Raw genomic sequence first — 57,671 nt, 5'->3', positions numbered from 1 at the left:
CCAAGATCGAAGGTAGCGGCCTGGACGGCGTCAATCAGCCCTCTGGACCTCCTAGTTACTGGACTACCACGGCAAGAAATAAGGTGAGATAATATACAAGTTGGATCATGGCAACACTCGACAAGGCAGTCAGAATATGGCGACAAGTGAAGCGAGTTCTCTCCCTCGGTTTGTTTGGTGCGGGCGTCTACCTTCTGTGGTTGCTGTACACCGGTGACCTCCAGGGGCCCGTTATGATGTTTTTCGGGGTACTGTTGACCGGCGGGGGATTTGTCGGGAGTCTGTTCCCATCGAAGGTAAAATTCTTCGAAGGAGACGGGGACGACGCATATTAGCGGAACCGAGGACACCCCATCTGAGCCAATCAACCGCCGATCTAACAGCCAGAGTGAATATCGTCGCACGCTGGACCCATCCTCTGTATTCAGCGCCCCGTTCCTTTCGGATCACGGACATTCGCCGTCCTCGTATGAAATAGCGAGGCTTCGCTCCAGATTGTGAACGACGCACTTGATGACGAGTTCGCGGAACTGCTTCCACCAGACGATCTAGAGAGCCGTATGTGCCTCGGCTCGCTGTTTGATCCCGAGTAGCATCTTGCGGGTCATCAGGAACGCGGCCGGTTCGATAACGGCGAGGGTAATCAGCCACCGGAGAGACCAGTCGATGGATCCGCGATTCCGCGTCAGGAGGCGTGTTCGACCCCTCTCGAGCGGTTCGAGGACGAAAACCCACGTCAACGTTCCCTCTGGAAGGCTCTCCGGAACGGTGACGAGCGCTCGTTCGGGTTCGACGGCTCTGACCAGGAGACCCTCGCCCTCGTCTCCAAGCGGGATCGTGTCACCCGATTCGAGGGTCTGGTACTCGGGAAGGGTTTCGTTCGCACTCGGCTCATCCAGAATTCCGAACAGGATATCGAGCCAATCGTAGCTGTACAACCCACCTCTACCGGCACCCATCTGAACTATCCACGGCCAGACCTCCTCCGGCGGCGCGTCGATCGTAATCGCGCGTGTCGCCTCGTAGTTCGGGTCCGGAACGAGGGTATCGCCAGGCAACGGCCGTGTGATTTCTGCGTCGGTGGCGCCCCAGTTGTTGAGCCAGGGGCGGATTGCGGCGTACCCGCAGACGAAGACGAGCCCCCCCACGGCCAGGCGCCGTATACTGCTCTGTCGTCGCTCGTCGGATGACCGCTGAAGATTCGATGTCCCCATGAGTTTTCCCCGGCTGAAACTATCGATCGCAAACCGGATAAACCAGTCCACGATTCTCGACCCTACCGGCCCCTCCGAGCCCGGGGACCCATCGACCGAACACAACGATCCAGTTCGCACGCCCCGGAACGGTCCGACTGGCGCGATTGGAGGGTCGTGCTCGAGGGAGACCGGCGGCAACGACGAGGGACCCTCCACGTCGCGTGAGACCTGTCCGTTCGACCGAGGGGCCCGCCAACCGAACAACCTACGTTTGCTCATCGATAGTCGAACCCCGAAGACGGCTCTCTACCGGGAGGCGCTAGTGGCCAGCGAGGGACCGATGCCGACGTGGAGAACTAAGAGTGTCCGAACCGGGCTTCCAAGTCAGATGGCGAACATCCACGAACTCGTCGACGTCGGGACCATCCAGGTCAGTGCACTCCTCCTGCGCGATGCGAAGTTCTTCGCTCGGTCACTCGACTCACGACCGCTCATCGAGGTGGCGAGTGAATCGGAGGCCAGTGTCGACGATCTCGGTAATGCTGGTGAGCGAACTGTAACCGTCAACACACCGGTCGGGGCGTTCGTGGCAGCCTACATGCCCTGGCAATGGCGTGGCCCGGACTATCCGACGCTCATCTATCACCACGGGAGTGGCGAGCGACCGTTCGAATTCGGGCGGTTCAGTTCGAACTCGTTTCGGCGGTTGTTCGTCGCAACTGACGACGTGATCCCGGCCAACGTCGTCGCCGTCAGGGCACCGTTCCACGACGGGTCGAACATGGATTACGCTCGGGCAATGGGCGAACTCGAGAACTTCGTCGGGATGCTCGCCGCCTCGGCCGCCCTCATCGACGCGCTCGCGACACAGGCGAGCGACCGAACCAGTAGCCCGGTCCTCGCATCGGGTATCAGCCTCGGTGGCTGGGCTGTCAACCTCCACCGGGCCTGCTTCGACACCGTCCATCGGTACGTCCCGATCTTCGCTGGGGCCGCACTGGGCGAGATGTTCGTTTCGTCCGTCTATCGGAAGATGACCGCCGGACCAGCCCAGAGACGTCCGGATCACCTCCGTGAGGTGCTCGACTTCGAGGAGGAGTTCAGGGACGTCGAGGCGGCCAACTGTGTCCCGCTTCTCGCCCGGTACGACCGCATCATCGAGTACGACCGACAACGCCCGGCCTACGCGGGGATGTCACTGTCCGTACTGGAGAAAGGCCACGTCACTGGGTCGCTTGCGACCGATCGGCTCCGCGAGCACGTCCTCCGTGTCCTCTCGGCGTGTGACATCGACCGGATCGGTCGAGGATAGGTATCGACCAGTCGGTAGCGACCTGAGTGCATCGTATCTATCCCTGGCTCGGAGCGAGGAGTGGCCAGCGAGACGAGAGCCAGGAGCCGCTATCAAAACCAATCGGATGTCAATGTCCTAACCCCGCCAATTACCAGTCTATCGAGGGAATGAGCTGCGACGCTGTAGGAGAGAAAGAACACGACCATCACGAACAACTCGACGAGGTCAAACGCGACGACGTCGACGGTGGCGACGACAGGGATCAGCGATAGCAGGGCCTCGACTGCACGGTCGAACGTTATCACGGCGACGACAGTGCCAGCGATTACTGCGAGGAGATATCCTACCGTTCGGAGCGACGACGGAGTGACGCGCGACCACACGCGTAGTTCGGCGGCGTACGTGCCGACGCCGAGCGCCGCAAGTTGACGCCGTGTTTGGTCGATCGCGGTTACCACCAATACGAACCAGAGTGCGATCGCGAGCCCGAATCGGACGAACGACGGTGACAGATCGAGGACCGTGTCGCTGAACACCGTGACGATGGCCGGCGTCACGCGGCCGATAACGACGTAAAACAGTACGTAGCCAAGAACCGACTCAATAGGCCCGTACGCCGGGAACTGGCGGTTCGTTTCGGCCATTCGACGAGACCCACTTGTGGTGGATGCACTCATACGTGAATAGACGGCGGCCGATATCTTGAAGTGCAACGACACCCCTGGACAGCGAGGATGGACACTTCCTTGGTATCCGAAACCGCTGGTATATGGAACCCTGCAAACCCATATCTCGTACGATCATGGCACTGAGAACGAGGAAAATCACAATGGCTGGGGATGCGTACCGCACGAAATGGTCCCAAGCGATTCTGATGCTCCTTCACCCCGCGCCGGCGGGCACCCGACAGATTGGCTCGAGTGTAGAGGCGTAGAAACTTGCCGGCGTCGCACTCCTCCAGGTCGTCTTGCTCTGGGATGTCGGCGCAGTGTTCCCGACCGACGCGCTGGTTCCGGGGAGTCCGGCCCTGAGTGATTTTCCCTTCGCTGACCCCGCGGTGATGGCGCTGAACCGCCTACTTGTCGTCGTCATCTGGGCGCTCGCTGTCAGAATCGTCGCCTCCTGGAGTCGGGAGCGGGACCTCCTCGGACAGTTGCTCACGTGGGAGTATACCGGCGCCGTCTTCGTTGGAATCCCTGCTGCCGTCGTCCTCCATGCTGCCGATAATCTCGTGATGTGGACAATTGGATCGGAAGACCTCGCCCTGCGGACATTCGGCGAGCACGCAATCTTTGCGTCCACGTACGGTTCGCCAGACGCAGCGGCCGTATTCCTCATGCAACTCCTCTACTACCTGTGTGAGGCGCTGGTCGTCGGTTTCATGATCGCGCTGTGTCAGCAGGCCGGCGAGCAGCAGTTCGGCGTGCCCTCGATGCCATGGGGCGGGATCGGTATCGCTCTCTCCTGGGGGCGTTACACATGCTGTTGGGCCCCACGATAGAGACGGTGATTCTATCGCTCGGTATGGGCTTCCTGAACCTCATCGGGAAGAAACATGTCGTGCCCGTTTCACCGGGTCGACTCCGCGTAGGTTTTCTCGACACGAGGGTCGGCCACCAGCGGGTCGGGAGTTCAAGCCCACGGAGCGCGTAAGCGAACCCATGTGTGGTCGGACATCGCTGTTCGTTCCGCAGGACGACCTCGTAGATCGGTTCGAAGCGACGGTCGTCGCCGACGGCGGGTACACGCCGCGGTACAACATCGCGCCGGGCGACCCGCTCGAAGTCATCACGAACGAGTCGACCGACGCGATCGAACAGTACCACTGGGGACTCATCCCCGAGTGGGCGGACGAGCCAGAGGAGGGCTTCATCAACGCGCGCTCCGAGACGGCGGCCGAAAAACGCGCCTTCGAGGACGCCTGGGAATCGCGGCCGTGTCTCGTGCTCTCGTCGGGCTTCTACGAGTGGCAACAACGAAACGGTGGGCCGAAGCAACCGTACCGCATCTATCGCGAGGACGATCCTGCTTTCGCAATCGCCGGGCTGTGGGAGACCTGGACAGGTGACGACGAGGACGTCGCCTGTGTGACGATCCTGACGACCGAGCCGAACGACCTGATGGCGCCCATCCACGACCGAATGCCGGTCGTGCTGCCGGCCGACGCCGAAGACCAGTGGTTGACTGCGGGTCCGGACGAACGGGCCGCGCTCTGTCGGCCGTATCCTGCCGCAGACTTGGACGCCTACGAGATTTCGACGCAGGTGAACAACCCGGGCAACGACGAGGCGACCGTGATCGAACCGCTCGGCCACGATCAGTCGGGACTGGGGGAGTTCGGGCCATCGTAATCTCGCTGCTGTTCGTCTGGTACTTCGCCACTAGAAAGAGATGGACAACCGCACTCGAAATTCAGTGCTATCGGACCAATACTCGAATCGCCCACTCAGCCCACTGTTCTCATTCGAATCGAGTCGCGATGCGCCTCTAAATCGGGGGCTGGAGTCCCCGTGGAGTCGGCGTGAAGAGAGTGGCCGAAACCCATCCCGGTGAATACAGCGGGCAACAGGCGACGCGATAGCGCACTGACTGAGGATTCCGACACGGCCACGTGCGGCTACGTGAGCGGTATTCGATACGCATGTGGATAGCCGTCGGAACGAGCGAAGTCTCCCGGTCTCGAACCGAAACCTCCGCCCCGATCTCACTCGACAGCTACAGTGTGATATATATTTTAATTGAATCATAGGGAATGACTATACGGAGAGGTAATGGTAGATCGTGACATAGTGTACACTGAATGGCCAATGTCGTTAGACAATCTGTCCCTTCCGGTTGATATCCCGTGGGAACGAGAGTGCGTGAGTGGACGAATGATAGATCGGGCGGTATGTGATCGGGAGTTCCCCTATCGGTGGCGGTCGTCGGTTGCGGTGTTCTCCTACGAACCGCCGGCGGAGTACCAGGAGTACGACGGACAGATCGTCTCGTACCTGAAGGTGATCGGGACGGTCACCGGCTACCAGCCTGATCCCGAAGAGGTCGGACTGTCGGAGCGCCGGGTAGATTCCTACTGGAACGACCCGGGGTTGATCGAGAACTACAAGGACATCGTGAGCGACTATTACGGCTGTTTCGGGGCGATCCTGGAAGTCGCAGTCGCCCCGCCGGCGGGTTACGACGGGTGCGACGACGAACCCGGTGACGGCGGGGACACCGACGGCGGTGACGGCAACGGCGACGGCGGCAACGGGGGTTCCGACGACGGTGACGGCGGCGTGATCGTCGAGGCCCACCAGGAGGGAGAGCAGGAGGAACTCGGGCAGGAAGCGCAGGCGGAGGAAGCGGTTCCTGTCTCGGCGTACCCGTACTTCGTCGACTTCGAACCGAAGAAGCGGGAAGTGTACGAGACCGTGACGGAGACGGGCGAACAGATGTCGCGATCGCTGGAGAACGTCAACGTCCGCAAGGGGACGACCACCACGGACACCCACGAGGTGCTCGACGTGTTCGGCGGGTTCAACGTCGGCGTGGAGACGCAGCAGGGCGGCGGCGAACTCGGCGTCCAGGGACAGTGGGGAACTCGCGACATCGACAAGGAAGAGCGGACGGACGTCCGGACGACCGACCGGGCGCGGGAGCTGCGCGAGAGTTACTCGCACACCACCCAACTCACGCAGATGTACCACCAGCTCACGAGTTACCACCTCGGAACGAACCGAGCCGTGTTCTACATGCTTCCCCGGCCACACGTCGTCCAGGCCGAGGAGACGTTCGTCAACGGGCCGCGGCTGCTCGAGGGGATTCAGGAGTTCATGCTGGTCGTCATGCGCCCCGACGACATGTGTCCGCCGGGCGTCGAGGCGTACCTGGAGACCGCTCACATCGCCAGCGAACCCAACTTCGAGCACGAGACGGACACGGCATCGCTCACGCTCCACGTGGAGGCACCGTGCGTCGACACCGGCGGCGGGTTCGGCGACGACTCGAACACGACCGAGGCCGAGACGTCCGAGACCTACCGGCCGCCCGCGGGGTGGGAAGTAGACGTCGGTCGAAACGGCGGTGCGGAGATAACCTCGAAGAGCGGCGAGCGCGTCCGCGAAACCGGATTCACGGCGATCGAGAGAGACCACGTCACCATCCACGGCAAGGTCGACACGCGATTCGAGGACCGGGGCTGGGGACAGGACAACGCATGTCACGAGGGGTGGCTAGACCTGCAGGCGACGGTCTACATTCGCAAGACGGAGCCGACGGTGTCCGACTACGACCAGAACCTCTGGTTGACCGGACGGGGCGTCTGTTGTGGGTGCGAGCGGCCGTCTCGCTCTATCGACCTCTCAGATGCGGTCACCTTGGAGGTGACGCTCGACGATACCGTGGCTGCGCCCGTCGGGAGCGACGCGCAGATGTCCGTGCGAGAGGCCAACAGGCTCCGGGCGGACATCGGCCGAACGCTCGTGCGGGGGGTCAACCACGTGGACCGTTACCCGTACGGGAGCCGCAGTTTCGCCGAGACGGAGTTCCTGTCCCGCACAGTGTCCAAACTGGTGTGGCAGAGCGACCACCCCGACAACGAGGACGTGACCGAGATCGAAGGGCTCGCGCCCGAGGTCCGGGAAGCGGTGGCGGCGCACGCGCCAGGCGTCTCGCGCGGCCGCCTGCTCCGCGCGCCGATGGCCGAACTCGCGGACCGCTTCGAACTGGATCACGATCAGGCGAGACAGCTCCGCCGCGCGGCCCTCGGTCTCGAAGGGCCGCTCCCGCCGCGGCGTGACAGGTGGGACCCGCCGTCCCGACGGAACGGGACCGACGAGGGCGACGTGGACATCGAGTGAGTCCGTCGACCGAATATCATGGCTCCACCATACACATTCGAGGCGAGCGAGCCGTTGTCGTTCGAGTACACGGATCTCGACGGCGAGACGCACCACGTCGAGGTATCTCCCGGCGATCCCGTCACGATGGCGGACGCGTGCGAAGCGTTCAATTTCGTTCTGAGTGCCGAGAAGGCGGGCGTTCCAGTCGTCGGGGATGCGGAGGCGATCGAGGCCGAGTGCCTCGATAAATACCGGGCGGTGTTCGAGGAGCACCGAAACGCGGACGTTTCGTTCGAACCGGAACTGGTCGAGGTGCCGGGCGCGACGGGCGACGACGAGGCGCCGGCGGATGGCGCCGAGACGGCAGCGTCGCTAAACGCCCCCGACCCCGAGCCGCCGGTGTCGGTGTCTGCCTCGCCGCGTGCGCCGGGCGAGGACGACGGCCGCCCGCTCGCCGAGCAGTACCACGACCCCGAGGATCCGATGCCCGAGTACGACGTCGTCTCGGCGCTCTCCGATCGCGGGGTGGCGCCGGACGAACTCGACGAGAAGCTCCGGGAGGTGGTCCGCAACGAAGCGCCCGACGACGACGTCCACCGGGAGTTCGCCCGCGACGACCGCGAGGACCCGTTCACGCTCGTCGACCCGGTCGACGTCTTCTCCGGGCAGTACGTCAAGACCGAGACGGACGTCGAAATCCCCTCGCGAGGTCTCCCCCTCCGCTTCGAGCGCGTCTACGGGAGTGGCCCGGTCTCCCACGGGCCCCTCGGCTACAACTGGGACCACAATTACAACGTCTTCCTGCGCCCGCTCCCGGGGGGCGACGTGGCGGTGTGGACCGGCCAGCGGAGCGAGGACCACTACCGTCGCCAGCCCGACGGCAGCTACGAGCCACCGACGGGCGTGTTTCGTCGGCTCGACCACCGTGCGGGCTCGGCGGCGACTCCCGAGCGCTACGTGATCGTCGACGCGGACGGGCGACGCCAGGTGTTCGAGCGGCCAGACAGCTGGCCCCACGGAGGCCGGATCCCACTCGTTCGCCTGGAGGATCGACACGGCAACGCAATTCGGTGCAGCTACGACGCCGAGGGGCGCCTCGCACGGGTCGAGGACGACGCCGGTCAGCACCTTGCGTTCACCTACGGCGACCGCGGTCGCCTGACAGCGGTCGACGATCACACCGGTCGGCGCTGGCGGTACGCGTTCGACCGGGACGCCGATCACCTCGTCGCCGTGACGACACCGGTGACCGACGAGTACCCCGACGGACTCACCACGCGTTACAAGTACGACCGGTACGACGACCACCCCCGACTGCGGCACACGCTCCGGCGGGTGATCGACCCGAGCGGAACGGTCGTCGTCGAGAACGAGTACGGCGACGACCCCGCGACCGACGACTTCGGTCGGGTCGTCCGCCAGACCTTCGGCGAGTTCGAGGCGACGTTTAGCGCCACCCGGCTGCAGTGGGTGCCGCGCACCCCGGAGGCGATCAACGTCCCCGCCTGGCGCGTCGCGGTGGTCGACCCCGGGATCCTCGTCGTCTACACGTTCAACTACCGGGGGGACCTCCTCGACGAGCGCCGTCGGCTCGCGCTCGACGGCAGCTATCGACTGCACGCGCGCGCTTTCGAATACGACGAACGGGGGAATCTCGTCGCCCAGCGCGAACCCAGCGGACTCGGACTCGACGTGGCCTACGACGCCGAGAACGACGACCCGCGGGCGCGCGGCAACGCGCTTCGAGCCGTCCTGACCGCCCCGCCGACTGCGGCGGTGCTGGACCGCGAACTCTTCCGCGTCACCTACGAGGACCGGTACCACCGGCCCAAGACCGTCCGCGACGAGCGCGGGGCCACGACGACCCTCGTCTACGATTACGAGGAGTCGCCCACGGACCGCGGGGACGTCGTCCGGGTCGAACACCCCGACGCGACGCTCCCGGACGGGACCGTCCAGGACGCCGCCGAGCGGATCACCTACGACGGCGCGGGGCGGATCACCGCCCGCGAGACCGCAGCGGGGTTCCGCCACGAGTTCGCCTACGACGACGCGGGGCAGCTGACGGCTGCCACGATGGACGTCGACGGCGTCGGGCAAACGCAGCGGTTCGCGTACGACGAACGGGGTGACCTGACCCGCGTCACCGACGGTGCGGGGAACACTCACGAGTACGAGCACGACGCCCTGGGCTGGCTGTCGCGGGTCCGTCTGCCCGCGGTCGACGGGGACGTCGCAGAAGTGCGGTATCGATACGATCCGACCGGTCGACCCCGGCGCGAAGAACTCCCGCGGGGAACCTACGACGACGACGAGATCGAGGACTCCTTCATCGCCAACGAGTACCGCTACGACGCACTGGGGCACGTGACTCGCGCGGTGTTCGGGGCGAACACGGCGGAGCCGCGGCGGTGGCACTTCGACCGTGACGACGAGGACAGGGTCACGCGGGTGGTCGACCCGCTCGGGAACCGGACCGACAACCGCTACGACGAGCGCGGTCGCCTGCTCGAACAGACCGCGGCGGCGGGGACGGCCGACGCCGCGACGTGGCGACTGGTGTACGATCGGAACGGCAACCGCACTGCCGTCGTCGATCCGGACGGCTTCCGTACGGACACCGAATTCGATCCGTGGGATCGGGTGCGACGTGTCCGGCGTCCCGGGGCGGACGGCGAACGGACCGTCGTCGAGTACGAGCACGGCGAGCGAAACCACGTGACGGGGATCGAGATTCGGGGGCTCCCCCGACCTGACGCGCCCGTCGACGTCCTCGGCGCGGTCACCTACGAGTACGACGAGCGGAGCCGCCCCGTCGAGCGAACGGTGGCGGGCCGCACGCGGACGGCGTGGTACGACCGCGACGGGCGTCTCGTGCGGGAGGTGGACGAAGCGGGCGCGGAAACGAGCTTCGAGACCGACGGCCTGGGACGCGTCGTCGCGACCACCGACGCGCTCGGCAACCGGACCAGGTGGGAGTTCGACGGGGCCGACGATCCGACGGCCGTCGAGGCGCTCGAGACGGCCCCCGACGGGAGCACCACCGCGTTCCGGACGACCTTCGCGTACGACGCGCGACAGCACCTCGTCGCCGTGACGGACCCGCTCGGGAACACCCACCGGACGGAGTACGACGCACGAGGGCTCCCCGTGGGCTTCGTCGACCCGCTCGGCCACCGGGTAGCGCACCGGTACGACCTGGACGGCGCTCTCGTCGCGCGCACGACGACGACCGGTGATCCGTCGACCGCGGTCGAGCATCGCTGGAACCGGGATCGGCTGGGGCGCGTCACGCGGTACGTCGACCCAGAGGGAGCCGAGACCCGCTTCGAGCACACGGCCCACCACGGCCTCGCCGCGATCGAGTACGACGACGGGAGTGTCTGGGAAGGGACGTACCGACCCGGGTCGGCGGGTCGGCTCGAATCGGAGCGCTCGGCCGACGGGACGCGACGGACGTACGCGTACGACACGACCGGCGAGATCCGGCGCATCGCCTTCTCGCCCGGGCCGGACGTCGCGGCGACGGCCGATCTCGCGATGGCGAGCGACGGACTCGGGCGCCCTGTCGCGCTCCAGCAGGGCGACACCACGCTCGAACGCCGCTACGACGCCCACGGCCGGATCACGTCGGAGACGCTCGACGGACGGGAGTTCGCCGTCGACTACGACGACGGTGCCGGGACGGTCGACCTGACGTATCCCGACGGGCGCCGCCATCGGACGCACCTCGACGCCCTGGGCCGGGTCGCGTCCGTCGACCTGACCGCTGTCGGATCGGCGGCCCTGACGGGTCCCGACGTCGCGGCGGGCGACACCCTCGTCGAGTACGAGTACGCGGGACCGACCCGGCCGGCGCGCCGACGACTCTGGAACGGTACCGAGACGGAGTACGAGTACGACGGCGGGCAGCGACTGACCGGACTGTCCCATCGGCAGGCCGACGGGTCGCTCCTCGCGGCGACGCGGTACGCGCACGACGGCACCGGCCGGCGACGGGTCGTCCACGCCGAACCCGCGCCGCTCGCACCGACGTCGTACGGCTACGACGACCTCTCCCGGTTGACGGAACGGGTCGAAGGCGTCGACGCCGACGCTCCGCCGCCCGTGTCGACGCAGGCTGACGCGGACGCGTACGTCGACGGTGTGGAGACGACCGATCCGACGGCGAGCGAGGCCTTCGCGGTGAACCTGGCCGACGACCGGCTCGAACGCGAGGTGCAGGGTCCCGACGGTCGGGTGACGGAGTCCTACGACGTGACCCGGATGCGCCAGATCGAGTCGCTCACACGGACGACAGACGCCGACCCGCCGACGACGACCGAGTTCGCGTACTCGAACGCGGGACCGCTCCGCTCCGACGACCGCTATCGGTACACGTACGACGCGCTGCACCGGCCGGTCCGCGTCGCCGACTCGTCCGGCGCGACCGTCGCGGAACTCGCGTACGACCCGGCGGGACGGCTCCGGCGGCGGACCGTCGACGGGGAGACGACGGGGCTCGTCCACTTCGCGAACCACTGCCTGCAGGAGGACGACGACGGCGGCGAGGCGGTCCTCCAGCGGGCCGTCGGGATCGGGGTCGACGAACTCCTCGTCCAGAGCACGGGGACCAACGCGTGGGGCCACCAGGACGCCGTCGACACCCTCCTGGCGACGAGCGACGACGGGGGTCGTCCATCGGAGCGATACGCGTACCGCGCGTTCGGCGAACCGGCGATCTTCGCGCCGGACGGGACCACCCGACGGTCGTCTTCGGCCGTCGGTGCGGGGCCGGTGTTCGCCGGGCATGCCGTGCTGACCGGGACGGGACTGTACCCCGCCCGCGCCCGACTGTACGACCCGGTGACGGGCCGGTTCGCACAGCGAGACCCACACGAGTTCGGGGACAGCGCGTGTCCGTACGTGTACGCGGCCCACGACCCCGTGAACTTCGTCGACCCGAGCGGCCGGTTCATCCTGGCGGCACTGGTGATCGGCGCACTGGTCGGTGCCGGCGTCGGACTGGCCTACGGGCTGGGACGGGGTCACACCGGCTGGCGTCTCGCGGGCGACGTGGCCCTCGGCGGCAGTGTCGGTGCAGCGGCCGGCCTGACAGGGGGACTGGCGGCCGAAGCGCTCGCCGGGACGGTCGGGGTCGGGACGTTCGCGACCGGCGCGGGGACGGCCACGACGACGGCGAGCCTCACGTCCACCCAGACAGCCGTGCTGACCGGGTCGATGGGCGTCATCGAGGGGTACGTCACACGGCAGGCGCTCTCGTCGGCGTATCCGAGCGTCGTCGAGCCGCCGTCGACCGGGACCATGGTCGAAGACTTCGGCCTGGGAGCGGTCGCCGGCGGCGCCATGCGGGCCGCCGATTGGATCGGGCGCGCTCGAAACCGAGCCACCGTGCCGGAGATCGCCCCGCAGACGGGGAGCGACGCCTCCGTCAGGGGGACGGTTTCGCCGACCGAAGCGACGCCCATGGGGAGCGGGTCGGGACCGGGCGCGCCTCCGTCGTCGGCGACGGGTTCACCACCCAGGGAACCGCTCCCGGCCGGCCATGAGCCGTACCAGCTCGAACTGTTCCCCAGCAAGCCCTTCGAGCGCGTGAAGGACTACGGATCGACGCCGACGCCGAGGCAGCGGGCCGCCGTCCCCCCCGGGATGTGGTTCGATCACGCTCCCCCGAAAGTCGTCCACTACTTCGAGGGCCCGGGCGGCGGTCGGCTCCCGGGATACAACCTCACCGAACAGGAGCGGAAAGCCTGGGCGGCGAGCCTCGAATCCGGGCGGCCGGCGACGCCCGAGTCACAGTGGTCCCAGGGCGGTGAGCTGTCGGGCTACTCGAAACGACAGAAGAAGAAGTGGGGGCTGTTGACGGAGCGAGAGAAGAAGAAATTGGGGCTGTACTCCGTTGCGCCCGTCGGCGCCCTCGAACGGCAGGAGTTGAAGTGACGACCCGGCTCGACGCCGGGACGGTGTCACCAGCTTATCGAACGGTGGTCGTCGTCGCAGTCCGGGTCGGGGTCCGGATCCGGGAGGTGGACGCCGACAGAGTGGACGTAGCCACCGTCCGCGAAGGCGTCCCAGTCGAACGGCGTTCTGTCGACGTCGATCGAAGCGCCCTCGTACGCGACGTCGAAGCGAAGCGCCGGCCGTTCGTCCGGGAACGATTCGCGTACGCGCTCCCTGAAATCGGGCACGACGAAGCGCCCGTCGCTGGCCGTCGTGGCCGATCCGAGCGGGTCGGTCAACTGTGAGTCCGTTGCACGAACCGTCGTCTCTGCGGTGGCGACGGGCGCGTTCGTCTCGACATCTCGAACCCGGCCGTGAAGCGGCGCAGGCAGTTCGTCCGGTGGGTCGGGTTCGGTCGGATCCGGTTCGGTGGGGTCGGGTTCGGTCGGATCCGGTTCGGTGGGGTCTGGTTCGGGGTCGGCCGGTTCGGTGGGGTCTGGTTCGGGGTCGGCCGGGTCAGGGTCGACCGGTCCGGGGTCCGAGGTGTCCGACCACGACGCGTAGCCCAACAGTACCCACCCGACGCCGCCGACGAGGAGGCCCGTCCAGACGAGGCCGCTCCAGAAGTAGAGTGCGTTCCACGTCAGGAGGAGTCCCGGGACGACGAACGAGAGGCCGATCACGACGGGGAGGGCGTTCCTGCGAGGCAGTAGTTCCTTGCGCCTCGCTTCGATGCCGAACAGGAGGACGCCCCCGTGGAGGCCGAGGAAGAACGTCAGGATAAACGCGTATAGCCACGCGCCCCAGTTCAGTGCGTACAGCCCCCAGACGACAACGGTCAGTCCCGCGCCGACGGCTGCCGCGGTCAGGCCGTATCGCCCGAGCGCCCCCATTCTGTCCGCGTGTCGTTCCAGGAGCCCGACGGCCGCGACCAGAAAGCACAGCGAAGAGACGGCGTACAACACGATACTGTGGGTGAGCGTTACCGAGACGAGGAGCAGCAGGCTGCCCCCCAGAACCGCCGCGGGCCCAGGCCATCGGCCCCACCGCAGTCGTAGTTCACCTACTCGTAGGTTCTCGTCCCGTCCCCCCTTGCGTTCGTCCATTTTTGATCACACACGTTAGACACGTGTTAGACTAGAACGTACACCGAGGAAACAGATATACTTACTCGGGGGTTGCATCGAACTGGTCCCTGGGCAGTAGCCGGTTCCGTGCCACGCCGCTTCGTCCGGGGTTCGTTCCTCGACGAGCTCTGGCGCTACTGGGGAATATCAGTGCTCACTTGATCAACAGCACTGAATCCCCCCATTCGCTCGCTGTCCCATACGTCGAGAGCCTCGCGTTCCGCGTCGACGCCAACGTTTGCCGGTTGTCGGTCCGGTCCCAGCCTAGCGGTGAGAGGACACTCCCGACTGCCCGCACGAGGACCGTCCGGTAGTAGTCAGTGTCGTAGTCAGCGACCATTTCGTGGGCGAGCGCCACCCGGTCTCGCGAGGCATTCTCGTCGTCGACGACGACGACGTAATCGATGTCCTGTCCGGGGTGGACGTCGAGCCCCTGGTCGCGAGCGCGTTCGAGCGCGGCGACGAGTGTCGCCACTGCGGGACGTCCGTCGAGTCAGCGGCCGAGCCGTGTCCAGCCTGCGGCCGGTTGGCCATCGCGACCTACGAGATCAGGTAGGCGCGCCTGCCGGCCATCCTTTCTGCGCCCCGATGGGCGGGGCGCTCGTATCCGGGCGCTCCGGAGACCCATGCACCCACTCGAACAACTCGACTTTCCGACCCGCGTCGCCAGGCGTGCCCAGTACGAAGCCTTCGAGTTCGTCCTCACGACCGAAAGCATCCTCGTCCGGAACTGCAGCCACCCCGATCCGAGCGAACACGAGTCCCTCGTGACCGTCACGGATGGACTGCCGACCGGCTGTGAGTGTCCAGCCGACGACCACTACGAGAGCGCGTGCAAACACCGCGTCGCGCACCCGATTCGGCGACCACTGCTCGATGGCGGCGACCGGTCGACCCGTCGTCGCCGATGGTGGAGAAGTCGAGCCGTCGACGACGCTGTCGGATTTCGAGACAGTGACGGATAGACGCGTGGAGACACCCGATTCAGACGAGTCTACCGAGGACTGTGACGAGTGCATCGGCGACTTCCCGTGCTGGGGATGCGTGCTGTCCGGTCGCAAGGAATTGCCCGATTAGAATGATCTGGCTCCGTTGAAATCCGCTTCTTCAGAGATGGGACATCGTGAAACAACCGTTCGTTGAAGACTGCCAATGTACCACAGCAGAGTCTACAGATAGAGAGGGCCGGATCCCTCGGGGCTGACCCGCGGTGGTTCACCAGGTGCTGTCGTACTCGACGATCGTGATCGGCATCTCGCCCACGCGAGGTAGGCCGACGACGCACGAAACAGAGTGGTGGGCGACCACGTACTATCACTCTTAATTCATATGTCTGACGATGTTTTATGCTATTGCAACCCCCCGGTTTTCACATGAGCAGTAAACCGACGAACTCGAATGCACGAGCAGAACAGGAGCAGGCCGAATCCGATGGTGAGTCGTCGAGCGAGGACGCAGCAGCGTCGAACGGGCTGAAAATCGCGCTTCCGGAGGGGAGCGAGAGCGTGTCCGACGCCATCGTCACGCACAGAGAGATGCTCCGTGAGCCGGACCAACACGGACTGGCGACGGACGAGGATATCACCCATCTCTCCGAGGCGATGGAGAAGTATTCCGAAGCCGTCGACGAGATCAACCAGCAGTACGACGAGACTGACACGGATATCGCCGAGTTACAGGAGGTTGTCCAGCACCAGCAAGCACAGATCGACGAATTGCAGTCGATGGTCACCTCGCTCGCGGAAATCCTCGGCACCGAAACTGAGTGGCGTTCGTTCGAATAGCTGTCCCTGTCGAAGATCGACGGCAGTCGCACGGCGGTCGTACAGCCATGAACTATTGGTTCGCGACAATTCTACAGCAGGGTGATACAACTCCTTCGGCGGGCGATGGGCGACCGGGACACGGTCATCACCATGCTCGACCCGCTGGAAGGGCTCGCCGGCGTGAACGAAGCCCTGGGTGGGGAGCGCATCACCGTCCGCGGCACGCGTGGGTTCAACCCGCTCGGTTCGAGCGCGAGTACTGCTCTACGTCCTGTCGACGGTACGCGAACGGCCAGACCGGGAAAGTTTCGACCAGTTGCAACCGGTGCGGAACGGATTTCGAGTATTATCCATCAGAGAAGGAGGGGCTGTACTGTTCGGACTGTGTCGAGACTGGCGCCCGTCACCGTCGTTGACCGGTGAGGAAAATTCACGGTGGAATGGCGGAAAGCGAGTGCTTGCCTGTGACGTCTGCGGTGAGACGGTTGAGCGTTACCCGAGTAATGTGAACGATACCGTCGTTTGCACCGAAGCCTGTCGTCGCGAATGGCTCTCAGAGTCCTTTACCGGTGATGGCCATCCGAACTGGAAAGGCGGTGGGAACGAATCGTACGGAACCGGTTGGAACGACGTTCGGCGCCGAGCGCTACAACGAGACGACTACCAGTGCATTCGTTGTGGTGCGACGACGGACGACATCGGCCGTAATCCTGACGTCCACCACATTGTTCCCGTTCGGTGGTTCATCGAGTCAGACGACCACACGAAAACTAATGCCCACTTCCTCGACAACGTCATCTCGCTCTGTATCACCTGTCACCGGAAAGCCGATCATGGAAAGGTCTCGAAGCAGCGACTTCGATCGCTTATCGACAGTGGATCGACCGCTCCCATTGCTGAATAGCATATCCGCGTCTAGTCCCGATATCAAAACCGAAGAATAAGCCCCTGAGAGACTTAATTTCTGAGTCCGGGTGCGAGAATCGAACCCGCGTCTCAGCCTCCACAAGGCTGAAGGATAACCACTACCCCAACCCGGACACGCTGTGGAGAGGCATATCGGGATAACCGGGTAGAATTGAAATACGTTACGACTCCGGCCCCCGGGTGTGAACCAACGGCACGCGGCGGCACCGGGGCGACGTCGCTGTCCTTAAGCGCCCGGACGCGCTCGAGACGGTCAGCAACGCGATGACAGCGGACGAACACGGCCCGGAGGACGCCGCGGGAGAGGCGGCCGAGACAGGCACCGACGCGACGGAGCCAGCGCACGAGGCGAGCGAGGTCGACGACGGATCGATCGACGCGCTGGGCGTGCTGGGGAGCGAGCCGCGCCTGGAGATCCTGCTGGCGCTGGGTGACCGCGAGCGGGCCGTGCGAACGAACCGGTACGAGCTGACGTTCTCGGAGCTGTACGACGCCGTCGACGTCGCGAGCAGCTCGCAGTTCTCCTATCACCTCTCGCAGCTCGTCGGGCCGTTCGTCGCCGAGACCGACGACGGGTATCACCTGAAATACGCCGGCGACAAAGTGGTTCGGGCGATCCGGTCGGGACTCTACGAGAGCACCGCCGCGTTCGAGCCGGTCGGGATCCCCGGAGCGTGCGTCGTCTGTGGGGCGACCGATCTGGAAGCGCTCCTGCGCGACGAGCGGTTCGTCGTCCGGTGTCGGGCGTGCGAAGCGACGCTGCTGTCGGACTCGTTCCCACGGAGTCAGGCGGACGACCGGACGCCCGAAGCGGTCGTGGAGAGCTTCGGGTACCGGATCTGGAGCGCGTACCTCCTCGTCAGAGGCGGCGTCTGCCCGGAGTGTTACGGCCGCGTCGACTACTGGGTCGACTGCCACGACGACGGGGCGCAATACACCTTCGCCGCGATGTGCGCCGGATGCGACTGCACGATCCACCTCCCCATCGAGGTGCCCGCGCTCTTTCACCCGACCGCGATCGAGTACCTCTGGCGCCACGGGATCGACCTGTTCGACAGCCCGCTCTGGGAGCTCTTCGAACTCGTCGTCTCCGACGAGTGGACGACGACGGTCGCGTCGACCGACCCGCTCGACGCCACCTTCCGGATCGCGATGGACGGCGAGGCGGTCGAACTCGCGATGGACGAGCGGTTCGAGGTCTCCCCGGTCGACGAGTCACTTGAAGCTGATCTAGCTGACGACGACCTCGCTGACGACGTCCCGGTCGACGACGGCGTCAGCGAGTCTGCGTGACCCCCTAAATCCCGAAATCCGCCGATCGCCGGCCTCCGCGGTGCTCGCTCAAAGATCTTTGAGTAAGCGATCCGTTATATGTAAATAATTCAATAATACTTATCGTGGGCGACGAGAGAGAGGTACTGTGAATCGGACGACAGTGCGAGTGTGCGGCGGTGCATCGAGGGGTGGCGGAACGTGGTAGCGATCCAGCTCGACGGGTTGACCAAGCGGTACGGCGACGTCCTCGCGGTCGACGATCTCGACCTCACCGTCGAGGAGGGCGAGATATTCGGCTTCCTCGGACCGAACGGGGCGGGCAAGTCGACCACGATCGACATCCTGCTGGACTTCGTCCGGCCGACGGCGGGGTCAGCGACGGTGCTGGGCCTCGACGCCCAGGAAGACAGCCTGGCCGTCCGTCGGCGGATCGGCGTCCTGCCGGACGCCTACCACGTCTACGACCGGCTGACGGGTCGACAGCACCTCGACTTCGTCGTCGACTCGAAGGATATCGGCGACGAGGCCGACGTCGAGGGAGTCCTGGAGCGCGTGTCGATCAGCGAGGCGGCCGACCGGAAGGCCGGCGACTACTCGAAGGGGATGCGCCAGCGGCTCGTCCTCGCCATGGCGCTGCTGGGCGACCCTGACCTGTTGATCCTCGACGAGCCCTCGACGGGGCTCGACCCCAACGGCGCCCGACAGATGCGCGAGATCATCGAGGCGGAGAACGACCGCGGGACGACCGTCTTCTTCTCCAGTCACATCATGGAGCAGGTCGAGGCCATCTGCGACCGCGTGGCGATCATCAACCGCGGGCGGCTGGTCGCCGTCGACTCCATCGACGGCCTGCGGGGCCAGACCGAGACGGTGATCACCCTCACGATCGACGTCGGGGACGCCGACGCGGACGACGCCGCGGCGCTCCAGAACCGCATCTACGTCACGAACGCGACGCTCGACGGCGACCGGATGCAGGTGTCGCTGACCCGCGACGGCTCGAAGTTCGAGGTGCTGAAGGCGCTCGACGAGCGCGGCGTGGAGATCCGCGACTTCTCGATCGACGAGTCCTCGCTGGAGGATCTGTTCGCCGAGTACACGACCGAGAAACAGGAGGTGAAACAGTGAGCACGCTCGCCATCGCGAAGAAGGACTTCCGCGACGCGGTCCAGTCGCGGGCGCTCTGGGCACTCCTGGGGGTGTTCGTCGCGCTCTCGCTGCTCCTGACGTACTCGTACGTCGAGTTCCCCCAGCTCGTCAGCCCCGGAGCCGAGCCGTCGATCGGCGGCCTGGTCTTCTTCACGGCGGGGATCGTGAGCCTGTTCGTCTCGCTGACCGCCATCGTGATCTGCTACAAGGCGATCGCGGGCGAGCGGGAGATCGGGAGCATCAAGCTCATGCTCGCGCTCCCGCATCGCCGCCGGGACGTGCTGTTCGGCAAGTTTCTCGGGCGGATGGGCGTCCTCTCGCTCGCGCTCGCCATCGGGCTCCTGATCGGCTTCGGGTTCGCGTTCGCGATGCTCGGGACGGTCGACGCCGCGACGGTCGCGCTGTTCCTGGTCGCGACGCTTCTGTTCACGGCGGTGTACGTCGCCCTCGTCGTCGGCATCTCGGCGACGACCGGGTCCACCTCGCGCGCGACGACGCTCGCGATCGGCTTCTTCGTGGTCTTCGAGTTCCTCTGGGACGTGGTCCCGATCGGCGTCGTCTACGTCGCCAACGGCTTCTCGCTCCCCCAGCAGATGCCCGACTGGACGTTCCTCGTGATGCAGGTGCCGCCGTCGACGGCGTACGTCTCGGTGCTGACCGCGCTCCTCCCCGACGTCGCGGCGTCGCTGCCCACCCAGACGTTCGCCGGTGCGAGCATCGACGCCTTCTACGCGGTACCCGAGATCGGCTTCGCCGTTCTCGCGTTCTGGCTAGTGCTTCCGCTCGTCGTGGGCTACTACCGCTTCGACACCGCGGACCTCTGACCGGCCCGCGGTCGGGCGCGGAAGCACGCGCTCGCTCGTCGCGGTCGCCACGGGCGTCGGCATCCGTCTCACTCGGTAGTCCCAACCGACGGCCCGAGCGTACGCGCTCGGCTACTCCGGGCCTCGGAAATTCACAGGGATCGACGGCCCCTGGGACGCCGGCCCACGTCACGATGGTCGCCCGTTCGGTGAGGGTCGGAGCGGCGATTCGAACGGTGTTCCGAACTGCGGGCACGCACCTCGCTACCCGGAACCGAACGCTTATCTCTGGATTGGTTGATATCGGCAGATATGGGACGCTCCTGCGCCGTGTGGGATCCGAATCTCGACGACGACCGGTACCGGAACCCGGTCGTCTACGCGGACTACTCCGACCCCGACGTGGTTCGCGTCGGCGACGACTTTTTCATGACCGCGTCGAGTTTCAACGCCGTGCCGGCGCTGCCGATACTCCACTCCCGGGACCTCGTGAACTGGCGGCTCATCAACCACGCGGTGGAGGAGCTACCACCGGCTTTCGACCACCCGCAGCACGGCAACGGCGTCTGGGCGCCCTCGTTCAACTACCACGACGGGACGTTCTACATCTTCTACGGCGATCCCGACCGCGGCGTCTACGTGACCAAGACCGACGACCCCCGTGGTGAGTGGTCTGACCTGCATCTCGTCCACGAAGCAGAGGGCTGGATCGACACGGCGCCGTTCTGGGACGACGACGGGAACGCGTATCTCGTCCACGCGTTCGCCAAGAGTCGTGCCGGCATCAACAGCGTCCTCCACGTCGCGCCGATGGCGGAAGACGGCACCCACCTCACCGGGGAGAGCCGCGAGGTGTTCGACGGCCACGGTGACCACCCGACGATCGAGGGGCCGAAGCTGTACAAGCGCGACGGGCAGTACTACATCTTTGCACCGGCCGGCGGCGTCAGCGACGGCTGGCAGACGGTCCTGCGCTCCGAGGACATCTACGGCCCCTACGAGGACCGGATCGTCCTCGCCCAGGGCGACACCGACATCAACGGACCCCACCAGGGAGCCTGGGTCGACACCCCGAGCGGCGAGGACTGGTTCGTCCACTTCCAGGAGACGGATCCGTACGGCCGCATCGTCCACCTCCAGCCCATGTCCTGGGAGGATGGGTGGCCTGTCATCGGCCGTGATGACGACGGCGACGGCACCGGAGAGCCGGTCGAGACACACGAGAAGCCCGACATCGCCGCCGACGACCTCCCCGTGATGGCGCCCCAGACGTCCGACGACTTCGAGTCGGCGCGTCTGGGACTCCAGTGGCAGTGGCACGGCAACCCCCAGTACGGCTGGCATTCGCTCACCGACCGTCCCGACGCGCTCCGGCTGTTCCCGCAGGCCGTGGACCAGGCCGAGAACCTGTGGACCGTCCCGAACCTGCTCCTCCAGAAGTTCCCCGCGCCGTCGTTCACGGCGACGACGGAGATTTCCTGTGAACTCGGCGAAGCGGCCGGACACGGGGGTCTCCTCGTCATGGGCGAGGAGTACGCCTACCTCAGCGTTCGCCGGACAGCCGACGGCGCGGAACTGGTACAGGGACGCAACACCGCACCGGTAGACGGCGAGCCCGACGAAGCGGTGGAACGAGTGCCCCTCCAAAGCCCGTCCGCGCGGCTCCGCGCGACCGTCGAAGACGGCGGACGTGTCCAGTTCGCGTACGCGACGGGCGACGCCGACCCCGAGCAGATCGGTGAGGCGTTCCAGGCACAGCAGGGGCGCTGGATCGGCGCGAAGATCGGACTGTTCGCAGTTCGGCCGGACGGCGACGGAGCCGCGGACGGATACTGCGACTTCGACTCCTTCCGGATCGAGTAGGTCTCGCGGGAGGCGGTCGGCCGAACACCCCGCTGGCCCAGCGCCGGTCGCCGTCCGGGACGCTTTTCACGCCCTGGCGCCTCCCCGTAGATAGCCGTGGCCATCACGGACAAGATCTACGTCAAGAACCACCAGCAGATCGCCTCGCAGTTAGAGACGTCGTTCCCCAAGGGCGCGTTCAAGGGGGCGACGATGGACATGCTGTTCCAGGCGGAGAACCTCGCGAAGCTCGACGACGCGACCCAGGACCGCGTGCTCGACTTCGCGACGGACTTCATGGACTGCGCTTGCGAGGCCAACCCCCACTGTGGCCACCCCGAGGAGAAGTTCGTCAGCTACCTCCTCGACCTGCGCGCGCAGGGCCTGGGCCCCGACGCCATCGTCGACGTGATGGGCGACGACTACATGCTCTACGCCTACCCCGGCGACGTGCTCTCCTTCCTCGACGGCGCCGTCCGGACACTCGAAGCGGTCGAGACGCTGGCCGACGTCGACGGCCGGGACGACGCCGCGAGCGAGGCTCGACGGAAGCGCGAAGAACTCCTGTAATCTCGGTGAATCGGTCACGGACGGCCGCCATCAGACGCCGAGCGCCGCGGCCAGCTCGTCGAACGTCTCGATCGTCAGGTCGGGTTCGGGGCCGAACGTCTCCTGTGGGCTCCCCTTGCGGTCGACCCAGACTCCCTGCATCCCGGCGTGCTGGGCGCCCATCACGTCGAACCACAGCGCCGTGACGTGGGCGAGTTCGTCGACCGGCGTCCCCGTCCGCTCGGCGGCGTGGCGGTAGAGGTCGGCGTGTGGTTTGAACAGTTCCACCTCGTCGGCGCTGATCGTGTCGACGACCAGGTCCTCGATGTCGGCGTGGTCGACCAGCGAGTCGAGCATCTCGGGGTTCCCGTTGGAGAGGACGTAGCAGTCGTAGCCCGCATCGCGGAGGCGCTCCAGTCCGTCGCGCACGTCGTCGAAGACGTCGAGTTCGTGGTAGACGGCGAGGATCTCGTCGCGTTCGTCGGCCGAGAGATCCGCGCCCGTTGCGTCGAGGGCGTACTGGAGGGCGTCGCGGTTCATCTCGTAGAACGGCTGGTAGGCGTCGATGTGGTTGGCGACCATCGTGTACTCGAGCGAGCGCGCCCGCCAGAGCTTCGAGACCGGCTCGGGATCCGCGACGCCCTCGGCGAGCGCACGTTCGGCGGCGTCGACGTCGACGAGCGTGCTGTACGAGTCGAACAGGAGTGTCGACACGCGTTCGGGATCGAACGGCATTTGCTAGCACGTATCGCGGGTCCAGCACATAACGGCTCGCCCGGTCCGGGGTCGTGTTTAGTTAAGAGCGAAAAGTGAGGCGGACGACTTTCTGAGTGCCTATGCCCGAAATCCGCCGCCTCAACGGACATAGCGACTGGATAGATTTGGATTTTGTGGAGCGCGAGCGGACACCGCGTCGGCTGATGAAGCTCGGTATTCGACTGCATTTGGCCGGTCTTTCACTTTCGAATACAGTTTCGGAACTTGAGAGGTTCGGTGTCCAACGCAGTCTGAAATCCGTCCACGATTGGGTGCAGAAAGCCGATTTACAGCCCGCCAGCGGTGAAACTCCGAATCAAGTCGCGTTAGACGAGACAGTGATTCGAGTCAACGACGAGCAGTTCTGGCTGTACGCCGCCGTCGATCCCGAAACAAACCACGTGCTCCATATTCGCCTCTATCCACGGCGAACAAACGCGATCACAGAGATGTTTCTCGCCGAACTCAAAGCAAAACACGACGTCGAACAGGCTGAATTTCTCGGTGATGGTGCGCCGTGGCTCCAAACGGCCTGTGAGCGTCACGGACTCCGATTTCGCCACGTCACTCATGGAAATCGGAACAGTGTCGAACGCATTTACTAGGAGATAAAACGGCGAACCTCATCGTTCGCAAATACGTTCAGTCACGCTGATCCAGCCACCGCAGAAAATTGGTTGCTCGCACACGCGAGGTGGCACAATTCGCTTAACTAAACACGATGATCTGATCCGGACGAACACCAGTTCGAAGGAGGTACATCAAGCTGCGATAGAGTACCACGTTGACCAGCTGCTCGAGAAAATTGGGCAGGACGCTGAAGAAGACTGGCGGATTTCGATGCCGCATTCGCTTAACATCAGGTGCCACTTGAATGAAATCTACGATGAGGTTGAACCCGTCCACTACCATCAGCAACTCAACCGGCTTGACGTTGAGTATCCGCGACGGCTTGTCCCGATTCTTTATAGCGGGTTCTCCATTTACAGTATGGACGTTCTCGAATTCTATGAACTGGAGCTTGACCTGTTTGAAGACTGGCTACTGGACACGACGGAAAACGAGCCGGTGGCTCGTCTCATCCTCCAGTTGATTGAATGGGGTATCAGCCAGCCCAAGGAAGACTCCATGGAGTTATCGGATGTGTCTATTGAAAGCGGTCTTGAGGATCTCCCCAAGGAAGCAGAACCGTTTGCAGATATGGAAGTCAGCGAGAAACATGAGGAGCGGATGCGTAAGTCAATGCAGCATATTTTTCGTTATTTCTCTGAGGAGGAATATTACAAGGGGAAGGAACATCGGCAGCACGCGGAGAAAGGGTTTGAAATGATGGGGATTAGCCCTGAGGTGTTGAAGCGGCTGCGTAACCGCGGCGAATCAGTATTGTTTGACAGTGAGCTTGAGGATGAAGTAGACGATATTATGGAGCATTACTTTGGGGAGCTGGAGGATGAGTTCGATAATGCGCTGGCCTCCAGCTTGAATTCGTATCGAATTCGGTAGTTGGCGGTTGATTGCGGTCAGAAGATGTTCGACAATGTCCATATCGAGGTCTTGCTGGAATCCGGCCTGCTTGAAAATCTGGCGTTGGAGTGCGGCGAGGTGTTAGAGGATGCGGAAAATCCTGGTTTTGCTTTGGGGTGGTACTGTCTTTGTATCACGTACTTCCGGGATCAGTCAGAGCATGTGACGTGTCTTGACGAGCTTGAATCGCGTTTTGAACAGATGCGGGATGAATGGCAGCTGTATGAGAAGGACATGGAGGAGCCGATGTTGTCTGTGGATGCTGCGGAAGAGATTGCGGAGTTGGAATCACCGGAATCTGATTGACTGCTCTCGGCCAGTGTTCTTTTAAAATTCGTGTACTGCAGTACCTTTTGAAGCGTTCGTAGGTAGTGCGGATTCCGATCAAAGATGAAGAGACGGTAGAAGACATCGTTGAGGACCTTGCCGCATTGTTGGATGTGGAAATTGATGAGTCGGATCTCAATGTGAGGGATACGCGGGCTGGCCGGCGTGTGGACGGGTTGAAATTCAATGGGTTTCGGAAACTGCGGGATGCAGCTGAGGATGCATTTTCTGAGCAATCCAGCGAATAAGTAGCAGGGAGAGGAGGGAGATGTTCTAATGGGGGTAATCCAGCAGCTGCGGGAGAAGCGTTCGACCACCGCTGGTTCTGTCGGGAAATCGTTTGAAGCCCGTATTGCAGACTACAAGGAGGATTTAGCAGATTGTCTCTATCCGGTCTTTGACCATTTTGTGGGCCAGGGGAAGAAAGCGAGACCGCTGACTAAGTTCATTCGTTTATTCGATTTCCAAAAGCAGTCTCAAAGCCGGACATAATACCGACAACCCATCTACCACCTTCCTTCAGAACGAGAGCAAAAACTATCACTCTCCGAGAAAAGATGGGGGGGGCAACATGAGCGCAGCAGACCAAAAACTCCACCGCGAGATCCTCATCCGGATATACGAGGCTCAGCGAGAAAGCCTCCGCGGATCCATGGTCAACGTCCCATCTCTGGTCGAAGACTTCGTCGACGTAGACCGAGATGAATTCAGATACCACATTGACCGGCTCAAAGACGACCGGCTTGTCGAACACAGCGCCCAATACCACGTAAAAATCACCATCGACGGTGTCGAAAAACTCGCCCACGAAGGATACGAAACCTTCCTCGAATTCGGGATTCAGGGTTCGAACCCTGCTGCTTCGAATGCGTCTGCTAGAGTCCCGAACTCTCGATGATAGCCCACGGAGCCGAACTCAGTGTGCTCGTCCAGCTCCGCGTTCGTCGGCGCTCGGCCGACAGTCTGGTACAGTGCAACCAATTGCACGACCATATCGCGCTGATTGAGGTTGTTACGCGGGATATCGTGCTCATTCGTGGTTGGTCGTGATGATCCCGGAGTGGACGTCCACTCCAGTCCGACGTCCTTGTCGCGGATACTGCTGATGTTCTCGACGACTGTTCGCTGCTCGATTGCGATGTCTCGAGGAGTCGGTAAGATCCCGCCAGAACCGAATTCTGCACACGCGGGACACACAGCTAATTGTGCGTCGACCTCGATCGTCCAGCCATCGAACTCCTCCTCGAACTGCTGTCGACAGACGTCACAGACGGCAAGATCGTGAGTCGGTTCCGCGAACGAGAACTTCTCGAGAACGGCGGCGAGTGATTCGTACGCCGAATGGGCGTCCTCGTACTCGGACACAGCCTCGTCGTAGTCCGATGCGTGGAATGCGCTGTCCCCGGCAGCCACATGGGAACGTGCCTCGGCGAGCGTATCACGGATCGTCCGGTGAAATGAAGACATGGTAAGACTCTGACGACGCACGCGAACGCGTCGTAACTCCTGATCGATGGCTGGAACGCGTTCGGGCGCCAGTTCCGCAGCTAGCTCGACTGCCGCTTCCAGTGCCTCGATCGCTTCGTCGTATTCTTCCGATGCCGCCTCCAGGGACGCGTCGAGGTGCAGTTCGCCGCCTGCATCGACGGTGTTGTCGGCCGAATCGATGAGTTCGTCGATCTGGTGTAGACGGTCAGTTTCGACATCACGTATCGTGTCGAGGACTTGCTGACATTGCTGCTCAATGTACAGCGTCCGATCGCTGAGCAGTTGGGCCCGCTGGAAGTGCGAAAGTGCGGTCTCCAGTTCGTCGACCGCTGCTTCGAACTCGTCCCGATCGTGTAATTCCCGCCCTGTCTTCCGCCGTCGACGTGCCACCTCAAGATGAGCATCCCGACGGAACTCATCCGCGTCATCGTATTCAAGCATCCGCCACGAGTGCTGCTCATCCTTCGTCTCTGTGATGTGTATCCCAATGGCGGAGATGGATCCCTGGAACGAACAGGTTTCGACCGGACACGTCGTTCCCGTCATCGTGACCACCGCGCTACCGGGTTCCAACCACCGAATCGCCACGGCAGTCGACCAAGCTGGTCGTGAGATGAATCACTGTTCGTTCCCATTCGAGAGGTAGCCGGTAGCCCGAGAGGCGACAGCTGTGAGACGATGGCGGCCGGTGCCCATGTCTCGTGGATTCCGTAGAGAGTTAAGTCAATTACGAGCACGGTATCCTCATCACAACGCTAGGTGAACTCCCCGCTGAGGTGGGTCTCGAGTTCGTCTCTGAGGGCTTCGATATCTGCAGCGACGTCGCCGTCCGGTTGGACGGAACTTCCAGTACCACTCGTCTCGTGGTCGGTTAACATCAGGTCATCGATAACCTCGCACTCTTCTTCCCAGTCGCTGACCCGCTTGATGGTGTACTTCTGCCGCCGTCGCCACTCGCCGTCTTGCTCTTGCCACAGGTAGACCATCACCTCGTTCGTCTCCCACGAGCCCTTCCCGGTGATGTTGACGATTGCTTTCCACCAGCTGTCGCTCTGGAAGACCGTCTCGCCGGCGCCGACGGTGTAGTAGTCGCTCACCGGGAACGCGGTCGTCTCGGTCGTGGGCGCGTCACTCCGGATGTAGTCGTCGATGAGCTCGCGGTCGACGGCCCAAGCGTCCGGCGTCTTGATGACGTACTTGTTCTTGCGCGTCCACCCGTCGCCGTCGTCGTGCCAAAGGTACATCGCCGTCTCGTCGGTATCCGAGTCACCTTCGAACTGGTAGGTGACGACGGCCTTCCACCATTCATCGTTCTGGTACAGAGAGACGGCCTCCGTGACGTGGAGTGAGTCGTGAACCGGGACGTCTGCGTTGGTTCCTTGCATACTACTGGCTCAGTGTCGCTTGGCAGGAACCTCGCAGACAGCTGCTATCCGTGACTGGGGGCCGAGTTGCCAGCTGACGTTCTCTATTCATAGCCCATCATCTCGTCGTCGAACGAGTCAACGATGTTCTGCAGTTCGGTCTCGATTTCGTCGTCATCCTCGTCCTCCTCCTTGGACTTGATGTAGTCGACGATCGCATCTGTCGGGTCACCGGCGTTCTGGCCGAACTTTTCCCTGGCGACCTCGAGCCCGCCAGCAGCGTACTGGGCGATGACGCGCTTTTGCTCCTCTGGGTCCACGAGAGCCTCTGGCTCGCCCGTGTCCTGGAACGCCAGACAGGCTGCGATAGTGTGGAACAGGTCGCGAGAATGGATATTATGGAGGCCGGCGTCGCTTTGCGTCTCGTCGGAGCCTTTGTAGTTCTCGCGCTTCACGTTCCCCTCGCGGTACCCGAGGACAGCGAAGAACACGAGGACTTCGTAGTAGTGTTCGAACACCTCGTGCTCGTCAACGAGTTGCTCGTACAGTTCGCCCTTTTCGTACGTGATCAGTGGTTTTCCCATTGTCAGTCACCTGCTTGTGCGGCCTGCTCGCCCTTGATACGCGTCCGCGGCGCGCTGTTCGTTCCCTCACCGTCGTCGAAGTCGAGCCAGTACTGCTTCCCGGCGATGTCGGTCATCTCTTCTTCGACGGGCCCCTCCCACTGTGAGTCGGTGGCGAAGACGACGACTTGTGACGCCAGGGTCGGGAGGATACGACTCACTTCCCGTCGGTGGGACTTGTCGAGTGCACCGAACGGGGAGTCCATGACCAGCGGGTAGATGCCGCCAGTGAAATACTCCGATTCAGAACCATCCTCGTAGCGCTTCTTGGCGATTTTGACGAGACTGCCGACGAACGCCAGGCTGGCGATCTGGCGCTCACCGGTCGATTTGTCGACTTCGACCTGCTGGTCTTCGACGGACTGCTGGATTTTCAGTTCGAACTCTTCTGTGATTTCGGCTTGGAGGTTCTTGCTCGCGATCTCCCCGAAGGTATCGTTTACCTCGCGGTTCGACCACGTTCGGACTTTATCCTTGAGCGCCTCGAAGTTGTTCGCGAGGTCGGCCTGGACGAGTTCTGCTGCACGCTGTCTGCGGCGCGCGAGCTGGGTCTCTTCCTGTTCGTCCTTCTGCTCGGCTATATCCGACTCGAGCTCTTCGATTTCGGCTTGTTTTGAGGAGATCTGCTCCTCGATGCCACCCTTGTCTCCGATGAGCTGTTCCTTTTCTTGCTGCTTGTTTTCCCGCTCGGTTTCGAGGTCACTGATCGACTGCCCGTCGGGGGTGGTCGCATCGAGCCCTTTGAGTTCCGAACTGATCGACGAGATGCGTTCTTCGAGTTTGTCGATCTCATCGTGTTTGTCCTGCCGGCGTTCGATGAGTACGTCGGCGTCGTCGAAGAACTCCGAGCGGCCATCGGTGAACTGCCTGAGGTGACCGACGACTCGAAGTGCGCCCTGCTCGACGCCGTCGGATGCAACCTCACCACGGAGCGAGGCAACGTGGTCGTACGGCTCGGAATCGTGTTCGAGGTCACGACCACAGATACACTGCTTGGCCTCGAGCAACGAGTTGAGGAAGTCGTCGCTCAGCTCCGAGGGAATGATACCGTCCTTCCGGAGCTGGTCGATCTCCTGTGCAGATTCCCTGATCAGGGGCATCGCGAGCGGGATGAATCCGTTCTCCGTAATCGCCGCCTTGATCTGGGCGTTAATCTCGTCGACTTCTTCCTCGAGAGTCGCTACCTCTTCCTGGTACTCTTCTCGATTCTCCTGCAGTTGCGCACTCTCGTCGAGACGTTCGAGCTTCTGGTCGATGTCAGAAATCTCCGTCCCGACCCGCTCGATCGCACGTTTCTTGTCCTGCTTCTTCTGTTCCAGGTCCTCGATATCGGCCTCGGTCGCCTGCTTTTCGTCTATCAGCTCCCGCAGTTCCTCGCTGGCGCTCTCCTGGACCTGCGATTCGAAGCGACCTGCGGCGTCGTCGAGGTGGCGAGTAGCCCGTTCCAGAATCGTCAGTCCCATGATGTTCTGGATGGCCTCTTGGATGCGGTCCTGGTTGTCGATGCCTGCCAGTTCGTCGATGTCCTCTCCGTCGAAGAAGAACAGTTCGCTCAGCCGTTCCGGGATGATCTGGCTGAGGACCTCGCCGGGGTTCTCCGGTCGATTGACACCGTTGCCATCGTCGTACTCGACGACGAGATTCGGCTCGTTCAGGATGCCGTCGAAATCCGCCGGCGATTGCTTTTCGTACGTGGCTGTTCGCGTCGCAGTGTATTCGGCACCGTCGTGCGAGAACTCGAGCGTGACCGAGACGGTCACTTCGTCGCCCGGATCCGCCGCAGCCATCGCGCCCTCACTGGCGAGTCTGTCTGGACGGGTATCGAAATCGACCTCCTCGTAGAGGAGCCAGGTGAACGCATTCAACAGGGTGGTCTTCCCGGAGCCGTTCGACCCATGGATGACCGTCACGTTTCGTGTTTCGCCGCGTGCGAACGAGATCTCCTCGTCGCGAAACTGGCGAAAGTTCTGGAGGGAAAGTGTGTCTAACTTCATCAGTAGACTTCTTCTTCGATGATCTCCTCGATCTGGTTGATAACACCGCGTGGATTATCGAGATTGAGTTTCTTCTTCTCGGCTTCCAAGACCCGGTCGGTAATGCGGGCCAACGTTTCGTCAGGAATGGAGATATCCTCGTTGCTGTCCGTCATCACCACATCCAGACACTGTGCCTACTTATATCTTGTAACGGACCACCCGTATGCAGGTTGTCTCCAGTTTATTCCACGACTGAGCAGTATCTGATGTGATACTCAGCTGCCAAGAAGATCGTACTGGCGCTTGAGCCGTTGCAGCGATCCATCCGTCGTCGGAACGCCATCCACTTCGGCGTCGGGATGATTACGGGCAGCTTCGGCGAATGTCGAGACGCGTTCGAGCTCCTTCTCCAGCAGGCGTCGTTCGACGTCGAACTCGCTTCCGGAGAGGAATGCGGGCCGGCCGTTGACGCTCGGGACGGTGATGAAATCGTGGATGACGGCGAAGTCCTTGCCCGGGTGGTTCCGAAGGATGCGCCCCCTGCGCTGGACGAACTGTCGCGGATTGCTGGTACTGGCCAGAATGTAGGCAGTCCGTGTCGCGGGGACGTCAACACCCTCGTCGAGACAGCGAATCGAGGTGAGGACGTCGATACTGCCGTCGTCGAACCGTTCGAGTAGTCGTTCGCGGTCGGCCTGCGACTCTCGGGCAGTGAACCGGTCGACGGTGAGGTCACTTTCCGATCGGATACGGTCCGTCGTCGCGTCGACGTGGCGCTGTCCCGTTCCTGATTCGATACCCGTCGATCCATCGCTACAGTAGACGAGGGTATGGTTGACCTCGCGTTCTCGTTCGAGGAGGTCGACGAGGATGTCCAGTTTCCGCCGGGCAGTTCCCACCAGACGGGCGCGTTTGAACAGTGCCTGCTGGAGTCCGGGGTTGTCTTCGAGTGCGACGTCGGAGTTGCCTCCCGATAGCCGACCGATCTTCGCCGTGAGACGTTTGTACTCTTCGAGTTCTTCGGCGTCGAACTCGACGATATGGGGGATGTAGTAGTACTCGCATAGCGCCCCGGCTTCGATCGCCTCGGCGAGTCCGTACTCGAACACTGTGTCGCCGAAGTACCGGTCGAGCACACGTGTTCCCTCGTCGTCGTACCAGCGCTCTGGCGTCGCCGAGAGACCCAGCCGGAAGTCGAACTCCTGGGAGAGTCCCGTGCGCATCTGTTCGGCGCCGAGATGGTGGACTTCGTCAGCGATCAGCATCATCGGTCCCCGGCCCCTGCCAATCGTCTGCTGGGCGGGCTGCATCGAGAGCGTCCGGTGCGTCGTCACGACGACGCACAGCGACCGGGACCCGTGATTGAACTCGAGCAGTTCGCGTTCGAGGCGGGGTTGCCAGTTCTTCCGCGACTGATACGCGCGGACGGGCGTGATACCGAACTCGTTCAGTTCCTCGGCCCACTGGTCGACGAGATGCTGGTACGGGACGGTGACGACGAGAAAGAGCCCTCGCTCGATCGATTCGGCGACTCGTGACGCTGCCAGTAGCGCCGTAATGGTCTTCCCTGTCCCCGTCGCCATATGGAGTATCCCCTGGCCGTCGGCGTTGATCCACTGCTTGATGGCCGTCCGCTGGTATTCTCGCGGTCCGATCCAGTCGGGTGGTTGGAGCTGAGACATGTTCTTCGTTACAACCGCGAGAATGCTGTGAGCATCCGGGCCTGAGCAACTATGGCCTGGCCAGCATGGGCAACCGCTCTCTGTTCATTGAGCATCGTTACGTGCCCCCGTCGTCCGCGATTACCTCTTGCAACTCCTCGTCGAGAATGTCGATGAAGTCGTCAGCTGAGTCACTATCAGTCTCTGATCCATCCGGTTGAGATTCCTCGTCGTCGGTGGGATCTGAGGTTTGGGACTCACTGGGATCCGGCTCGTCTATTTCCCCGATCCCGATGTCTTCTTCTTCTACACCGATTTCGAGGTCCACTCCTGAAGCCGCGGAGTCGATACGCAGACGTTGCCGTGGACGACCGACATCGACCCGAACTCGCTCCGTAACGATCACTCCCTGTTCTTCGAGTTCTTTCTTCCGCCGAGAGAACGTCGCCTTACTGGCGACGTTCATCTCTTCACCCCACGAAGAGATCTCGTAGTTCAGTGCTCCGGACAAGGCCGCCGCGATGAGGGCTACAGAGACCTCGTCTAGTGAGGTGAGGTCCGACGATTCGGCAGCGGATATCAGTCGCCGATACTCGTCTCTGGTCTCAGTCCCAACTCTCTCTTCCAGCTGCGCCAACAGTTCACTCCAAGACGGGACGTCGGTAGAGACCGGTTCTCCGTCAGCGTAGACTGACTTAAAGTCAGATCCGAGATGTCGACCAGCTTCCTCATCAGTGACCGGTACAAATCGAAGTGAATCAGCGAACCCGACGCCCATGACGATTTGTGAATCTGTCATGAGAAGCAGAGGGGTGGTAGGGCACTCGCCAACGCGTACCTGTAGGTTCAGGTCTGATCTGAGTGACGTAAACTTTGCATTGAGTGGGAAGGCCTGATCGAGTTCTTCCCAGATATCTTCTGAGAGGAGAATCACGGAGTTCTTGGTCGCATTCGCAGACAGCCACCGGTAGAAAGATGGCGTCCGCTCTGGGTCCGAAAACGCGAGCCGAAGCGGACCATCGGCATCGATCGGTGGGATATCAGTGGCAACGAATTGATCCTTTGAAGAGGGCATTCTCAGTACACCCACACTTGTGGGATATGTGTATTTGAATGTAGCTGCCTCAAATTGGTCACCGACCGGGCTCACTCGTGACCATAGTGTCTGGAGCATGTGTGTTAGTGGCTAATCGGTTCGGTGAGATCAGTATCGCTAACACAGACGGTTACGGAGAATGAGAAGGCCACAGAATCGATATACAACGTCAGGAAATTCTCAACGAATGACTTCGGATTCTGGGTTTCCGGTTTCGTTGCTCCTCGACGGCCCGCTGTTTCTGGACGAACTCGAGACCCAGCCACAGCACTTTCTGCAGGAACACGAGCTCGATTCACTCAGACTCGTACCCTCCAAGTCCGCCGCGAGGGGTGTCCATACGGTCTACTTCAAACCGGAACACTGCCAGTGGGCACTCGTCAGGCTGCTGAAGCGGTATCGGTGGCTCTTCGAGATTCTGCTCCAGCGCGGTCTCTCAGGGGAACACATGCTGCTGCGGCAGGGGTTCTCGACGGACGACCTGGACTTCCTCTTCGACGTCGTTCCGCAGCCCCCGGCCGAGTACAATCCCATCGTGTACGATATGCTCTGGCTCGTCGCGACCCACGACGAATATCTCGCTCTCACCGAAGCTATGGCCGATCGGGAACGGTTCGTTCCCGAACGGCTCCTCAGTGAAACAGCTGGGATTTCGGTCGACGACAGTGGCTATTTCAGCCGGTTTCTCCGGAGACATCTCATCAGCCAAACCGTGGATACGTCCAGACCGGCGAAAGAACGAGTGGGCGACACAGCAGGGGGAACTGCCGTCACTCCCGATGCGACGTACGAGGTGACGCCCGAGGGACGCGACGCGCTGGCAGGAATCCTCGCGGAGTACGACCGAATCTTCGAACAGGGGGAGTTCGAACCCTTACTCATCAACCCGGAGCTCGATCCCCACGAGCATCTCAGGGAGTACGACCCTGGACCGGATACGCCGGCCCCGGACGTGTCCTTCGACGAGATGCGGGAAGAGGAAGGGATCCTCGGCGAAATCGCCGATTCGTTCGCGCCGCTCGACGAGGAGCTCGGCTCGCCAACCGGATCGGCCGATGAGGGACTGGACGACGCAGGTCCTGATCCGGAATTATCGGGTAGTGATCGGGACACCACTGCTGCTGGCTCAGGTGACGCCCCGGGAACGACGGCCGAACCAAGTCCCGAGACCCCGAACGAGGAGTTTCGTGGACAGCAGGCGAATGGGGCGTCGGATTCGCCTTTGAAAGATAGCCAAGTTGAACCCGACGAGGCAGACGAACAGGCACTCGACGAATCGCTCCCGGAGGAGACGTTCGTGGGCGAGTACACCCGGGAGGAGGTACTGCGTGCGACCGTGGCCGCTGCCAGGGAAATCCACGCTGGCGGTCTCGTTCGAACCTCGGAGGTGAAATCGGCCGTCTGGGAGGCCGTCGAGACCGGGGACCGGGGCCGAACCGTACTCTGGGAGGCTGTTCGTGACGTCCTCATCACGATGGACGTGACACACGGGTGAGGTGGCGGCCACGTGTGGGCGTCGAACAGCACGACCGTCGTCGAGTGAGTAGCGACGTCGAATCCCGAGAGGACTACGAGTCCGACCCGTCGTTCGAGATCCAGTCACTGACTCGGGCTGCGGTCTCGTCGGCGACTTCTTCCCAGCCTGCCGGCCGGTCCGCGCCACGTTTCGGTGGATCGAGCTCGAACTCGACCGGCCGGTAGGTCAGCTGATCGATCGTCTCCGTCGCTATGCGACCGACGAACTCGGCATTCTTTCGTTTCGACGAGACGCCGCCACGTGCCAGCTGGTAGTACTCCGTGAAAATCTGGAACAGGACCACCGTCGTCCCCTCGACCGTCTCCTCGTCGAGGTGGCGGAAGAGCTTCGCTGCGTTGTCGGCCGGGTCTGCCCGGCGCCACTCCAGCTCGAGAAGATACAGGTGAGAATTCGTCGTTCCTGCAACGTCGACGGGTGTCCCCGCGATCCGGTACTCGGTTTCCCATTCGAGTTCGGGGTGGCGGCCCGCAAGCTGGTCACGGAGATGCACTTGTACAGACGTCGCGAACGAGCCCATGAGCAGTTCCTCTATAGCACTCACAGTATCGGCCTTAGCAATTGGGATATCTGACGTGTCAGAGAGCCCATCGTCAGCGACTATCTGCCCCGTTTGCCGCTCTGTTTCGTGATCCAGTGAGACTGGGATAGCTTTATGTCCCATCCAGATGATGCCCGAATATGCCCCGAGGAATACTGGAAGAATATTCAGAGGATGTGATCGCCGATTCGGGCGAACGTGAACTCGTCGTCGGCGGTGACCGCCCGATACGGATCAGCTCGGGCCATCGCATCCAGCACCACGAGGGCAAGTGTAGTCGGCCTCACGGACACAATTACGAGATCTCCGTTCGCGTCACTGGCGAGCTAACAACGGAAGGATGGGTCGTCGACAAAGGGGATATTACCGAGGTGCTCTCCGAGTGGGACCACCGTTTCCTCCTCGAGGCAGGTGATCCCTTGATCGAGGCGATGGAGGCGAGCGGCGACGGGAATGCAGTGGTCGTCCTCGATGCACCGCCGACGGCCGAAGTCATGGCAGTGACACTCGAACGGGAGCTGGAACGTCGTCTCCCTGAGACCGTCTCTGACGTCGGTGTGACGGTCAAGGAAACGAGCGAACTCTGCGCTGGACCCTAATATGCCGGTGAATGCAGACGCCTCCGATTCGATGAACGAGGGGGACCAGGATGGGCTACCGATCAACGAATTGTTCTACTCACTCCAGGGAGAGGGACGATTGGCTGGGGTGCCGTCCGTCTTCGTGCGGACCAGTGGCTGTAACCTGCGGTGCTGGTTCTGCGATTCGTACCACACCTCTTGGGAACCGACGCACGCCTGGATGGATATGGACTACGTCCTGGCGGAGATCCGTAGCCACTCCCAGGCGAACCACGTCGTGCTGACGGGTGGCGAGCCGATGATGCACGACCGCAGTGTGGCGCTTCTCGAACGGCTCGAGGAAGCGGGCTATCACACGACTGTCGAGACGAACGGGACGATCTACCGCGAGGCCCCGATCGACCTCGCGAGCATCAGCCCGAAGCTCGCGTCGAGTACGCCGACTCCCGAACGGGACCCGAAGGGGGCCGGTGCGTGGGAGGAACGACACGAGGAGCGACGGATCGACATCGAGGCCCTGTCCAGGATGGTCGAGGCGTACGACTTCCAGCTGAAGTTCGTCGTGACCGACAGCACTGACATGCCGGAAATCGACGACCTTGTCGAGCGTATCGACGACGCGACGAACACGAGCATCCGGGCCACCGACGTCTTGCTCATGCCGGAAGGAGCGAACCGCGACCGCCTCGAAGAGACGCGTGAGACCGTCGCCGAACTGGCGATGGAACGCGGCTACCAGTTTACGCCGCGGCTCCACGTCACGCTGTGGAACGACGCACCGGGGACCTGAGACGATGCGTGATCACCTGACGACAGACACCGACGAGACGCAACGGACAGATAATCACCCGGCAGAGACGGCAATCGACTGGGAACAGGCACAGGAGGGCGCTCGGCTCCTCCTCGACGCCGTCGGCGTTGACACGATGGACGAGACGCTGGTCGAAACCTGGTCCCGGCGCGTACCGGCGACGTTCGAAACCCTGACCGAGGGCGGCCGCGAGGCGGCGAAACCGTCGATGCGGACGTTCGGCGCGGCCAGTGACGACTTCGTCGTGAAGACCGGGATTCCACTCTACAGCCTCTGTGAACACCACCTCCTCCCGTATTACGGGGAGGCATACGTCGGTTACCGGCCCGGAGGCGGCGTGGTGGGTCTCTCAAAGCTCTCCCGATACGTCCGGTGGCAGTCACGGGAACTGACGATCCAGGAAGGACTCACCCGCGACATCGCGACCGGCCTCGCCGAGGAGATCAGCGCCGAAGGAGTCGTCGTCGAACTCCACGCCACGCATCTCTGTGAAGCGATGCGCGGCGTCGAGACGGCGACGGAGACGGTGACCCGGACCACGGTCGGTGACCTGACCGACGCCGAACAGCGACGATTCGACCAGCACGTCCGTACGACCGAGTGAATTCACCGATGACACAGAACTCCCGCGCTGTCGTCCTCGCGTCCGGCGGGATGGACAGCGCCACGGCAGCCTACGAGGCACAGGCACAGGGCTACGACGAGTTGTTCCTCCTCCACACGAGTTACGGACAACAGACGGAGGCCAGGGAACAGGACTGCGCGCAGGCGCTGGCAGACCACGTGGAAGCCGCGGACTTCCTGCACATCGAGACGAGCCACCTGAGTGAAATCGGCGCGTCCTCGCTGACGGACCAGGAGATGGAGGTCGCCGACGCGGACATGGAGAGCGACGAGATCCCGTCGTCGTACGTGCCGTTCCGGAACGCGAATCTCCTCTCGATGGCCGTCTCCTACGCCGAGGCCAACGACTGCAGTGCCGTGTTCATCGGCGCTCACTCGGAGGACTTCGCCGGGTACCCCGACTGTCGACCGGCGTTCTTCGGCGCCTTTCAGCAGGTCGTCGACGTCGGGTCGAAGCCAGACACGTCGATTACGCTCGAAGCACCGTTCGTCGAGTGGTCGAAGACGGACATCGCCGAGCGGGGACTCGAACTTGACGTCCCCTACGAGGATACCTGGAGTTGTTACCGTGCGGAAGCGCCCGCGTGTGGGACCTGTGATTCGTGTGCCTTCCGGCTCAGGGCGTTTCAGGAACTCGATGCACGCGACCCGATTGAGTACGCCGAGCGGCCGTCATATGTAGAATAGAGGGCGTTCCGGAGTTCATCTGGCTCACTCCCCAGGGGGGCTGAAATCTTCCCAAATAGCGCCCGGATTCGGTTTTACAATTATCTTCTATCGACGGTCTGTACGTTCAGAATGAACGGCAGTGGCTATCCCGAGACGACGACGAACGACCACCGAAAGAAGCTGTTTTTCTCCGGACAGATCACCAGCTGTACTGACGCAAATCTATTTGTGAGGGCATAGGTAAAAAGCGTGCATCACCCGTGTCAATCGCCCCCACAACTGAGCGATGCTTCGTCCCCTAACGTATGGCAAACAGCAACAATATCGACATTGATGCCATCGTAAGCGGCGAACAGGCGTTCAAAGCAGACCTGCTCGGTGACTACGACAAGTCCCAGTGGCCGGACCGCATCGATTACGTCGCCCGCAAACTCACCGAAGGGGACTACGTTATTGATCCCCGGTCACACCAGCCAACCTACCTGACAGACGGCGCCGATCTCGATAAAGCCGCAAGTAGCCACTATCTCCGCGGCATCGCCGCACTTACTGGAGATATCTCGCGCTCGGCGGCGCTCCCGGACACGTTCGATCTGGGCAATCTTCTCGTCGAATTCGCCGGATTGCAAGCGGGACTCGAGCAGGTCGATCGACGCGACGTCCCGCCCGGGGAGATTCTCTCGCGATTCATCACGCGCAACGTACAGCGGCAGACCCGGGGGCAATCTGCGCAACTGGCACGCCAGCTGCGTGCCGACGCTGAAACGCCGCGCGAACTCGTCGCGGAACTCACGTCGGTCCCCGAGGTAGCCTCGGTCGTCGAAGAGGCACTGCCTGATTCAGACGGCGCGGATACACTGACGACGCAGCTGGCGGAGCTGGACCTGTCGACCGAGCTCTGGGACCATCAGCTGGAGAGCCTCGCTCTCTGGTTGCACCACGACATGAACGCCTACGTGGACATGGCGACGGCGACGGGGAAGACGGTGCTCGGGCTCGCCGCCGTCGCACATGCCGTCGACTCGGGATCGCTTCACCCCGCAGACCAGCAACGTCTCTCGGACATTTTCGACGACGACCTCCCGGACCCACATCGAGACCGCCCGAACGACGTCCTCATCGTCACGACGGACGATTTGCTCGGCGTCCAGTGGGCGCGGATGTTCCAGGACCACTGCCACACGCCGGCGGCGTTCACGCAGGTACGGGAGTCCGGCATCCGGCTGCCGTGGGGCCACATCGATATCCGGTCGGCGCGGAGCATGGACGACGTCGATCCCAGCGACTACCGGCTGGCGATTTTCGACGAGGTACACAACTACTCGATGCGAGGTGGATGGGGGGACCATCTGGTTTCTTTCACCGAGTCCTCGTGTCCCGTCCTCGCGATGACCGGCAGCATCACCGAGCAACTCGAGTCACTTGTCCAGCGAGCTGACCGGTCGTTCCCTCTGGTCTATCGCTATACGCACCGGCTCGCACTCGCCGACGGCGTGATTCCGGACTTCGAGTGGACATTGTCGTTCGCCGAGGTGACCGATTCCGACTCACTTTCGCAGTTCCGGGAGACGGCCAGGCATTTCGACGATGTGGTCGAGTACGACGTTGGTACGTACCACCTCGAGAACGACGCCCTGGCAGAAGCAGTGCCGGAACTCCCGGACCCCACCATCGACGAGATGGCTGGCGATTACGTCTCGGGGCCGGCACTCGCTTCCGGGCTCCGGGAGCACGGCGACGACGACGTAGCGCCAACGGAGCAACTCGAGACGCTCGCAGGTGGCGTCGGTAACCGGACGATCCATCGCCTCAATCTCGACGCTGACATCGCGGGAGTCGTCGAACTGGCAGAACAGGCACTCTCGGATGGACGGCCGGTACTCGTGCTGACCCGGTCCTACCGCGAGGCGAAGGACATCTGGCAGGAACTGTATGACCGGCACGACGACCGCGTCGTCCGACGACTCGATGCGGACCAGGACGCGGCGAAACAGGATTCGATTATCAGGTCGTTCGACGAGGCCGAAACCGACGAGAAAGCGCTGATCGGTCCCGGGAAACGCATCGGACAGGGGAACGACATCAAGTCCGTCGAAGTCGGCATCAACATCGCTCGCCCGGGCAGTGGTGTGAACACGTCCCTCGTCCAGCGACTCGGTCGCCTGCTCCGTGACGCGGGCGGCAAGGAGACGGTCTCGTTCTATCACCTCGTCGGGGTACCGCCAGCCGACGCGACGATCGAACCCGACGGCGAGTCGTTCGTCCGGACAATCGCGGAGTTCTTCGGCCAGGTGCTCGAACCCGACACCGACGGCATCCTCAAACCGCCCGCAGTGTCGATCGAGGACGGCGTGGCGCCGGATATCGTCACGCTGGAACAGCTCGGTGCCCCGAGCGTCCGCAGTGACCCGCAGGCGACCGCCATCGAGACGGCGTACGCGACAGCAATCGACGACCATCCCGACGGCCCCACGGTCTCCACTGACTGGTTTGCCGCGGCATTCGGTGATCAGACTAGTCCGTCGGACGTGACGGACGCGGACAAGGGACGTGTCCGCCGTGAGCGAGACGACGACACCAGGTCCGGGCAGGACGAACCACCAGGAGACGACAGTTCGAGCGATGACGACACGGACGAACCATCGACGGTGGACGAGACAGGCGATGGTTCGGACGAATCGGTCGAGGGTGACGACGAAACGAAGCCAGCTGTCGAGGACAACCCGTCACCACTGGCCGAGCATTACGACGCGTTCCGGAGCTTGGGGATCATCCATCGAGCGATACGTGAATCGGCCAGGACTGACCTCCCTGACACTGATCCCCAGCAGCAGTGGATGGACGATGCCAGGTTGATCATCACCGAGCAGGGATGGGGCGATCAGGACAGTGGCTACGGAGGACAGCTGATGGAGAGGAGCCCGTTTTCGATCTCGGAGTACCGCGAGGAGTACGGTACGTCGGAGCGGATTACGGAGTTCGAGGTGGTCGCGACTCAGTCACTCTCGCCGGCGATAACGGCATTACTGGACGAATCACTCGCCGAACTCGAATCGTGGATCATCCCCATCGCCCCCGAGAGTGACGTCCCGCTCCCGGTACTCGTCGAGTCCGAAGCAGAGTTAACGCAGGCGCGGGCCCTGCTCGACGAATTCCCTGCAGAGCCTCCCGTCTTTATCCAGGACGGTCCGGACGATAAGACATCCAGTGGCAATGACGGGGATTCAGGTGGGGAAACGGCAGATGGAGGGACGTCTGGTGGAGCGGCGGTCAATCCCTCAGACCTTGCGTCGACACCAGTCGAGGACATGCGTGGTTTGCCGGATTCGGCCACGGAGGCGTTGCGTGTTGCAGGCTACGAGTACCTCGCCGATCTCCACCAAGCCACCGACGACGAACTCACGGCGATAGACGGAATTTCACCACAGCGTGTCATGATGATCCGAGCCGTGGTCGGACGACACCAGGAAGACCCGTGAGTACCGATAGTCAGATCCTTCACACAGGACCCGGGAGGCGAAGGACCTATCTGGGCCGATCGAGTACCGGTGTCTGATCTATGGCAGACTTCCGGGTGACGTCGGTCGGCGACGACGGCTATGGCCGGCTTGGAGAACTCGACGTTCCCAACGGACCGGTCGATACGCCGGCGCTCTTTCCCGTGGTCAATCTTATCGGCGGTTCGACGACGAACTCGGGTGGCATCTGGTCCCGGCTTCGCGAGAACCTCTTTTCGAACGATGAGCTGCAGGGGGTCATGTTCCAGGCGATGAGCTTCACGGACTTCGGCGTTACACCGGAGAACCTCAACGAACACTGGCGAACACAGTCGTTCCAAGAATGGTATCCGGACCTCGATGCACCGGTGTTCATCGACTCGGGCGGGTTCAAGCTGATGAATTCGAACACGTTCAGCGACGCGCCAACCGAAGGCGGCACCGAGAACGACTGGGGCCTCTACACCAACCCGGCAAGTATCCTGGGGCTCCAGCTCGATTTCGGGGCCGATATCATCGCGACACTCGACTATCCGATTCCACCAGACCTCAAGGAAGCGGAAAAGATGGAGCGGATGGAGCAGAGCATCGAGAGCGCCGTGGAGTGCCTGCGGATCATCGACGACCCGTCGCTGTTGACCGCGGGCAACAGCGACAACGAGCGGGCGAGAGAACACCTCGAACGGCGCAAAGCCGAGGGGAACGAGCCCGGTGTGTACGTCGCTCTCCACGGAACCGACTTCGAGACGGTCAGCTGGTACGTGGGGAACTTCATCGAGGCAGTGGACGAGGCAGGTCTCAACCGCGCCTTCGAGGGGTTCGCTCTCGGATCGCTCGTCCCCCTCCGAAGCAGTATGGACGTGCTGGTCAAGCTCATCCAGGGGGCGAAAGCAGCCATCCCCGAGGGGCGCGCAGACGAGATTGGACTGCACGTCTTCGGAATCGGCGGCAAGCAGGTATCACTGCTAGCGCTCCTCGGTGTCGACTCGTTCGACTGTTCGAGCCACGTCCAAGCTTCGAAGTACAGGAAGTATGTCATACCCGGCGAATGGGAAAACATCGCTCTGGAGGACCTCCCGGCGTACATCGACGAGGACGGAAACTTTCCCTGTGACATGCCCAACTGTACGCTCTGTGGGCCCGAGAGCGAGGTCGAGAGTTACGAGGAGATTATGGACATTTTGAACAGCGACATGGGCTACGACGAGCGCGAGGAGCGGAAAGCCAACGGCGAGTTCATCAAGAGCGACTACTACGCGCACCTGGCGAGGCACAACTTCGAGGTGTACAACCAGGAATTGATGCGCGTCAGGGAGCAGATCCGGCAGGGAACGCTCCTGGACTACGTCATCGAGGTGGCCAGGAAGGACGACGACATCAAAAAGGGGCTCAAGGAAGCACAGCTCCACGATAATCTCGGCTTGCAAGCGGACCTTGAGGAACGAGGCGCGTATGACCTCGTCGCGGGCATGGACCTCACAAGCGACCAGGCGAAGCTCTCGACGTTCGACGCAGGCGTCGACGAGACGACGGAAAGTCGGACAATCTCGCTCAAGCATAGTCCGCACGACTTCGACGTCCTGACTCGCAAGTACGAACCACCCTCGGAGAAAGACGTCCTCCTCGTCATCCCGTGTAGCCAGCAAAAGCCCTACGCCGAGTCGCGGACGCACTCCGTGCTCTCGAAGAAGCTAGGTGGCCACCGGGAGAACATCCACAAGGTCACCGTCTCGGGAATGTACGGCCCTGTCCCGGAGGATTTCGAGGAGGAACAACCAGTCCTCGAGTACGAGTACGTGCTCGCGAAAGAGGACGAGGCCCAGATGGAACTCGTTACGGACCGACTTGTCGAGTTTCTCGACCGCAACGGCGACCAGTTCGACGAGATTGTCGGGTACGTGACCAGCAAGACCTATCGCGAGGTCATCGAAACCGCGTTCGATACGTACGGCCGTGGGACTGTCTTCCCCCGTGACCCCGAGGCACTCCAGCTGACGGAGTTCTTCCGATCCCGGAATATGCGTGAACTTCGTGACTATCTTGATGGCGAGATTGTAACTGATACGTAGCTATGCGGCAGTGCCTGTTCGGCAATACTCACTATCGCCGGCCTTCTCAAGGGCTTAATGAGCGAGCATTAATGCGCCCACTTTATGGCAGGAATGGAACAACTCCACTAAAGTGATTGCAGTATATGGTACGAATATTGGCATTTTTCAATCGGGTTGCTGTCAAGATCGGCAAGGAGTTGTGCGGACTATCGAAAACAGATTGTATACCTATAACCTCTCCAATGTGTAGGTTCGGGAGCAGTAATTCTGTAGACTCAGGCACGACGCTACGCTTCTGATCACTACAATCTTTTCCAGGCCATTAGTATTAGCCATACTTCAATAGCTACACCAATTACAACTGACAATTGTGGCTCCTGGGTGTTGTGGAAAAGCATAAGGTCGGGCAAACAATATCGGTTGGTATGTCTCTGCTACTACTCCAGTCTTGTTCAAGTTCGAAAGAACAGGTTGAGGGGACACTTCCCGCTTTAGAGCTCTACACCGGGTATTTCTACAAGATTATAAAGAAAGCGATGAGGCATGATGAGCGACGTTCTGGTCTGGATTTGCGGATTCTCTCAGCCGAACACGGACTTTTGCACCCCGAGGAAGAGGTAGAATACTACGATAGAAGAATGGACAGGGAACGCGCTGAGAAACTTCGCGACGAAGTAGTGTCGGATCTTAGAGAATTGATCCGGAAGGAGCAGTATAGTCGAGTAATCATCAATATGGGAGAAGAGTACAAGAATGCTATCCAGAGCTTCGATCGGGACCTCGATGTTGTAGTCACTGTTATCGAAGGGGACGGCATTGGATACAAAGGACATATCCTGAAGCGGGTCATACGCGGAGATGATTCAGCGCTCGAGGTGGCAAACTAGATGTCGTTGAAATCCAGTGACACAGTGGCTGCTGAATTCGAAGTGAAAGCAACGACTGGCGACGCTCGATCGGGAACACTCCGGATTAAGGATACAGAACTCGAGACGCCCAACCTACTCCCAGTGCTGAATTTCTATGCGGGAGGTACTGCCGATAGCATGTATGGAGGAGGGATTCATCGGACTATGAAGGAGTTCATGGTCGGTCATGATGTCATTAACGGTGGTGATTACTCCGAGTTCTTCGATGGTGTGATGACTTCAGTTAGCTCCCTCACTGACTACAACATCACGCGAGAGCGATATGAGGATTACATCGCAGAGCCGATTAAAGAGCGAGAACTCTTCGAAGGCTTTGATGGAACCCTCTTCATTGACTCGGGTGGGTTCAAATTTCTAGGCGGGTACGAACTGGATGGCAGTGATTTCGAAGTGGATATTGATCAAGAAAAGATCTATGAGATACAGAATCGTCTAGGTGGAGATATATTGGTGAATCTTGATCAACCAATAACGCAAGACGATAGCTATGAAACTCGAGTAGAGAAGGCCCGTCAGACCGCAGAAAATGTCGTTCAGTTTCTCGACATCTCGGAAGGGACACACAGTGCCCGTTACCTCACACTTCAGGGCTATGATTACTCGATGTTGGATACATTTATAAGTGAAATCGATAAGATCGTCGGTTCTTCGCGCGTACACAAAAAATTTGATGGGATCGCGCTGGGTGGCCTTGTACCGCTAAAAGATAACAAAGGACGCCTCATTGATGCCGTCATAGATTGCCGCGCAGTCCTCAGGGACTGGGGGTTTGACGATCTTCCTCTTCATATCCTCGGAATTTCGTCGAGTGCTATTCCGCTCCTCTCAGCTGTCGGTGCTGACTCGTTCGATTCTTCTTCGTATCTCCATTCTGCCATCAATGGAAAGTACGATGTGTCCCTGGCTAGATCAAAGCCGCTCGATAACGTCGACTTTTCCGAGTGTAACTGTCCGGTGTGTTCGGACAGTGACCTCGTAGATAGAATGAAGGGCAACGCCGAATATCGGAAAGATATTTTGGGTCCGGTCGCAATGCATAATCTCATTACCCAGAAACAGGAAGTGGCAGAGATCAGGGACTGCATTCGATCGTCGGATCCTAATGCACTTGCGGAATATCTGGAAGAAACACTTGGCAGACACAAGGCATTACGGCGCTTCTCACATCGCGTCGTGAACGAATCACTTGGAGGATACTTCTAACATGAAAGAGACAAAGAAACCGAAAGTCAACGAGGTAAACGAATTTTTAGAAATTGCGAGTGATTTCGAGGATCCACTTGAGGTGATCCGGGAATCACTCTCAAATAGCTTTGATGCGGAAGCTAGCGAGGTGAACATTAGCATTAAGAGCCGGCCAAGGGGCTCAGAGATTATAATTGAAGATGACGGACGGGGGATGAATAAGTCCGAACTCGAGTCTTTCTTTGACCTTGGGAACTCCACGAAGACTGATCCAACAGACGACTCCATCGGATACAAAGGGCACGGGACTAAAATATTCTACAAGAGTGACCGGATAGTTGTCAATACTGGAAAAAACGGGACGGCGCTCAATGCGACGATGGAACGTCCATGGGAGAAACTCAATGATCGGGTTCTTCCTGAATACGAGGTAAGTGAATCCTCAGTTGCCTCTGATCGACATTGGACGAAGATCAAAATTATCGGATTCAAATCCGGTCAGGGATTTTCTCCTGAATCGCTCACATATAACAAGGTTGCGCACTATCTAAAGTGGAAAACCCTAGCTGGATCAACGAGGCATCACTTCTATCCGGACGATTTCCACGAGCTAGATATCACTGTTGAACTCGGCGAGGAGATCGATGACTCCCGCGACAAATTAACTACCAATAATAAACTAGAGTTCCCAGATGAGCATCTAGAACCAGGTGACGGTCAGTTCCCGGAAGAGCGGATGTGTAAGCACTACGGACCTCGTACGCTCGAAATCGAGGCAGATAATGGGGACACGACGGAGATAGAGGTCGTCGGGATGATCGGGGGGAAGGCTGCTCGTGATGAGCTTCCAACGTATGGTCGCCATTCAGCCCAGTTTGGTATCTGGCTTGCTAAGGATCATATCAAGGTAGAGCGACTCAATGAAGCGATATCTCACGACAACGAATTCATTCACTTTTTCTTTATCGCAAACTCCCAGGACATTGAGCTGTCAGCCAACAGGGAGAAGATTCGGAACAAATCAAGCCCCATATATCAAGCTATCTCCGACGAATTAAACCATTTCTTGTCGAAGGTGGGATCGGATCCATGGTTCAAGGAGTATCTAGATCATCGACGGGTTGCAGAACTCGATCGAAAAGCCGAGTCTCAGCAGCAGTCAATAGAAGAACGTGAAGAGATTGTCAGGGAACGTAACCAGTTCAAGGCCTCTAATCAAGCAGAGGTAATCCTCGGCCTCGAACGCTCAAACCGCGAAGGAGCGAAGCCGGTGATATCGGTCGAAGACTTGGATCTCGGCGCAGACGTGAACGCCCTTGTTGAACAGAATGGGCATATCTATGGAAGCTCAGTCCACCAGAGCTTGACTGACCACTTTGAGGAAGATAAACCGCTTGGTAGCATTAGTAAGATTATCTGCTGGAAGATTGGCGACCGGGACAAACTCCGTGAGATCGAACGAACTGGATACCACAATGGGCAGGTGAGTTTTGATCTCGACAACGGTCGGATCACGTATGAGAATGGCAAGAAGCACAATATTCACTTCATAAAGGTTCGTTCGCGGCTCGATTAATTTCGCGGGCTATAGCACGTTCGTCGGCTCGTACCACATCATATAAATCGTGGATGGTAGCGCTGGTCCGAATGACTGTGTTTTCGCGGGTATTCCTCTCGTATCCGTTAGTCTTGGTACCCGGTGTACACCTGCACAGAGACCTTTCGGTCGCCGAGTCCCTCGACATCAGACCCGGAGAGCTGGGTAGTCTCGACGGGCTCTTGATCTGCAATGAGGTTTTGGTAGAGCTGTTTCCAGGCCTTCTGTTGTTCGTACTTTTCAGGGTCACTACTGACTGCCCGAAACAGCGATTTCGAAACGACGATGAAGAGCTTCCGCTTCATCCGACTGGCACCGACGTTGAACCGGTTCGCGTCGAGCAGGAACTCGGAAACCTGGTTCACGTACCCCTGGTTGCCGGCAGTCATCGCCAGTGCCATCACATCGCGCTCACCACCTTGGAATCGTTCAACTGTATCGACAGTTAGGTCGATGCAATTTTGCATCCGTCGGCGCATCAGGCGGAAGGGGACAACGACACCCGCGCTGAGTTCGTCGTGTTCGGGCTCGTCAGCAACAAGGGGGAGTGGATCAAGAACCTTGCTAGCCAAGTATGCCTCGACGGGGCTGTTCTTCGTGTAGACATTATCGTCGTGTAGTATGACGGTGATTCGTGTTTCAGGATCGAGTGCGGCATTCACCCAGGGAGAAAGATTACCATCTTTGACGTCTGGGATCGTTTCTGCCGAACCAGCTGATTCAAGTGTGATGTTGTCCCGGTGGTAGAATAGATCCGTCTCGAAACGGGCCATTGCGGGCGGGAGTCGGTAGGTGAGCTTGAGCTGATCCATCGGGAGCACTGCGTCCTTTTCGGGCCACGTCGGCGGCTCCCGATCGAACTGTTCGAAATTACTGTCCTTGTCGCCACGGAGGAACCGGACAAAGTCCAGTGCTGAGACCGCTGGTGTGTTTTCTTCAATCGTCTGGCGATCCTCGCTTTCCCAATCATGTGCTTGGATAGGCTGCATCTGGCGGTGGTCCCCGATGAGCATCAGTTGCTTGTCCCGGCCGAGGAATGCACCGACGAGAAACAGCAGTGGCAGATCCATCATGCTCGCCTCGTCAACGAGGGTGAAGTCGAACAGTCGCGAACGACCATCGGCCATGAACTCTTCGACGGAGTCCGCATCATCGTCGATTGACCAGCGCACGCCGTTCACGAAGTTCCGGAGTGTTACAGGTGTCGTGAAGAGGATGAGCGGCCCCGGCGCATCGTTTGCGAGGACATATTTCTCGAAGATCTCTTGTAGCTCCTCGCGATCATCATACGCTCTGTACTCTCGGATGTTGTCAGGCAGATCGTCCGATCGAGCGCCAGGCTGTATGCGGACGAGAAGCGCATCCTCGAGCACATTCGCTTCGGCGAGCCGTTGCTGAGCGTCGGCGACTGCTCTCGCAACCTCGTCGACCGCGTTGTGTGAGTGAGCCGTAGCGACACCCGAGAACGTTCCCGATGCGGCCTCGGCTCGTGCAAGAATTGCTGGCGCGGATGCATACCTGGTCTTCCCCGTACCGGGCGGACCTTGAAGCGCGGCCACCGTATGATCGGTCTGTGAGACAAACAGAGTTTGGTCGTGATTCGTCGATTCGGGCATTACCCGGTTGAACTGTTCGAGGAACGACCGGACATCATCGGGGTCGAACTGAGGGGAGTCTCTTCGGAGGGCATCCGCAATTTCGTCGTCGTATAGATTCACCAGTCGATTGTGGACATCGTTCTGGCTGGCGTTCTGTAGTGCAACGTGCGCCCGGTGAGCGACGAAGTCGTCAAGGGCCGGATCGAGAACAAATCTCATTCCTTCCTCAACGTACTGGCGTTCAAAACGATCGTCCTCGTCGCTCGTCCAACCGACGTGGTTCGGCTTGAACTTCTCCCTAGACCGGTTTTGGGCCCCAAGGAAGGACACCCGAACGGTGCCAGCGCCGGTGTCGACGTCGGTGAGGCGTCCCAGGACCTGATTCGCGATCTGGTCTGGAGATGTCACATCCTCGGTTAAGGTCCCATCCTCGTTCCGTTTCAGCGCCGTCATCACGACGAAGCTACCCTCCTCGAGTGAGAGTGGTGTGTCGGATTGAATTCCATTCTGTGAATCGTCCCCGAGCGACCGGAGTATCGAGCCACGGAGCCACATCCGGCCCTCTGTCTCATCGTCGCCTTCTTCGGGCGGTTCGGTGACCTCGAACGGAATAGCGCGGCCACTGGTGGTGCGTTGGCTGAGCGGCGTGCGATATTTCGACTCCAGCTTCCGTCGATTTGCCCCGAATTCCAGCTCCTGGTACTCGAGACTGGTCGACTGAAGTTCGGACACGCCGAGTGTGTTCTGTCGGAGGTTTTTCAGCTCGATCGGCTGCTTCGTCATCGTCGCGTCTTTATCTCGAACCGCGCGCTCGATGTGTTCGTACGCATCACAGATGGCATGAACCACGTCCTCGATGTCGCCCAGCGTAATTCGTGGGGAATCCGCGCCAGTGTGGTGACGGTAGCGTTCGATCTGGGTCCGCATCTCGGTGTCATCAGCAAGGTCCGGCTTCAGCAGGTCGAACTCGTCGGTGGCATAGAGATACTCTAGAGGGAGCGTATCCTGATTCCGGCCGACAATCGGGTACTCATCGTTCATGTGGTCGGAGGCAATCTTCAGGCCGCCCTCGAAATCGAGGAGAATCCGAGAACCCATCGAATCGTACGAAACCGTCGTCTCGAAAAAGCCGAGCGCAAACACTCGCTTCAGCGCGGTCTCGCTCTGATCTCGTGGCCCCTCCCAGTCGAGGTCCGAGTTGTGCGAGTAGAACTGTGCAGCCGTTTGGACGACCCCCAGCCCGGGGTACCGGAAGGCGTGTCTGTCGCGAAATTCATCGCGAAGGACGCTTACGCCCATCTGATCAATGTCTTCACGATAACCGAGTAGCGTCCGAATAGCCTGTGCAGCCTCCGAGTCGGGATGGCGCTTTACAGCGTCGATGAGTGTATGGCGCTGGGAGTTACCGTACGGATAGACGTGGAGGAACCCTTCCGTGTCGCTGTACCCTTCCTCGCCGAGGTCAGGGCGAACCTCGTTCACGGCGGTGGAGAGTTTCTCGAAGAAGGATTCGATCAATCGACGTTCCTCCTGATCTTTCCGTTCGTCGTTTAGATTCGGAAGCCCATCCGGTTGGCTTACGATAAACACGCCATCGTCGGAGTCCCCCTCGTGCCGACTAGACGTCACCTTCGCTGCGAGAAGTACGACCCGGTTTCGAACGAAATCGTACTGGACGTAGGGATAGACGCGTACGAGCGACTTTCGAGGATAATCGGGATTGAAGTTATCCGGCGGGTCATCATCCGGGAGGTTTCGCCCGGTACCGATGAGGTAATCCCCCCACGGACCGGCCTGTTCGGCTTGTTGTTCCCACTGGGCTTCATACTCAGGGTCAATCTGTCGGAGGAATCGGTGAGCGATCTGTGCCGTATCACGGAGGTTCGATATCTCAGTCTCCCGGAGGACACGCGTGACGAGTTCCGGATCATTCGGGCGCGGATCCACATATGAGGTGGCTCTCCGATTCTGACTCTCGGTCGGCCAGTCGTAGAGTGTCGCAAGGTCGTTGAGTTCCTCGATGCCCAGCTCGATGAGTGACTCCTGTACGCCCTCAGTGAGCCCGAGCAAGGAAAGTTCGTGGTTTGTAACCGCATACGCGATACACTTCGATTGCTTGGCGCAGTCGTCACAGCGGGCATCGATTCGGTAGGTGGGTGGATCCCCGGACTCCCGCATCTCATCGCCGTCGAGGAGTTCCGAGTCGAGCGCACCGCCGGACTCGAGGAGAAGCTGGATATCGTTCTGGCGGGTATCGAGGTCGAAGGTGCCGACACGCCGTAGGTCGAGGATGCCAGTAGAGGTCACGAGAGCTGCGAGGTCCTTCCGTTCTGGTTCCTGTGAGACTATGCTGGCAGTGACGTTCACGTTTGTCTCCTCCAGCATAGACTCGAGTAGCAGTGAGTAGATCGCCGCCTGTAACTGATGGTGGGTTTTTACCGAACTCGAAGACTTGAGTTCGACGACGCGGACCTCAACGGTGCGTGGACTGGAGACAGATGTATCCGGGCTTGCAATCACGACGTCTGCATCACCGCGAACGGGCCACGCACCGATGGTCCCCCGGATCCGGGGCTGGAAGAATACGACTGGCTTCGTGCTATCGCCGGTCACGAGTTCGTCAATAGCGGTCCTGAACCGTTCGATATCAGTCTCGGCGTCGCCGCTCCAGTGTTCGTCGAACCGATGATCCTCATCGGCTGGGCCGATGCTGTAGACGTCCGCGTCGAGAAGCTGACGTAATTGTCCGGCTTCGAACGCTTCGCCGGTTGCAGCGAGAAGGGGGCTCAGCGAGACGTCGGAGATGGAACCAAGATTCTCGTCAACGTATCGATGATACAGATACATCGGGCACTGCTGGAGCTTGTAGAACTGTGCGATGGCACTCGGACTGACAGGGGTTCGCTGGGCTTTGGTCATGTATCGGGTGTAAACTGGATTGGTTTCTGGAAACTCGAACTCGTAACCCTGGCCGTCTTCATACGCCCTCTGAATGCACGATCGCGTGCCGCCATCCCTCTGGTTTGAAGAATATATGTGCTCCAACCGGAGTGTGATTATCTTCGGCAAGACATCGAGATAGATCCGTGCTCATCACTACCCCATGGATTACCACCATACTTAAATCGACATGCCAGGCGCGGTTAGAATTGGTATATGGGAATGAAATAACAACCAAAATCAGTAAAAATACTTTCACTATGTCCGAACGGAGACTCAGAGAGTAAGATCGAGTCTCCGGTTTACGTACTCGGCTGCCGAGTCGTACTCATTCTCGATCACCTCACAGAGTTCCCGGTTAAGGATGAGGCCCCCATGGGTGATATTTGCCGAGCCGAGATAGACGAACGAATCCGAGACAACGGCCTTAGCGTGAAGGCCGTCGATCTCCTGCAGGTGGACGTGCTCAGGGAGTCTTCGCTTGATGTAGTCGTTGTGTGATTCCCTAGAACGGACGATGAGGTGTATCTCCTTCTCGGAGAGGGTCTTCAGCGATTCGACGAGTGAGATTTCCCGGGAATCAAACCGGTCATTGACCGGGAAACGGAGCGAAACGTCGCTCAGCCAGGGCGACACAATTACGACCGGGTCGCAATGCAGCAAAGTGAATCCAATAAAGTACGAGAGGCTCCTAGAAGGTAAGGAAAATGCTCTTGTCATTGAATTCACCTGCCGGAGGGAGTTCCCGGTCGAACAGCTCGGTACTTGACTGTTCCCTGGGAACAGTCTCCATAATCTCTTCGCGAAGGGCCTCCAGTAGGACGTAACTGAGGGAGTCACTCTGGTCTGTCGCAGCGATACATTCCCCGAGTTGGAGGTTCTCCACGCAACCGTCGATGTCTGGCGAGAAAAACACTGTTTTCGCTCGGTCGATATCGGAGAGGTCGACGTCTAGTTGACTGACGGCGGTCTCGGGGAACTCGGCAACTCCGGCAATCTGCTTCTGGGCGATTGTTTGTTTGATCCGATATGCGTTTGTGACATCGATCCCCTCGTCGGTTGCAAACTGTTCAGCTTTATCGATACTGGACAGGACTTCTTGCACAACACGGTTAACGACAGACTGGAATGGAGTGTCGAGCGCCGCTGTGACAGCCGCTTTCACGTCCGGTTCAGCGGACGATTTACAGAGTTCGTTGACAAACGACTCACTTGCCCACAGGCGTTCGTTGATGACTTGTGAGTTGTAGCCAACCCGATTAACTGCTTCGAGTACCGTCCCAGGATCATTCGAAAGGTCCTCGAAGACTAGATCGACAACTCCCTGACCACCTTCGGTACGTTCGAAGACGTAGACCTCACCTGCATCGCGGTCGAAGCCGTAGAACAGCATCGACGTGTTCACAGCGCTCACGTCCGAGACTACTTGGAGGAAAAAGTGTGCAGCCGTGTGGTAAGCAACGTACTCATAATCCACTTCCTCGAACTCGTGATATCGTTCCACAAGCGAACGAATCTCCTCATTATCGATTCTTTTCAGGAACGAATCGAGATCAAACACTAAGCCACGTGTGTCTATCTGGAACCCGAGTTTCTCGTCCGGGCTATCGAGTTCTACCTCGAAGGGGTCTCGCTGATCGAAACTCACCTCCGTCCCCCAGGACTGGGCAGGGCGGATACTCAACGTGACTCCGTCCAGTGTCACCTTTGAGGAGATGTCTGCGAGCGTTATCGACCCGTTGTGCTCGGTTTCCGAACGGAGTTCGACATTCGTACTCACCTGTGGGCTCGAATGGATCTTCCCGAGCTCGCTCTTGTTATGTCGGAGACAACTATCGATACCGGTGATTACCTGGTAGCAGACTGGGCAGTATCTGACGATGTTCATCGCAGAATCCTCGCTCAGGTCGGCCATCGCGGACAGTTCTATCGAATCAGGGACGAGGATGCCGTCTTTGATCTCCCCGCTAACGTGCTGGGAGTAGTCCAGCTCGACGCCGTCTTCCGTAACGCGAGTACGCGGCAGGAACGCATACATTTGGTTGGTTTTCGACTGATACTCCGAACGATACGGCGTGTACGTACTGACGATCGAGTCGATCGATTCGTCGGTGCTGTCACCACTATCGGGATTGAAGACACTAAAGAAGCGTCCGGAGCCACCGAAGTAGTTCTGGGGAATGTACCAAACCTCACCCAGACTGCGGTCCTCCACACCAAGGTATTGGTCGAAATAATATGCGCCGCGGAGGAGATGCTTTACCGCGTAGAGGCTCAGGTGAGGATTATTAAACCCGACATATTGCTCTATTTCGTCAAGTACCTCGATGAGGTAGTGGATGCGTTTCTGTGTACGGTAGTAACCCTTGATCCGCTCGTCGTCGCTCAGGTTGTAGAGCTGGACAACCGCGCCCTGTACGTCGTTGAGCCGATCCGTACGTACTTGTGGAATCGATCGATCCGCTGCGCGATCGACTCGGGTACGGAACCTCATTAGCGGGCCTGTCAGGCTGAATAGACTCGCAAGCAAGGAATCAAAATGATGGATTTTCGTCTGGGTATCTCCCTCGGGAATCTCGGCTGCCGCCTCTCGAAGGTCGGTCAAACTTGTTTCAAGTGAGGTTACTTGCTCGGCGTATCCATTCTCTCCGAGTGCTTCGAGTTCGTTCTCATATCCAGACACCTGTCCGAAGAAGGCATTGATCAGGTCGAGGACCTGCTCCTGTACCTTGTGGATATAGGTATTGATTGTCTCCTCACCTCGGACTACGTTTCCGTCATCAAGCTCGAAGAACGACTCAATCTCTTCGAACGTCTCGCGTTGCTCTTCGAGGTGCGACCTGAGCGACGTGCGTGCTTCGTCTACAAGTGTTTCCGAAAGTAAGGGGTGTGAAGCAACCTCGATTCCGAACGCTTCATCGAAGAATTCGTCCGGGGAGAGCAAGAGGTCACGGTACACATCAAATCCGAGTCGGTCGCCGAGATACTCGTCGAGGAACTGCTCGCCGGGATCACGAAGCTGGAGACTGGGTTTGTCCGAAATCTCAAACGAGATTTCGTAGTATTCTCGGAACCGGGAGTGAATCCACTCAATGACATCGTTGTCTGTCTTGAGAGGTGTGCGGATATTGGAGTCGAGGAACCGGTCGGCTCGGTAGAACATGTTTGAGTCGCCGGTAAGACTCGAGAGCATCACCGCAATGTGGGCGTCCATCCCTTCCTTCCGTGCGGCACGGCCGGCCCGCTGCTTGAACGAGGAGAGGTCCCACGGGGTCCTGTACTGGGTGATCGTTTTGATCTCGCCGACGTCTATCCCGACTTCTAAGAATGACGTCGACAGGAGCACATCGCTAGTCCCGAGGTCACCTGAATCAAGTCCGTGTTCGGCGGAAACCGGTAAGAACGAAAGGTGCTCGTCGAGGAACCTGTGATCCATTGCCTTGGCCACCGCCGCCCAGTCTTCGACAGTACCGTCGTCGCCGTCACCGAGGTGATAGCGCCAAAGCTCCCGGTTGTGGTCCGCGTCGAGAAGCTGGGTATATTTCTGGTTGATCTGCGAGATGCTGTCAATAAAGGACAGCATTTTCCCCCGCTCTCCGGAGGACTGCTCGAGGAGGCTGTGTCCAAGGAGAAGATGCTGTTGTATCGACATCGACGACGCGCCAGGCCCGTCCGGCGCCGCGAGCATGAAGTAGTAGTGTTCGTAATCGTCGTGATCGTTGTCGAAATCGGATGCTCCAGGTTCGACAGTACGGATGTCCTCATTCGAAACACCAAAGAGGCGTTTCCCGAACCGGGCCGCATCGTCGATGGTAGCGCTCGATCCGAGCCAGAGGATCGGTTGTTCGGTGATGTCGTTGATATTCTGGATAATCTTCGCGGCGTGAGCCCCCCGAATCTGCGTGTTCATATGGACCTCATCCAGAACGATGGTCTCGAAGTTGTCGACCAGCGAGTAATGGGGCTTGAGGGCGAATCCCTCCAGGGACTCAAGCGTCGTGAGAACGATATCCGGTTGGTTGTTGAACACCATATCGTGGCGGGACAGGACCAGCTCTCGGTCAGTAAACGAGTGGTCCGGGTTTGCCTCACAACGGAGCGTATAGCTTTGGGAAGTCCCATGGTACTCGAACGCATTGGGATTGCCTTCCTCGCCGCACCAGCAGTTGGCGAGTTTGAACCGGGGGCGGCCACTACCGCTGGTGAAGAAAGTCCGGTCACCCTCCACGTCTTTTATTTTGTACGGCGAACCGCCGACGTAGACGCCAACCGAGAGGGTGTCCTCGGTGTCTGCGTTGATCTGATAAATATGCTTGAGGACGCGTTTGAGCTGGTCCCGTAGCAGGGCCCGGCTCGGATAGACGATCGCCGTCGACTCCTGTCGTCCTTCGCGCAGCAACTGGTAGAGTGGGCCCAGGAACGCCTCTGTCTTCCCGAACCCGGTTGGGGCAGAGAAAACGGCAGCCTTGTTCTGATTTGACTCACGTCGCTTCCGGTCGAGTTCATCGACGGTCTGCCAGCTTTCGACCTGAAAGTCGAGCGGATCGAACCCGAACAGGTCGATGATTTCCTGAACAAACTCATCAGACCCAGTGTAGGGACTCGTCTGGCGTCGCTTCTGGCGTTCACGCCGATACTTGAGTGCCTCCGTGACGAAGGGAGCATCGTCTTGACCCCCCCTGAAAATTCGGCGGTTGTGCAGAATAGCGTTAATTAATGGTTGAGTGTCGTCGCTCAGGCGAGAGGGTTTCGTATGCCGATCTACAAATTGCATGAGGGGGAGAGGAAGGCTTACAACTTGATCCACCGGCTCGTTATTCAAGCTTACTACTGATCTCCACAGAGGCGAGGACGGAAACTACGAGAGTGTTAGTTCAATGAACTCCCCGATGTCTGACTCCGCGAGCAATGTCCGTTGCTCGGGTTCGAGATCAGCATACGAGAGACGCTCGTCGTCGATCATCCGTTCGATCAGTGACCTAATCTCCGATGGGTAGTGGCCGAACAGTTCCTCCTGAAGCTCGTCGAATGCTTCACGCATCTCCTGGCCGTACCCCCGAGCGTTCTGGGCCAGTTCTTCATACGTCGCGTCATCGTCGGCATAGACGTGTTCTTTCCATCGCCAGTCATTGAGGAGGCCGCCGAGCGCTCGCAGTCGTAACTCGTCGACGCGTTCGACACGGTCATTCAACCGTTGCATCGCCGTGACCGTCGAATTATGCATCAGGCGGAGTTCTTGAATCCGGTTTTGCACCGTCGTCTCTGCGCTCTCGATGTCTGACTCAAGTGCGTCGAGTCGGTCCTCGATCTCCTCGTACTCGTTTTGCTCGAGTAGATCCATGACTTCGTCAACCGACCGTCGCACCGACGTGTCGAGTTCGACGCGTTCGTCGAAGAACGCGCTGGCGAGTTCACGCTGGAGCAGGGTTTCCTCCATCGTCTCGGCAAGTTCGTCCAGTTCGTCAGCCAGGTACTGGCGTCGGTACTGCTCCTGCACGTCCAGTAATCTCGCTTCGAGGGACTTTCCTTCAGTCGACATAATGACCTCCGATGTCGAGGAAGTAGTTCGCGAAGTCGGTCTCGGAAGATCCGCCGACAATTGTTATAT

44 protein-coding genes, 1 tRNA gene and 2 pseudogenes (1 of these 47 cut by a window edge) are annotated in these 57,671 nt (G+C 60.5%); 26 read left to right on the top strand and 21 right to left on the bottom strand.

What is annotated here, in order from left to right:
- Nucleotides 1-107 precede the first annotated feature (107 nt).
- Nucleotides 108-335, top strand: coding sequence for a hypothetical protein (locus ACMGFE_RS15270; protein WP_436926070.1), 228 nt, complete (start codon nucleotides 108-110; stop codon nucleotides 333-335).
- 213 nt (nucleotides 336-548) lie between these two features.
- Here ACMGFE_RS15270 and ACMGFE_RS15265 read toward each other — a convergent pair whose 3' ends face one another.
- Entirely contained in the window at nucleotides 549-1,265 is a 717-nt protein-coding gene (locus tag ACMGFE_RS15265; RefSeq protein ID WP_436926069.1) for a hypothetical protein, read from the bottom strand.
- 319 nt (nucleotides 1,266-1,584) lie between these two features.
- Here ACMGFE_RS15265 and ACMGFE_RS15260 point away from each other — a divergent pair, with 319 nt between their 5' ends.
- Nucleotides 1,585-2,508: a hypothetical protein gene (locus ACMGFE_RS15260; RefSeq protein ID WP_436926068.1), complete on the top strand. Its 924-nt coding sequence runs from the start codon at nucleotides 1,585-1,587 to the stop codon at nucleotides 2,506-2,508.
- 92 nt (nucleotides 2,509-2,600) lie between these two features.
- On the opposite strand, the gene ACMGFE_RS15255 is transcribed toward ACMGFE_RS15260, so the two are convergent.
- On the bottom strand, nucleotides 2,601-3,134 hold the full coding sequence (locus ACMGFE_RS15255; protein ID WP_436926067.1) for a hypothetical protein: 534 nt from the start codon (nucleotides 3,132-3,134) through the stop codon (nucleotides 2,601-2,603).
- A gap of 416 nt (nucleotides 3,135-3,550) precedes the next feature.
- On the opposite strand from ACMGFE_RS15255, the gene ACMGFE_RS15250 reads away from it, so the two are divergent.
- The 4 genes from ACMGFE_RS15250 (at nucleotide 3,551) to ACMGFE_RS15235 (ending at nucleotide 13,253) form a co-directional block, all read left to right on the top strand.
- Nucleotides 3,551-3,991, top strand: a complete 441-nt coding sequence (locus tag ACMGFE_RS15250) for a hypothetical protein (RefSeq protein ID WP_436926066.1) — start codon at nucleotides 3,551-3,553, stop codon at nucleotides 3,989-3,991.
- A gap of 160 nt (nucleotides 3,992-4,151) precedes the next feature.
- Nucleotides 4,152-4,841: an SOS response-associated peptidase gene (locus ACMGFE_RS15245; RefSeq protein ID WP_436926065.1), complete on the top strand. Its 690-nt coding sequence runs from the start codon at nucleotides 4,152-4,154 to the stop codon at nucleotides 4,839-4,841.
- A gap of 522 nt (nucleotides 4,842-5,363) precedes the next feature.
- Nucleotides 5,364-7,331, top strand: a complete 1,968-nt coding sequence (locus ACMGFE_RS15240; protein ID WP_436926064.1) for a hypothetical protein — start codon at nucleotides 5,364-5,366, stop codon at nucleotides 7,329-7,331.
- 18 nt (nucleotides 7,332-7,349) lie between these two features.
- The gene (locus ACMGFE_RS15235) at nucleotides 7,350-13,253 is read left to right on the top strand and encodes an RHS repeat-associated core domain-containing protein (RefSeq protein ID WP_436926063.1); all 5,904 of its coding nucleotides are present in this window, start codon (nucleotides 7,350-7,352) and stop codon (nucleotides 13,251-13,253) included.
- Nucleotides 13,254-13,279: 26 nt separating this feature from the next.
- On the opposite strand, the gene ACMGFE_RS15230 is transcribed toward ACMGFE_RS15235, so the two are convergent.
- From ACMGFE_RS15230 to ACMGFE_RS15220, 3 genes and pseudogenes are all read right to left on the bottom strand, one after another.
- Entirely contained in the window at nucleotides 13,280-14,359 is a 1,080-nt protein-coding gene (locus ACMGFE_RS15230; RefSeq protein WP_436926062.1) for a carboxypeptidase-like regulatory domain-containing protein, read from the bottom strand.
- Between the two features lie 175 nt (nucleotides 14,360-14,534).
- Nucleotides 14,535-14,846, bottom strand: a pseudogene (locus tag ACMGFE_RS15225) (hypothetical protein); the annotation flags it as partial.
- Nucleotides 14,847-14,928: 82 nt separating this feature from the next.
- Nucleotides 14,929-15,399: a hypothetical protein gene (locus ACMGFE_RS15220; protein WP_436926061.1), complete on the bottom strand. Its 471-nt coding sequence runs from the start codon at nucleotides 15,397-15,399 to the stop codon at nucleotides 14,929-14,931.
- Nucleotides 15,400-15,753: 354 nt separating this feature from the next.
- Here ACMGFE_RS15220 and ACMGFE_RS15215 point away from each other — a divergent pair, with 354 nt between their 5' ends.
- Together ACMGFE_RS15215 and ACMGFE_RS15210 are read left to right on the top strand one after the other, a co-directional pair.
- The gene (locus tag ACMGFE_RS15215) at nucleotides 15,754-16,164 is read left to right on the top strand and encodes a hypothetical protein (protein ID WP_436926060.1); all 411 of its coding nucleotides are present in this window, start codon (nucleotides 15,754-15,756) and stop codon (nucleotides 16,162-16,164) included.
- A gap of 178 nt (nucleotides 16,165-16,342) precedes the next feature.
- Entirely contained in the window at nucleotides 16,343-17,050 is a 708-nt protein-coding gene (locus tag ACMGFE_RS15210) for an HNH endonuclease (RefSeq protein WP_436926059.1), read from the top strand.
- Between the two features lie 64 nt (nucleotides 17,051-17,114).
- Here ACMGFE_RS15210 and ACMGFE_RS15205 read toward each other — a convergent pair.
- Nucleotides 17,115-17,186: transfer RNA gene (locus ACMGFE_RS15205), tRNA-His, on the bottom strand.
- Nucleotides 17,187-17,337: 151 nt separating this feature from the next.
- Here ACMGFE_RS15205 and ACMGFE_RS15200 point away from each other — a divergent pair.
- The 5 genes from ACMGFE_RS15200 to ACMGFE_RS15180 all read left to right on the top strand — a co-directional run bounded on the left by ACMGFE_RS15200 (nucleotide 17,338) and on the right by ACMGFE_RS15180 (nucleotide 22,712).
- Nucleotides 17,338-18,366, top strand: coding sequence for a DUF7351 domain-containing protein (locus ACMGFE_RS15200; protein ID WP_436926058.1), 1,029 nt, complete (start codon nucleotides 17,338-17,340; stop codon nucleotides 18,364-18,366).
- 180 nt (nucleotides 18,367-18,546) lie between these two features.
- Nucleotides 18,547-19,476 carry an ABC transporter ATP-binding protein gene (locus ACMGFE_RS15195; protein ID WP_436926057.1) on the top strand — a complete coding sequence of 310 codons (930 nt, stop codon included), beginning with the start codon at nucleotides 18,547-18,549 and terminating at the stop codon, nucleotides 19,474-19,476.
- Nucleotides 19,473-20,321, top strand: a complete 849-nt coding sequence (locus tag ACMGFE_RS15190) for an ABC transporter permease subunit (RefSeq protein WP_436926056.1) — start codon at nucleotides 19,473-19,475, stop codon at nucleotides 20,319-20,321. The genes ACMGFE_RS15195 and ACMGFE_RS15190 overlap by 4 nt, the downstream gene beginning before the upstream one ends.
- A gap of 291 nt (nucleotides 20,322-20,612) precedes the next feature.
- Nucleotides 20,613-22,163: a glycoside hydrolase family 43 protein gene (locus ACMGFE_RS15185; protein WP_436926055.1), complete on the top strand. Its 1,551-nt coding sequence runs from the start codon at nucleotides 20,613-20,615 to the stop codon at nucleotides 22,161-22,163.
- A gap of 96 nt (nucleotides 22,164-22,259) precedes the next feature.
- A complete protein-coding gene (locus ACMGFE_RS15180; protein WP_436926054.1) occupies nucleotides 22,260-22,712 on the top strand; it encodes a DUF5814 domain-containing protein in 453 nt (150 codons plus the stop codon).
- Nucleotides 22,713-22,742: 30 nt separating this feature from the next.
- Here the strand turns inward: ACMGFE_RS15180 and ACMGFE_RS15175 are convergent, their stop codons facing one another.
- The gene (locus tag ACMGFE_RS15175; RefSeq protein ID WP_436926053.1) at nucleotides 22,743-23,426 is read right to left on the bottom strand and encodes a haloacid dehalogenase type II; all 684 of its coding nucleotides are present in this window, start codon (nucleotides 23,424-23,426) and stop codon (nucleotides 22,743-22,745) included.
- A gap of 101 nt (nucleotides 23,427-23,527) precedes the next feature.
- On the opposite strand from ACMGFE_RS15175, the pseudogene ACMGFE_RS15170 reads away from it, so the two are divergent.
- The 3 genes and pseudogenes from ACMGFE_RS15170 to ACMGFE_RS15160 all read left to right on the top strand — a co-directional run bounded on the left by ACMGFE_RS15170 (nucleotide 23,528) and on the right by ACMGFE_RS15160 (nucleotide 25,277).
- Nucleotides 23,528-24,163 (top strand): annotated as a pseudogene (locus ACMGFE_RS15170) (IS6 family transposase).
- Nucleotides 24,164-24,437: 274 nt separating this feature from the next.
- Entirely contained in the window at nucleotides 24,438-24,950 is a 513-nt protein-coding gene (locus tag ACMGFE_RS15165; protein WP_436926052.1) for a hypothetical protein, read from the top strand.
- Between the two features lie 24 nt (nucleotides 24,951-24,974).
- Nucleotides 24,975-25,277, top strand: coding sequence for a hypothetical protein (locus tag ACMGFE_RS15160; protein ID WP_436926051.1), 303 nt, complete (start codon nucleotides 24,975-24,977; stop codon nucleotides 25,275-25,277).
- Between the two features lie 466 nt (nucleotides 25,278-25,743).
- Here the strand turns inward: ACMGFE_RS15160 and ACMGFE_RS15155 are convergent, their stop codons facing one another.
- From ACMGFE_RS15155 to ACMGFE_RS15120, 8 genes are all read right to left on the bottom strand, one after another.
- The gene (locus ACMGFE_RS15155; RefSeq protein ID WP_436926050.1) at nucleotides 25,744-26,106 is read right to left on the bottom strand and encodes a hypothetical protein; all 363 of its coding nucleotides are present in this window, start codon (nucleotides 26,104-26,106) and stop codon (nucleotides 25,744-25,746) included.
- Between the two features lie 32 nt (nucleotides 26,107-26,138).
- Nucleotides 26,139-27,332, bottom strand: coding sequence for a homing endonuclease associated repeat-containing protein (locus ACMGFE_RS15150; protein WP_436926049.1), 1,194 nt, complete (start codon nucleotides 27,330-27,332; stop codon nucleotides 26,139-26,141).
- Between the two features lie 209 nt (nucleotides 27,333-27,541).
- On the bottom strand, nucleotides 27,542-28,171 hold the full coding sequence (locus tag ACMGFE_RS15145) for a hypothetical protein (protein ID WP_436926048.1): 630 nt from the start codon (nucleotides 28,169-28,171) through the stop codon (nucleotides 27,542-27,544).
- Between the two features lie 83 nt (nucleotides 28,172-28,254).
- The gene (locus tag ACMGFE_RS15140; RefSeq protein ID WP_436926047.1) at nucleotides 28,255-28,734 is read right to left on the bottom strand and encodes a DNA phosphorothioation-associated 4-like protein; all 480 of its coding nucleotides are present in this window, start codon (nucleotides 28,732-28,734) and stop codon (nucleotides 28,255-28,257) included.
- Nucleotides 28,735-28,736: 2 nt separating this feature from the next.
- Nucleotides 28,737-30,767, bottom strand: coding sequence for an AAA family ATPase (locus tag ACMGFE_RS15135; protein WP_436926046.1), 2,031 nt, complete (start codon nucleotides 30,765-30,767; stop codon nucleotides 28,737-28,739).
- Nucleotides 30,767-30,922, bottom strand: coding sequence for a hypothetical protein (locus ACMGFE_RS15130; RefSeq protein ID WP_436926045.1), 156 nt, complete (start codon nucleotides 30,920-30,922; stop codon nucleotides 30,767-30,769). The genes ACMGFE_RS15135 and ACMGFE_RS15130 overlap by 1 nt, the downstream gene beginning before the upstream one ends.
- 102 nt (nucleotides 30,923-31,024) lie before the next feature.
- Nucleotides 31,025-32,431 (bottom strand): DEAD/DEAH box helicase family protein, encoded by a 1,407-nt coding sequence (locus ACMGFE_RS15125; RefSeq protein ID WP_436926044.1) that lies wholly within the window; start codon nucleotides 32,429-32,431, stop codon nucleotides 31,025-31,027.
- 97 nt (nucleotides 32,432-32,528) lie between these two features.
- Nucleotides 32,529-33,485, bottom strand: a complete 957-nt coding sequence (locus ACMGFE_RS15120; RefSeq protein ID WP_436926043.1) for a hypothetical protein — start codon at nucleotides 33,483-33,485, stop codon at nucleotides 32,529-32,531.
- A gap of 208 nt (nucleotides 33,486-33,693) precedes the next feature.
- On the opposite strand from ACMGFE_RS15120, the gene ACMGFE_RS15115 reads away from it, so the two are divergent.
- Entirely contained in the window at nucleotides 33,694-35,001 is a 1,308-nt protein-coding gene (locus ACMGFE_RS15115; protein ID WP_436926042.1) for an ICP22 family protein, read from the top strand.
- A 73-nt stretch (nucleotides 35,002-35,074) separates the two neighbouring features.
- Here ACMGFE_RS15115 and ACMGFE_RS15110 read toward each other — a convergent pair whose 3' ends face one another.
- Complete coding sequence (locus ACMGFE_RS15110; protein ID WP_436926041.1) at nucleotides 35,075-35,704, bottom strand: hypothetical protein; 630 nt, start codon at nucleotides 35,702-35,704, stop codon at nucleotides 35,075-35,077.
- Nucleotides 35,705-35,721: 17 nt separating this feature from the next.
- Between ACMGFE_RS15110 and ACMGFE_RS15105 the strand changes: the two genes are divergently transcribed.
- The 9 genes from ACMGFE_RS15105 to ACMGFE_RS15065 all read left to right on the top strand — a co-directional run bounded on the left by ACMGFE_RS15105 (nucleotide 35,722) and on the right by ACMGFE_RS15065 (nucleotide 47,504).
- Nucleotides 35,722-36,180, top strand: coding sequence for a 6-pyruvoyl trahydropterin synthase family protein (locus ACMGFE_RS15105; RefSeq protein WP_436926040.1), 459 nt, complete (start codon nucleotides 35,722-35,724; stop codon nucleotides 36,178-36,180).
- 1 nt (nucleotide 36,181) lies between these two features.
- On the top strand, nucleotides 36,182-36,952 hold the full coding sequence (locus ACMGFE_RS15100; protein ID WP_436926039.1) for a 7-carboxy-7-deazaguanine synthase QueE: 771 nt from the start codon (nucleotides 36,182-36,184) through the stop codon (nucleotides 36,950-36,952).
- A gap of 4 nt (nucleotides 36,953-36,956) precedes the next feature.
- Nucleotides 36,957-37,577 carry a GTP cyclohydrolase I gene (gene folE / locus ACMGFE_RS15095; protein ID WP_436926038.1) on the top strand — a complete coding sequence of 207 codons (621 nt, stop codon included), beginning with the start codon at nucleotides 36,957-36,959 and terminating at the stop codon, nucleotides 37,575-37,577.
- Between the two features lie 8 nt (nucleotides 37,578-37,585).
- On the top strand, nucleotides 37,586-38,284 hold the full coding sequence (gene queC, locus ACMGFE_RS15090; RefSeq protein ID WP_436926037.1) for a 7-cyano-7-deazaguanine synthase QueC: 699 nt from the start codon (nucleotides 37,586-37,588) through the stop codon (nucleotides 38,282-38,284).
- Between the two features lie 287 nt (nucleotides 38,285-38,571).
- Nucleotides 38,572-41,745: a DEAD/DEAH box helicase gene (locus ACMGFE_RS15085; protein WP_436926036.1), complete on the top strand. Its 3,174-nt coding sequence runs from the start codon at nucleotides 38,572-38,574 to the stop codon at nucleotides 41,743-41,745.
- A gap of 80 nt (nucleotides 41,746-41,825) precedes the next feature.
- The gene (locus tag ACMGFE_RS15080; RefSeq protein WP_436926035.1) at nucleotides 41,826-43,832 is read left to right on the top strand and encodes a DUF5591 domain-containing protein; all 2,007 of its coding nucleotides are present in this window, start codon (nucleotides 41,826-41,828) and stop codon (nucleotides 43,830-43,832) included.
- Nucleotides 43,833-44,239: 407 nt separating this feature from the next.
- Nucleotides 44,240-44,701 (top strand): DUF6884 domain-containing protein, encoded by a 462-nt coding sequence (locus tag ACMGFE_RS15075; protein WP_436926034.1) that lies wholly within the window; start codon nucleotides 44,240-44,242, stop codon nucleotides 44,699-44,701.
- A gap of 186 nt (nucleotides 44,702-44,887) precedes the next feature.
- Nucleotides 44,888-45,946: a tRNA-guanine transglycosylase gene (locus ACMGFE_RS15070; RefSeq protein WP_436926033.1), complete on the top strand. Its 1,059-nt coding sequence runs from the start codon at nucleotides 44,888-44,890 to the stop codon at nucleotides 45,944-45,946.
- Nucleotide 45,947: 1 nt separating this feature from the next.
- Nucleotides 45,948-47,504, top strand: a complete 1,557-nt coding sequence (locus ACMGFE_RS15065; protein ID WP_436926032.1) for an ATP-binding protein — start codon at nucleotides 45,948-45,950, stop codon at nucleotides 47,502-47,504.
- A gap of 107 nt (nucleotides 47,505-47,611) precedes the next feature.
- Here the strand turns inward: ACMGFE_RS15065 and ACMGFE_RS15060 are convergent, their stop codons facing one another.
- The 5 genes from ACMGFE_RS15060 to ACMGFE_RS15040 form a co-directional block, all read right to left on the bottom strand.
- On the bottom strand, nucleotides 47,612-52,042 hold the full coding sequence (locus ACMGFE_RS15060; protein WP_436926031.1) for an AAA domain-containing protein: 4,431 nt from the start codon (nucleotides 52,040-52,042) through the stop codon (nucleotides 47,612-47,614).
- Between the two features lie 297 nt (nucleotides 52,043-52,339).
- Nucleotides 52,340-52,699 carry a phospholipase D-like domain-containing protein gene (locus tag ACMGFE_RS15055; RefSeq protein WP_436926030.1) on the bottom strand — a complete coding sequence of 120 codons (360 nt, stop codon included), beginning with the start codon at nucleotides 52,697-52,699 and terminating at the stop codon, nucleotides 52,340-52,342.
- 55 nt (nucleotides 52,700-52,754) lie between these two features.
- Nucleotides 52,755-56,837 carry a DEAD/DEAH box helicase gene (locus ACMGFE_RS15050; protein WP_436926029.1) on the bottom strand — a complete coding sequence of 1,361 codons (4,083 nt, stop codon included), beginning with the start codon at nucleotides 56,835-56,837 and terminating at the stop codon, nucleotides 52,755-52,757.
- A gap of 84 nt (nucleotides 56,838-56,921) precedes the next feature.
- On the bottom strand, nucleotides 56,922-57,602 hold the full coding sequence (locus ACMGFE_RS15045; RefSeq protein WP_436926028.1) for a hypothetical protein: 681 nt from the start codon (nucleotides 57,600-57,602) through the stop codon (nucleotides 56,922-56,924).
- On the bottom strand, nucleotides 57,592-57,671 hold the final stretch of the coding sequence (locus ACMGFE_RS15040) for an ATP-binding protein (protein ID WP_436926027.1). Its footprint extends 2,815 nt past the window's final position; the window shows 80 of its 2,895 coding nt (coding positions 2,816-2,895); the start codon falls outside the window, past its right edge; it ends in the stop codon at nucleotides 57,592-57,594. Before ACMGFE_RS15040 ends, ACMGFE_RS15045 begins: the two co-directional genes overlap by 11 nt.

This window comes from Halosimplex amylolyticum (assembly GCF_051414035.1).
GTDB lineage: Archaea > Halobacteriota > Halobacteria > Halobacteriales > Haloarculaceae > Halosimplex > Halosimplex amylolyticum.
This window is presented reverse-complemented; position numbering and strand designations above follow the sequence as displayed.

Bases quoted from the DNA above. Each gene is read 5' to 3' on its own strand.
- ACMGFE_RS15075 (WP_436926034.1), top strand. From the start codon at position 44,240: ATGTCTCTGCTACTACTCCAGTCTTGTTCAAGTTCGAAAGAACAGGTT.
- ACMGFE_RS15115 (WP_436926042.1), top strand. From the start codon at position 33,694: ATGACTTCGGATTCTGGGTTTCCGGTTTCGTTGCTCCTCGACGGCCCG.
- ACMGFE_RS15245 (WP_436926065.1), top strand. From the start codon at position 4,152: ATGTGTGGTCGGACATCGCTGTTCGTTCCGCAGGACGACCTCGTAGAT.
- ACMGFE_RS15220 (WP_436926061.1), bottom strand. From the start codon at position 15,399: ATGCACTCGTCACAGTCCTCGGTAGACTCGTCTGAATCGGGTGTCTCC.
- ACMGFE_RS15200 (WP_436926058.1), top strand. From the start codon at position 17,338: ATGACAGCGGACGAACACGGCCCGGAGGACGCCGCGGGAGAGGCGGCC.
- ACMGFE_RS15130 (WP_436926045.1), bottom strand. From the start codon at position 30,922: ATGACGGACAGCAACGAGGATATCTCCATTCCTGACGAAACGTTGGCC.
- ACMGFE_RS15110 (WP_436926041.1), bottom strand. From the start codon at position 35,704: ATGGGACATAAAGCTATCCCAGTCTCACTGGATCACGAAACAGAGCGG.
- ACMGFE_RS15260 (WP_436926068.1), top strand. From the start codon at position 1,585: ATGGCGAACATCCACGAACTCGTCGACGTCGGGACCATCCAGGTCAGT.
- ACMGFE_RS15145 (WP_436926048.1), bottom strand. From the start codon at position 28,171: ATGCAAGGAACCAACGCAGACGTCCCGGTTCACGACTCACTCCACGTC.
- ACMGFE_RS15050 (WP_436926029.1), bottom strand. From the start codon at position 56,837: ATGCAATTTGTAGATCGGCATACGAAACCCTCTCGCCTGAGCGACGAC.
- ACMGFE_RS15185 (WP_436926055.1), top strand. From the start codon at position 20,613: ATGGGACGCTCCTGCGCCGTGTGGGATCCGAATCTCGACGACGACCGG.
- folE (WP_436926038.1), top strand. From the start codon at position 36,957: ATGCGTGATCACCTGACGACAGACACCGACGAGACGCAACGGACAGAT.
- ACMGFE_RS15135 (WP_436926046.1), bottom strand. From the start codon at position 30,767: ATGAAGTTAGACACACTTTCCCTCCAGAACTTTCGCCAGTTTCGCGAC.
- ACMGFE_RS15120 (WP_436926043.1), bottom strand. From the start codon at position 33,485: ATGCCCTCTTCAAAGGATCAATTCGTTGCCACTGATATCCCACCGATC.
- ACMGFE_RS15255 (WP_436926067.1), bottom strand. From the start codon at position 3,134: ATGGCCGAAACGAACCGCCAGTTCCCGGCGTACGGGCCTATTGAGTCG.
- queC (WP_436926037.1), top strand. From the start codon at position 37,586: ATGACACAGAACTCCCGCGCTGTCGTCCTCGCGTCCGGCGGGATGGAC.
- ACMGFE_RS15235 (WP_436926063.1), top strand. From the start codon at position 7,350: ATGGCTCCACCATACACATTCGAGGCGAGCGAGCCGTTGTCGTTCGAG.
- ACMGFE_RS15060 (WP_436926031.1), bottom strand. From the start codon at position 52,042: ATGACCAAAGCCCAGCGAACCCCTGTCAGTCCGAGTGCCATCGCACAG.
- ACMGFE_RS15215 (WP_436926060.1), top strand. From the start codon at position 15,754: ATGAGCAGTAAACCGACGAACTCGAATGCACGAGCAGAACAGGAGCAG.
- ACMGFE_RS15140 (WP_436926047.1), bottom strand. From the start codon at position 28,734: ATGGGAAAACCACTGATCACGTACGAAAAGGGCGAACTGTACGAGCAA.
- ACMGFE_RS15070 (WP_436926033.1), top strand. From the start codon at position 44,888: ATGAAGGAGTTCATGGTCGGTCATGATGTCATTAACGGTGGTGATTAC.
- ACMGFE_RS15230 (WP_436926062.1), bottom strand. From the start codon at position 14,359: ATGGACGAACGCAAGGGGGGACGGGACGAGAACCTACGAGTAGGTGAA.
- ACMGFE_RS15125 (WP_436926044.1), bottom strand. From the start codon at position 32,431: ATGTCTCAGCTCCAACCACCCGACTGGATCGGACCGCGAGAATACCAG.
- ACMGFE_RS15160 (WP_436926051.1), top strand. From the start codon at position 24,975: ATGTTCGACAATGTCCATATCGAGGTCTTGCTGGAATCCGGCCTGCTT.
- ACMGFE_RS15175 (WP_436926053.1), bottom strand. From the start codon at position 23,426: ATGCCGTTCGATCCCGAACGCGTGTCGACACTCCTGTTCGACTCGTAC.
- ACMGFE_RS15065 (WP_436926032.1), top strand. From the start codon at position 45,948: ATGAAAGAGACAAAGAAACCGAAAGTCAACGAGGTAAACGAATTTTTA.
- ACMGFE_RS15100 (WP_436926039.1), top strand. From the start codon at position 36,182: ATGCCGGTGAATGCAGACGCCTCCGATTCGATGAACGAGGGGGACCAG.
- ACMGFE_RS15105 (WP_436926040.1), top strand. From the start codon at position 35,722: ATGCCCCGAGGAATACTGGAAGAATATTCAGAGGATGTGATCGCCGAT.
- ACMGFE_RS15240 (WP_436926064.1), top strand. From the start codon at position 5,364: ATGATAGATCGGGCGGTATGTGATCGGGAGTTCCCCTATCGGTGGCGG.
- ACMGFE_RS15045 (WP_436926028.1), bottom strand. From the start codon at position 57,602: ATGTCGACTGAAGGAAAGTCCCTCGAAGCGAGATTACTGGACGTGCAG.
- ACMGFE_RS15150 (WP_436926049.1), bottom strand. From the start codon at position 27,332: ATGACGGGAACGACGTGTCCGGTCGAAACCTGTTCGTTCCAGGGATCC.
- ACMGFE_RS15080 (WP_436926035.1), top strand. From the start codon at position 41,826: ATGGCAGACTTCCGGGTGACGTCGGTCGGCGACGACGGCTATGGCCGG.
- ACMGFE_RS15165 (WP_436926052.1), top strand. From the start codon at position 24,438: ATGGACGTTCTCGAATTCTATGAACTGGAGCTTGACCTGTTTGAAGAC.
- ACMGFE_RS15270 (WP_436926070.1), top strand. From the start codon at position 108: ATGGCAACACTCGACAAGGCAGTCAGAATATGGCGACAAGTGAAGCGA.
- ACMGFE_RS15085 (WP_436926036.1), top strand. From the start codon at position 38,572: ATGGCAAACAGCAACAATATCGACATTGATGCCATCGTAAGCGGCGAA.
- ACMGFE_RS15250 (WP_436926066.1), top strand. From the start codon at position 3,551: ATGGCGCTGAACCGCCTACTTGTCGTCGTCATCTGGGCGCTCGCTGTC.